Here is a 57,671-nt window from a genome sequence, read left to right as displayed (position 1 = left end):
AGTTTATAGCTACCATTATATTTGTTAAAATAAGTCGAGATAAATTAAGTTTATTTTGTGGGTTTAATATATTTCAAATTCCAGATAAAAACTATATTAAAAAAATATTTAAGCTAGGATTCCCAGCCTCATTGCAAAATGGACTATTTGCAATGATTGCCATGGTTATAGCAAAAGTAATAGCACAGTGGGGTCCTACTCCAATAGCAGTCCAAAAGGTAGGTTCACAGATAGAATCAATTTCATGGCTTACCGCAGGAGGTTTTTCTACTGCCTTAAGTGCCTTTGTAGGCCAGAACTATGGAGCTGAAGAATGGGATAGAATACATGAAGGTTATAGGAAAGGCATGTTTATAGTAGGAGTAATAGGTGTATTTGCTACTTGTTTACTTATATTTGGAGCAAGGCCTATATTTAGATTATTTATTCCAAATGATGAAGAAGCCATAAGGGAAGGAATAATATATTTGAGAATACTGGGACTATCCCAATTATTTATGACTATAGAAATAGCTACTGGGGGAGCATTTAATGGATTAGGAAAAACAATTCCACCTTCAGTAGTAGGTATAGTATTCAATGGCCTTCGAATACCAGCCTCTATAATACTATCATCCCATACTTCCTTAGGTTTAAAAGGGGTATGGTGGAGTATTAGTATGAGTAGTGTATTTAAAGGAATAGTACTTACAATTTGGTTTATAACCATACTTAAAAAAATAGGAGAATAAAAAACACCCTTCAAAGAGTTTGAAGGGTATTTTTTGTGGAAAATATAATTTTATGGGTATGTATATTATAGTAGAGTTAGCAGAATATTTATTGTTAAATAATTCGGAGTAATAATGTATATATTAGATATAGGAGGGATTTTATTGAAAAAGTGGATTTTACTATTGATAATGATAATTATTTTTACAAGTATAGCCAGTTACGGAAGCAATAAAAAAATACAAAAAGATCCAGAAAAATTAAATGTAGTAACAACTACTACAATATTAGAAGATGCTGTTAGAAATATAGGTGGAGATAAGGTAGAGGTAGAGTCATTAATGGGGCCAGGTATTGATCCTCATCTTTATAAGGCAAGTGCTGGAGATGTTGAAAAGATGATGAATGCTGATCTTATAATATTCAATGGAATCCATCTTGAAGGGAAGATGTCAGATATATTTGAGAAATTAGGCCAGATTGATGTAAAGACTATAGCTCCTGGTGATATAATTGACAGCTCGAAGTTAATACAATCCTCTGAATTTGAAGGGAATTATGATCCACATATATGGTTCGATGTAAAACTTTGGACAGAAGTAGTAGATGTAATAATGGATAGTTTGATTGAATTAGATAGTGAAAATAAAGATTTTTATATATCTAATGGAGAAGAATATAAAAAAGAACTTGAAGAACTAGATAAATATATAAAAGATAGGGCCAAAGAAATTCCAGATGAACAAAGGGTCCTTATAACAGCCCATGATGCTTTTAGTTATTTTGGAAATGCTTATGGTTTTCAAGTCGAAGGATTACAGGGTATAAGTACTGTTGCTGAAGCAGGAACACTAGATGTAAAAGAATTAGCCGATTTTATAGCTGAAAGAAAGATACCAGCAATATTTGTTGAATCATCTGTTCCAACAAAGAATATTGAGGCATTACAGGCAGCAGTCCATAATAGAGGATTTAATGTGGAAATAGGTGGAGAGTTGTATTCAGACTCCCTAGGAAATCCAGGTACAGAAGAAGGTACTTATATAGGTACTGTAAAATATAACGTAGATACTATTGTAGATGCTTTAATTAAAGGAGTGAAATAATATGGAATATGCAGTAGCAGTAAATGATTTAACTGTAGCTTATCATAAAAAACCAGTATTATGGGATATAGATTTAGAAATACCTAGTGGGGTTCTTATGGCAATAGTTGGTCCTAATGGAGCGGGAAAATCTACACTTATAAAAACTATGCTCAATATGATAAAACCCGTTACAGGAGAGACTAGATTTTGGGGAGAAGTTTATGAGAAACAAAGAAAAAACATAGGTTATGTACCTCAAAGAGGCAGTGTAGATTGGGATTTTCCTACTAATGTATTAGATGTTGTTACAATGGGAACTTATGGAGAGTTAGGATGGTTTAAAAGGCCAGGAAAAAAAGAAAAAGAAATAGCTATAAGGGCCCTAGAAAAAGTAGATATGCTTCCATTTGCAGATAGACAAATAAGCCAACTTTCAGGAGGACAGCAGCAGAGAGTATTTCTAGCTAGAGCTCTTGTTCAAAATGCTGATATTTATTTTATGGATGAACCTTTTCAAGGAGTAGATGCTAAAACTGAAAGAGCTATAATAAGTTTATTGAGAGAATTACGTAGTATAGGGAAAACTGTTGTTGTAGTTCACCATGATTTACAAACCGTAGAAGAATATTTTGATTGGGTTACCCTTCTAAATAAAGTAATAATAGCTAGTGGACCAGTTGAAAAAGTATTTAACGAAGAAAATTTAATGAAAGCATATAAAAGTAAAGTAGACAAATTATTTAGCTAGAAATGGAGATGATATTGTGAGTTTAATAAATATATTCTCAGATTATACACTTAGGACTGTAGCCTTAGGTTCTGCTTTACTTGGAGCAATGAGTGGTGTTATAGGAACTTATGCAGTTTTGAGAAAGCAAAGTCTTGTAGGAGATGCAGTATCCCATGCAGCGTTGCCAGGTATAGGTATAGCATTCCTTTTAACAGGCTCTAAAAATATAGAATGGCTCCTATTAGGCGCATTTATATCTGGATGGCTTTCTATATATATAGTTAATATTATAATAAAGCATAGTAGGGTAAAGTATGATAGTGCCTTAGGAATGATGTTATCGGTGTTTTTTGGATTAGGTCTAGTCATACTAACATATATACAAAAGATACCAGATTCTAATCAAGCAGGACTAGAAGGCTTTTTGTTCGGTCAGGCTTCAACCCTTTTAAAACGTGATGTTATAGTAATGAGTATAGTTGGAGGAGCAATTATAATCATAGTTGCATTGTTATGGAAAGAATTTAAATTGCTTTCTTTTGACCCGGAGTTTTGTCAAGTTTCTGGATTTCCTAAAGAAAAATTGGATTTAATCCTTACTACTCTAATAGTAATAGCAATAGTTACAGGACTTCAAACAGTAGGAGTAGTCCTTATGAGTGCTATGATCATAGCACCTGCTGTTGCAGCAAGACAATGGACTGATAAGTTAAGTGTTATGGTAATACTATCTTCAGTTTTTGGTGGATTATCAGGGGTAATAGGTACTATAATAAGCTCCTCTACAAGAAACCTACCTACAGGGCCTGTAATAGTAGTTATTATAAGTGCTATATCAATTATATCCTTATTTATTGCACCAGGTAGAGGAATTATATGGAGACGTATGAGAGATAAAAAGAATAAAAAAAGATTAAATAGAAATATAATATTGAATAATATCTATAATTTAAGTACAGAAGGCAATGGAACTCAAGGATATAGTTTAGAAGATCTATCTATATCTAAAGGAGATTTTAACTTTCCTATAAATACTCTGGAAAAAGAATTAGAAAACCTTGAGACATTGGATTTAGTCAAAGTAAAGGATAAAAAATGGTATATAACAGAAAAAGGCATAAATGAAATAGAAGACTTTAGAGGGGGGTTAGGAGAATGAATGTTCAAATAGAAATACAACTTATTGCAATAGTCGTAGCTTTAGCATGTTCCACATTGGGTGTATTTCTCATATTGAGAAAAATGGCTATGATGGCTGATGCTATAGGCCATACTATCCTTTTTGGAATTGTAGTAGCATTTTTTATAACCCATGATTTAAACTCCCCATTACTTGTAATAGGAGCAGCTTTAACAGGAACTTTGACAGTTTTTTTAGTAGAATCTATTAATAAAACTAAATTGGTAAGTGAAGATTCTTCTATAGGGCTTATATTCCCTTTACTTTTTAGTATTGGAGTAATACTCATAAGTTTGTATGCAGGAGATGTACATTTAGATACAGATTCTGTTTTATTAGGTGAGATAGCATTTGCTCCTTTTAATAGATTTGTAGTCAATGGAGTAGATATTGGACCTAGTTCACTTTATGTTATGGGTACAATATTAATTATAAATATTATATATGTATCATTATTTTACAAAGAATTAAAGATATCTACTTTTGATCCTGGTTTGGCAATGGTTTTAGGAATATCACCAGGTATTATGCATTATTCTCTTATGACTTTAGTGTCACTTACTGCAGTAGGTGCCTTTGATGCAGTAGGAGCAATACTGGTAGTAGCGTTTATGGTTGGGCCTCCTACAGCTGCTTATCTTTTGACAGATGATTTAAAAGATATGATATTTTTAAGTGGTATAATTGGAACAATTTCAGTTATTTTAGGCTATTGGACAGCTAGAATCTTTGATGTAGCTATTGCAGGTATGATGGCTGTAATGGTAGGAGTAGTGTTTTTACTAATATTTTTCTTTGCTCCAGATAGAGGACTCCTTTCTATAATGAGAAGGAAAAAAAGGCAGAAATATGATTTTGCTCAAATATCCTTTTTAATGCATGTAATAAACCATGAAGGAGCAGAAGATGAAAGAGAAGAACTAGGTAAAAATACAATCCATGAGCATTTAGGTTGGAATAAGGAATTTGTTAAAGATATATTTAACAATCTTTATAGTAGTAATTTAGTTTATATAGAAGATGATATAATAAAGGTTACGGAGAAAGGTAGGGATTTAGCTATATCTAATGCTGAAGAAATAGTTAATGGAATATAAAATATCCTTCAAGATATCTTGAAGGATATTTTATATTTAGATATAGTTAATTAACTTATATCATTTATTAATTTAAGTTTTTCTTTTCTAGACATTTGTTTTATTTCATATTCTCTTTTTTGAGCAGATATTTTATCATTATATTTTTCAAAATATACAAGCTTTACAGGAAGTCTAGCCCTAGTATATTTAGCACCTTTTCCTTTAGAATGGGTTTCTATTCTTTTTTCAAGATTATTAGTCCAACCAGTGTACAGTGTTTTATCTGAGCATTCAAGAATATATATATAGCACATTTCAATCACCAGTAAATATTATATCATGAAAATATACAAAATTAAAAGCCCCATATGAGGCTTTTACTATTCTGAAACAGGCATTAATTGTTCGACAGTTGATATTATATTGGATATAATAAAATATAGACCTAAAGCAGCAGGTGACTTAGTTAAAATTAATATAGCAATTATACAAGTAGGAATTAGCATTGTTATAGAGAATTTTGGAATTGTAGAATTTTTAATTGCTCCTATAGTAACTAATAGACTAGGTAATGCTTGGCTTACTATATATATTATAGGAATTAAGAAATAAGGGTCTGGTTTGGATAAATTATTTATCCAAGGCAAAATAATTGTTGGAGAATTTACTATATTATTAGAAAAAGCCCTATACATTGCTATCAATATAGGCATTTGAGCAAATAATAGTAAAAATCCTATCCCGCTACCAGGATTTTCTTTATATAGGTTTACCATTTCCTCATTAAGTTTTTCTTGATCGTCTTTATATTTTTCTTTCAATACATTCATTTCTAATGATAATTTTTGTTGAACCTTCATAGATTTTTTTTGTTTAATATTTAAAGGCATTAAAGCAAGTTTAACTAAAATTGTAAAAACTATTATAGCTATGCCATAATCATTAGTAAAATTGAATATGACATTAAATAATTGGCTAAAAATATTTGTCATAGTATTCAAAACCTCCATTTAATTAATTTATAATTTTAAAATACTATGACCTAAAATTCAGATACAAATAGCCATATTAAGAATTTATTATATGTGGTATAATCATCAACAGTAAGGTTATTTAGTCTAGTATACTTATTAAAAACCCTATTAGTAGGATAGTTACTATATACAGGTCTATTTATATTGTGTAAAACAATTTTAGTAATACACAAAAACAATACAAAAAACATTGAAAATAAGTAAACTAATTGAAGTATATCGAAATTAATCATATCATCACCATTCAATCTATTTATAATATATCTATTATACTAGAAATAAGAGAAGATTTAAATGGTATGATTATTTTAAATAACATTTTAAAAAATAAAAAAGGAAATACTTTATTCAAGGAGAATATAATTTTGTAGAATTAAAAGTTTTTAAATAGCAGTATATGGGTAAAAAGATATACTAAAGGCTTAATTTTAGATAGGAGTGTGATATTGTGGAAAAATTTAAATTGGATAGTAAGGAAACAATGTTACTTATTATTGACATTCAAGAGAGATTAGTAAAGGCTATGAAATATGGGGATCAAGTAATAGATAAAACAAATATTTTAATTTCTACGGCAGAAGAAATGGAAATGCCAATTATAGTTACAGAACAATATCCAAAGGGATTAGGTAGTACAGTTCCAGAACTAGAACAAAATCTTCAAAATGCTAAAAAATTTGAAAAAGTTAATTTTTCAGTATATATAGATGAAATAAAAGAAGCTATTAAAGAAACAGAAAGAAAAAAAGTTATAATAACAGGGATGGAAACCCATGTATGTGTATTCCAAACGGCGAGAGATTTAATTAATGACGGTTATGAAGTATTTATAGTGAATGATGGAGTTTGTTCTAGAAAAAAAGGAGATTATTTAAATGGATTAGATTTGATGAAATCCATGGGTGCCGTAATAACTAATACAGAAACAGTTGTATTTGATTTATTGAAAAAAGCCGGTACACCAGAATTTAAGGTATTATCTAAACTTATAAAATAAAAAATAAGATAAGGGTGATAAAATGTTACAAGAAGTTTATCCAAATATCTATAAACAAGAGATTCCACTACCTAATAATCCTCTTAGGGCTATTAATAGTTATATAATAGTTTCTGAAGATAGAAATCTAATAGTGGACACAGGATTTAATAGGAAAGAATGTAAGGAAGCTTTTATGAAGGGGATTGAAGAACTAGGTATTGATTTCAATAAAACAGATCTGTTCATTACCCACCTACATTCAGATCATTGTGGACTTGCTGCAGCTTTAAACAAAGAAGGTGCTAGGATATATGCAGGAAAGATAGATGGCAAGATGATCAATGCTATGACTGGAATAGAATATTGGGAAAATTTCAATGAACTTAAAAAAGAATTTGATTTAGAAAAAGATAATATATCCTTTGATGATCATCCTGGATATAAATATTGTCCTAAAAATCCTATTGATTTTATTCCTCTTGAAGAAGGGGATAAAATAGAAATTGGTGATTATACTTTTGAAATAATAGATATTCCTGGACATACTCCTGGACATATTGGACTTTATGAAAGAAATAAAAAGATATTTTTCTGTGGAGATCATATATTGGATAGAATAACACCAAATATTGCTTTCTGGGGATATGAACAAGATATACTTGCTGTATACTTCGAAAGTTTAAGAAAAGTTTATGATTATGAAATAGATTATCTTTTCACAGCCCATAGAAATATTGTTACAAATCATAAAAAGAGAATTGATGAATTATTTGAACATCATAAAAATCGTCTTGATGAAGTTAGAGAAATAATTAAAGATAAAAAAATGACAGTTAGAGATACAGCTGCTAACATGCATTGGGATTTAAGATGTAGTAGCTGGGAAGAGTTTCCTAATCCACAAAAATGGTTTGCTTCAGGAGAGGCTATGTCTCACTTAGAACATCTTTATTCTATTGGGGAAGCAGAAAGAACTAATGAAAATGGAATCCTATATTATAAATTAAAAAATGAGAGATAAATTAATAACTTAGCCGTCCCACTTAAATGAAACGGCTAAGTTATTTTTTATTTCTATTGATTTAAAGAACTTTCAATTCCAAAGCCTATAAGACCACCGAGAACTATTAACATAAGTATTATCAACATAAGAACTCTGTCGTAGTGATTGTTTTTTATATTAATGAATAAGGCTCTTATACATATAAAATAAATACTTCCTACAATAATCAAAGTATAGCTGAGAAGACCGTATTTATATAGATACCATTTTAGTATGTCACTAATAAAGTTTAAATTAGGTGCTAATGAATTCAATCCCACTTTGTGTACCTCCTAAAGGCTTAGAGAAAACAATGAATCTTCTGACTATTAGAGATAGCATAAAGTTATTTTTATGCAAAAGCATTTTCTTTTAGTTTTGTGATTAAGTGGGTCAATATTATTCCTAAAATTGCAGGGAATATCCAACCAAATCCACTGTCAGCGAATGGAAGGGTTTGTATAAATTCTCCTATAAAAGAGGTATTGACACCCATAGCAGACAATCCATCTACTAGACTTACACAAAATGTACCAATAGTTGCACCTAAATAAATTTTTTTATTTTCAATTAAATTATCAAATACATTTATAATAACTAATATAATAGCGATTGGATATACTATTTTCAAGATAGGATCTGCAAAAGTAATTATACTTTCAACACCGATATTTGAAATAATGATACTTACTATGGTGGATATTATAACAATGGTTTTATAATTAAATTTTTCTTTACTTATATTGCTAAAGAAATGTCCTACAGTGGCGGTAAGTCCAACAGATGTAGTAAGACATGCGGAATAAACACATATTCCTAGTACTATTTTACCTAAATGACCTAGAATTGTTATGGTTATATTAGTTGTTAAAGATACTTTTTCTATTCCTTGTGGAAATACAGAGCTACCAGCAGCTCCCAGATATAGAAGACCTCCATATACAATTCCTAATCCAATACCAGCAATAAGACCTGTTTTGGCAATAGTTTTAAACTGTTCATTCTTTTCCGTTATTCCCTTATTTTTTATATCATCTACTATAATACCACCAAATACTATTGCAGCTAGTAAATCCATAGTCTGGTACCCATCTCCAAATCCTGTGGAAAATGGCTGGGTCATATTAGTATCTATAGGTACACCTATAGGATTGAGAATACCTTTAATTATTATAGTAGATATCATGATCAAAAGTATTGGTGTTAAAAATTTTCCAATAACATCAATGATGCTAGTAGAACTTATTGTTAAAAATAAGGTTAATCCAAAAAATATAAGTGAACTTATAACTGGACCTATTGAAGGAAATAGTGGTTGGATGCCTATTTCAAAGGCAGTTGCTCCAGTTCTGGGTATTGCCAATAGTGGACCAATTAGAACCATTATTAAGATACTGAAAATTAAAGCAAACTTAGGACCAACTTTATTTAACAAACTATTAATAGAGCCACCTGATATAGCTACAGATAGTACTCCAAGTATAGGAAGACCTATACCAGTTAAAGAAAATCCTAATAAAGCAGCTTTCCATTTTTCCCCTGCTAATAGGCCAATAGATGGTGGAAAAATTAAATTTCCTGCACCAAAGAACATAGCAAATAATGCAAAGCCTATAACCAGGACCTCTTTAGAGCTAAGCTTTTTCATTAACATATCCCCCTCTTGTTTTAAATTAACTCTTTGTGGTCATGTTTTTTTATTATACCATAAATTATCTCAAAATTCTAACATATAAATATATTTAGACTATTTGTGAAAAAAATATCAAGTTCCATGTAATTAAAAAATAAAGCTTTAATATATTTATTGTGATAAAATAAAAATATAAAAAGAAGGAATTATTTATTAGAAAAATATTAAAATTATTTAAAAAAGGATGAAGGAAATGGTTCAAGATAATATTGCTACAGGAATTATTAATTTAATTTTGTTTTTACTAATAATATTTTTTAGGAAAATGATTCATCAAGAAAATGTTGGAAGTTTTTTACTGCATTTTGATAAAAGAGGTAGAAGGTTATTTTTAGAAGGAATTTTAAGTGGTATTTTATTTTTTACATTATATCCTTTGATAACAACTATTATTGGAGAAGGTAAAATCTATATTTCAACTGAAGGTGCAAAACATACATTGGTCATGGTTTTATCAGGATTATTTGCTTATTTAAGTGTTTCGCTTTTAGAAGAATCTTTTTTTAGAGGATATATGTTAAGCAAATTATCCATTATTCTTCCAACTAATATTGCTATAATTATTCCTTCAGTATTTTTTGGATTATTCCACTTTCAAGCGTATTCTACAAGTGAAACTATTTGGATAGGTATAATAAATGCTACTTTGATTGGGATTATATTATCAATAATTGTTGTTAGAACAGGATCCCTTATGTTACCTCTAGGATATCATTTATCTTGGAACTTGATACAAAGTATTATATTTATGGACTATAAATATAATATTAAAGGATTGATTAATTTAGAAGTAAGTGAAGGATTATGGACAGGCTATTCTGTTATACCAGAGTCAGGTCTAATAGTTACAATCATATGTATTATAATGTTTATTTATTTTAACTTTAGATTTAGAAATTATGAGAACTAATAATATTATGGGAAATTATAGACTATATTTACATAATATGTTTTTGAATATAGTATTGTTATACTAGTTCAGGAGGTATAAAATGAATTTTGATATTAGAGTTTTGCCCCCAAAGGCCTTTTTAGTTGAAATAATACCTATAGTGTTTTTGGTATTTATGATTATTTTATTTGTTTTTTTAGGAATAAAAATAATAAAATATTTTAGAGAACTTAGGGAAGTACTAAAAGGGGTCGAAAGGTCCATAGACGAAATAAATGAAAAATTAGATAATTAGAATATGGATCTAGTACTTTTATGAAAGGATTGGTCTTGTTGGAAAAAGTAAGTATTGTAGAATGTGATAGCTATGATTATAAAAAGGTAGAGAAAAAAGTCTTTGAATGCTTAGATAATATAGATTCTTTAAAAAAACAAATTAAAAAAGGCAACAAAGTACTAGTAAAAGCAAATTTATTGAAAAAGAATTTTCCCGATGAAGCTGTAACAACACATCCTTATGTAGTAGAAGGAGTAGTTAGATATTTACAAAAATTAGGTTGTGAAGTTATTGTTGGAGATAGTCCAGGGGGACCTTTCAATGAGAAGTCCCTTAGAACCACATACAAAGCTACAGGGATGTTTGAAGTACAAAAGAGGACTGGTTGCCAGCTTAACTTTGATACATCATATGTTGAAATAAATAATGATAATGCAAAACTTCTTAAGCATATGAAGATAGTTAAAGCTTTTAATGAAGTGGATTTTGTTGTTTCTGCAGCTAAGCTAAAAACTCATGCTATGATGACCTATACAGGAGCAGTTAAAAATTTATTTGGAACAATACCAGGTTTAACTAAAGCTGATTATCATTTTAGAATGAATAGTATAGACAATTTTTCCAATGCATTAGTTGATATATGTGAGTATGTAAAACCAGTATTTTCAATAATTGATGGAATTGAAGGTATGGAAGGGGATGGTCCTTCTTCTGGAGATAAAAGATTTGTAGGTCTTCTTATGGCTTCAGAAAATCCACATGCTTTAGATACAATAGCTTCATATATAGTAGGCATAGAACCATTATCTATACCTACTATAAAAAGAGCTAAGGAAAGGGAATTATTTAGTGGGGATATTGATGACATAGAAGTAGTAGGTACAAAAATTGAAGAAATAGATATAGAACCATTTAAACTTCCTGCTTCAACTAGTATAAATTTTATTGGAGGAAGGGTACCGAAGTTTTTAGAAAAATGGGTTTTAAATAACTTTAGGCCGAGTCCAGTATTCAACCATGATATGTGTATTTCTTGTGGAATATGTGCCAATAGTTGCCCACCTAAAGCCATTGATATGTCCAGTAAATATCCAGAAGTTGATTTGAAACAATGTATTAGATGTTTCTGTTGTCATGAATTATGTCCTAAAAAAGCAATAGATATTAAAAAAGAAGGATTGAATAAGAAAATATTTAATAGAAGATGATAAATAGATCGGAGAGTTTCTTCGATCTATTTTATATGATTTTAATTATTATTTCATAGTATAAAAAGATCTAATTATCTTTAAAAATATTATAAATATTTGTTCTACTTTTTTTATAAAGGGTTATATGATATTATTATGTAAACATATATTTGAAGTTAAAACAACTGATAAGTTTCCTTTTAAATAAAGGGGGGCTATTATGAGATCTAAGGGGTTTAATGCATATACTAAATATAAGATATTACAACATGCTTTGAAAGGGAATAACGTTTCTCAAACATGTGAATTGTTTGGAATATCAAGAACAACATTTTATAATTGGAAAAATGCTTATGAGAAACATGGAATGGCTGGATTGGATAATAGAGAACGCAGAAAGCCTAAAATGCCAAATAAAGTCAGTAAAGATATTGAACAAGAAATATTATCATATGTTACAAAATATCCAGCAGATGGGCCTAAGAGGATTTACTATGAATTAATATCCCAAGGATTTGATATAGGAGAAACAGGAATTTATAATGTGCTTAAACGATATAATTTAACAAGAAAAGCCCAGAGAATAGAATATTCTATGGATGAAAAATCACATATAAATATCAAGAAAAGGGATAAAAAGGATATGTCTATTTTTTCAAATGCAAAGGATTCTTATCCAGGCTATTTAGTAATTCAGAGAATTGATTTTATAGGCACTTTTGAGGGAATAGGTAGGATATATCAATATAGTTTTTATGACACTGTTTCAAGATGGGGAGAGGTAAAAATATACAATAAGAAGCAGGATATTGATATTTGGCATTATTTTGAACGCAAGTTAATTTATCTATTGGAAACTTTTAGTTTAAATATTGAAAATTTAGTTACTGAAAAGGAAAGAGAGTTTTTACCTTACTTTGTGAAAGGTAATAAATATAAAGAGATCTTAGAAGATTTTAATATTAATCATATATTTATTTCTCCTGAATATATTGATATATTAGATGGTATGAGAGAGTTTAATGAGTTTTTAATGATGGAGTTTTACAATAAAATTCCTTTAAATGACAAATTAGACTCTTTTGTAAAAGTTGAAGCTGCCATTAATGATTTTATAAGGAAATATAATTTTCACAGTATAATTCCTAATGGACCTAAAGCAGGAAAAACACCTGCTGAAGTTGTTTTAGAAAGGGCAATAGAAAATGGCGCTGATTTAGATACATTACCACTTTGGCTTTTAGCACTGATTAATTATTCAAAATGAGGTGGTATAGATGAATAAGAGAGACTGTAGGATTGCAGTTATAGGTGGAGGGCTTTCTGGTTTGGTTATAGCTGAAGGCTTATACAGAAGGGGATATGAAAATACTACCGTTTTTGAAAAAGAAGAACGTCTAGGTGGTAAGCTACATACTATCTGTTACAATGAGAAGTCTTATGAATTAGGTGCAATTTTTGGACTACCTTCTTATTTAAATCTTAAATTATTGATGAAAAGATTAAATATAAAAGCAGATGGTCCTAAACTATCACGGACTAATTATAATGCAGATGGTCAAAAAATTATGCCATTACCTAAAGAAGATTTAGAAGGATTTATTGAGGAGTTAGAAAGATTGCCCCTAGTACTGGATAAGTACAAATCATTGAAAAATATTAGTGCTAAAAATACAGAAAAACCATTGATGTTACCCTTTTCAAAGTGGTGTGATATGCATAAATTTAAAGTTTTAAAAACTATTTATGTACACTACTTCACTATCTTTGGTTTAGGCAATATTGAAGAAGTTCCCGCTCTTTATGTACTCAGAATTATGAATTATGATCATCTAATGTCTTTTATGAAGATTCCAGAGTTTTACACATGGAACGATGGGGTTTCTATATTGGCAGAACACTTGAGTAGGAAAATTAAATATATTAGATTAGGACAAAAGGTAATAGACATTTCCTTATCCTCAAAAGGAACCATATGGCTAGAAACTCAATTTGAAAGACTTGAGTTTGATAAAGTTATTATTACTGTTCCACTGGAACAATTTTCACATCTAAATCTTTGGGACGAGGATACAAAGAAATGTTTAAGTAATATAAAATATCAAATTTTTAATGTATATGCCTTCATTGTAGACAAGGTTCCAGAAGGATGTGGTTGTATATTGGAAAACTTATCCCCTAGTAGACGTGGACATATTACTATATGGGATTCTAGATGGGATGTGTCTAATGATGAGGAAATGGTGATACTTTATGCATACAATCCTCCTTTTAATTCTAAGAAATCATCCTTAGATTATATTAAGGATGATTTATCAAGGTTAGGAGTAAAAAATGCAAGACTTTATCAGACTAAGTGTTGGAAACATTGTCCCTATGTAGATACTCATACATTAGAAAATGGATTTTATGATAAAATGGAATCTATTCAGGGTAAAAACAATATATTTTTAGCAGGGGAAATCATGAGTATGCTTTCAATTGAAAATTGTATTCGATATTCAGAAAATCTGATAGATAGATTCTTTTAAAAAATATTTTTCCAAAAAATCTCCTTTAAATTAGCAGTGATTTAAGGAGATTTTTGTATTATTTAGCTTATAGCTACGAAACTTCTTTGAGTAGTTTTATCTCATTTTAAAGGGTTTTTTACTTTTAAGTGAAGTTTACATATAGTGCTATAAAAACCTTTGGAATGAATGTTAAATATGCCATTCATTTCTATCATAGGTGTAAACTTAACTTAAAATATAAAGTTAATGAACGTTGAAATTTCAACATCCTTGTTTTTTGACATACATTTTAAATTTATATAAAATTTTAATTAAAATGTTTTGTAATATTTGAATAAAGTGAACATTTATGGTAATTAAGGTATTTTAGGTTTAGAATTATTGGTTTAAAATTAATATTAAAGGGGGAGCGAAAATGGATAAGGAATTATGGAAAAAATGTGTTGAATTTCATGGACATGAATGCCCTGGTTTAGCTATTGGATTTAGGGCAGCCGAAATAGCAAAAGAGAAAATGTCATTAAGTTTTTCTAGAGATGAGGAAATAGTTTGTATAACAGAAAATGATGCATGTGGTGTAGATGCAATCCAAGTCATAACTAGTTGTACACTAGGAAAAGGTAATCTAATTTTCAAAGATACAGGAAAGATGGCTTTTACCTTTATAAGACGAAAAGATGGAAGAAGTATTAGATTAATATTAAAACAAAATGATAGAGAAATGGAAAGGGAAAAAAGACAACAATATATTTTAGAAGGTCCAGAAGAAAATATATTTAAAGTTGAAGAGGTTAATATTGAATTGCCAGAGAAAGCAAGAATATTTGATACCATAGCTTGTGAAAAATGCAACGAAATGGCTTCTGAGAATAAAATTCGAATTCAGGGAGGTAAGAAAGTTTGTCTAGACTGTTTTAATGAATATTCAAGAGGGTGGTAATCTGTGGATATTAATAAAGATAAAGAGCTATTATTTCAATATGATGAATATAAAAAACATATAATCAAGAAAAGGCTTATCATTATTGCTTTACTGATTGCTACTATTATTGTATTTTTTTTGGCTATAAATGCTGGTGCTATGAGTATTGGGCCTAAACAGGTAGTTTTAGCTATTTTAGGATTAGGAGACACTAAATCAATTTCTACAGTAATGAATATTCGTATGCCAAGGGTAGTAGCAGGAATACTAGCAGGTGCAGGGTTATCAGTAGCAGGATGTATTATGCAGAATAACTTAAAAAATCCATTAGCATCCCCTTCTACACTTGGAATATCAAATGCTGCTGCTTTTGGAGCCAATGTTGCTATTATCTTGTTAGGGGCAGGTAATGTAGTAAATACTGGATTAGGCGATATACAAATTTTAAATCCTTATATCGTTACAATTTGTGCAATGGCTTTTTCAATAGGTTCCACACTATTGATTATTAGTTTATCAAAATTAGGATATTTTTCTACACAAAGCATAGTCTTAGCGGGAGTAGCATTAAGTTCACTTTTTTCAGCAGGTACTATGATTATTCAATATTTTTCAGAAGATACAACTAAAGTAGCTGCTGTTATATTTTGGACTTTTGGAGATTTAGGTAGGGCATCTTGGGATGAAATTATAATGATGGGAATATTAATTTTGGCATCTATAGTTTATTTTATATATCGTAGATGGGATTATAATGCTCTAGATAGTGGAGATGATACTGCAAAGAGTCTAGGAGTAAATGTTGAGAGGGTTAGACTAAGTGGAATGTTTGTGGCATCAATTGTTGTTGCTGTTATTGTATCTTTTTTAGGAATAATAGGTTTCATTGGTTTAATATCTCCTCAAATAGCAAAGAGATTAGTAGGTAGTGATAATAGATACCTTATACCTACATCAGCAATCATGGGTTCCCTTATATTACTCATATCTGATACACTAGCACGAGTAGTATTATCACCGCAGACTTTACCAGTAGGGGCTGTAACATCTTTTCTTGGAGCACCGTTGTTCATTTATTTTCTTATAAAGGAGAGTGAATAGATGACCTTATTAGTTAATAATATAAGTTTTTCATATCCAAAAAAGGATGTTATCAATAATATAGCATTTTCACTAAAACAAGGAGATTATCTAGCAGTTTTAGGAACTAATGGAGCTGGAAAATCTACTCTTTTGAAATGTTTAAACAAAATATTGAAACCACAATCAGGTGTTGTATATATTAATGGCATCGATAGTTCTAGATTAAAAGGTCCAGAACTTGCAAAGAACATTGCATATGTGCCACAAAGCCATGATTGTTCAAAAAAAACAGTTTTTGATTCTATCTTACTTGGAAGAAAACCTTATATAAAATGGGATGTAACTCAAAGAGATATTGATATTGTTGAAAATGTTTTAAAATTGTTAAATTTAGAAAACTATTCTATGAGATATACTAATGAACTTAGCGGTGGTGAACTTCAAAAAGTCATTATAGCTAGGGCACTTGTTCAAGAACCAAAGGTTTTGTTAATGGATGAGCCTACTAGCAATCTTGATTTAAAAAATCAAATAGAAGTGCTTAAGACAATTAAGTATATTGTTAATGAACGAAAGATTTCAGCAATAGTTGCCATGCATGATTTGAATCTAGCATTACGTTTTGCTAACAAATTTCTTCTGCTAAAAGAAGGTGAAGTATTTGATTTTGGTGATGCTACAATTTTAAATTCAGAATTGATTAAAAATGTATATGATATTGATGTTGCAATAGAAGAATTTTCAGGTATTCCAGTAGTTATCCCTATATAAATCATTTAAATATTAGATTAAAATTTTTATTGGTGAATAAAGAAAGGGGAGATAAAAAAGTGAAGAAAAAATTAAGTATATTTTTAGCAATAATGATGTTTTTATTATCAATATTGACTGGATGTACTCAATCTAAACAATCAGCAAAAGTAGAAGAGGATGAAACTAAAGATAGTTCCCATGTTATTGAAATAACAGATATGGCAGGGCGTAACATTGTTTTAGATAGACCTGTTGAAAGAGTAGTGGCAATAGGTTCTGCCCTTAGGCTTTATACTTATGTCAATGGAACTGAAAAACTTGTAGGAGTTGAAAGAAAGCAGCAGTCTAAAGAAACTGGACGACCATATATAATTGCTAATCCTGAATTAGAAAAGATTCCAATAATAGGAGAAGGGTTTCCAGCCAACCCAGATCCAGAATTACTTATAGATGTAAATGCTGATGTTATTATTGCTGGAGATATTTTAGATATAGCTCAAATAGAAGAGCTTCAGAAAAAAATAGGGGTACCAATTGTAATTGTAAATTGTGGTTCCTCAGCAGTTTTTGATCAAGATATGTATAAGGCACTAACTATTATTGGCAAAATAGTTGGAAAGGAAGAAAGATCAAAGGAGTTAATTGAATATATGGAGGACTGTAAGACTGAACTTACCAATCTTACAAAGGATATTCCAGAAGATAAAAAACCAAGTGTATACATGGGAGGATTAAGCTATAAAGGGGTTCATGGAATTGAAAGTACAACTGGAAATTCTCCAGTATTGGATATCATTGGTGCTAAAAATGTTGCAGATGAAATAGGAAAATCTGGTTCTATAATGATCGATAAGGAACAACTTATAGAATGGGATCCAGATATACTTATAATTGATGAAAATGGAATGAATATTGTAAATGAAGATTATAATAAAAATCCAGATTATTATAATGAATTATCTGCTGTAAAAAATGACAAGGTATATGGTCAATTGCCATATGTTTCATATTATAATAATATTGAGACTGCTATGGCTGATATATATTTTCTAGGCAAGACTTTATATCCTAATGAGTTTAAAGATATTGATGTCATAGAAAAAGCAGATGAGATATATACTTTTATGTTAGGTAAACCATTATACAACATAATGGCCGAAAAATATGGTGGATATATTAAGATAAATTTGAAAGAAGGATTATAGATATTAGCATTATTTGGAAATATAAATTAGATTGACTATATATAATAGTTATATAGTTAATCTGTAAAACTATATTTTTTTAAGTTTTTTACATTCAAGTTAAGTTTACATATATATTTAAGAAAAGTTCAAGTTTAATTTTAAAATATGAGTCTTTTCATTACTATAAGTGTAAACTGAACTTAAAATATAAAGTGGATAAGCATTGAAATCTCAACGTTTGTTTTTTTTGACAACTATTTCTATTTTGCATACAATGAAAATGATAAAATAATAACAATTTTCATCAAAATATCCTGTAAAATGCAAAGTTAAATAAAAATTTATGGGAAGGTGGAATAAAATATGAAGAGTTTTAAAGTTTTAGAAATCAAGGAAAGCGTTTTTAAAGACAATAACAGACAAGCAGATTTGCTTAGAGAAGAATTGAAAAAGAGAAAAACTTTTTTATTAAATCTCATGTCATCACCAGGTTCAGGTAAAACAACTACAGTTTTAAGAACTATTGAAGCTTTAAAATCAGATATTAATATTGGTGTCATGGAGGCAGATATTGATTCTGATGTGGATTCTCATGCAGTTGCTAAAACTGGTACAAAGGTTATTCAGTTGCATACCGGTGGAATGTGCCATTTAGATGCTGATATGACAAAACAAGGTTTATTAGGACTTGGTGCAGATGATATAGATTTTATTATTTTAGAAAATGTAGGTAATCTAGTGTGTCCAGCAGAATTTGATACTGGTGCATCTAAAAATGCTATGATTTTAAGTGTACCAGAAGGAGATGACAAACCTTTGAAGTATCCTCTAATGTTTTCGAAGGTAGATGTTTTATTAATTAATAAAATTGATACCATGGATTATTTTGACTTCGATTTAGAAGCTGTTAAAGAAAGGGCAAAAAAGCTAAATCCAAATATTAAAATTATCCCTATTTCTGCAAAAACAGGGGAAGGCATTGATGAATGGGCGGATTGGCTTCTTGATGAAATAAAAAAGTGGCAGGAACAGTGAGAATGTAAATTCAAATTGGAGGGAAATCTATGACAAAAGAAAAAGTATTGCAACTAGCTAATCACATAGGCGGTAAAAAACATGGTTCTAAATCATCATATAAATATACAGATCCTGAATATATGATTTTGGAACCTGTTGTTACAGATGAAATGGCAGAAGTGGGACTTTGTTTGGAGTTTAGGAAACCTAAGAGTGCAGAAGAAGTGGCAAAAATATGTGGAAAACCTGTAAAAGAAACAGGAAAACTTTTGTGGGAATTAGCAGTTGCAGGTGCTTGTTTTGTTGGAGATAAAGATGGAGTAGATAAATATTGGCTTGAAACCTGGATACCTGGGGTTATGGAAATGATGGTGAATAATAAGGAAAATGTTAGGAAGTACCCTCAAATTGCTGAGGCTTTTGAGGCTTACGGAAGGATAAGAGGCCCTCAAACAGCAGGAATATTCCCAGTAGGAACAGGTCTTATGCGTGTTATTCCTATTGAAATGGCTATTGATGGTGAAAGTAGAAGGGCATCCTATGAGGAAATATCAAAATATCTAAATGAAGCTGAAGTTTTCTCTGTTTCAGACTGTTCTTGTCGTACAGCTAGAGAGATTATGGGAGAAGGCTGTGGACATTTAAAAGAAGATATGTGTATCCAATTAGATCATGCTGCTGAATACTATATACGAACCGGTAGAGGCAGACAGATAACTAGGGAAGAAGCTTTTGAAATCATAAAGAAAGCTGAGGAAAACGGTTTAATGCACCAAATTCCTAATACAGACGGGCCGGGAAAAACCCATGCTATTTGCAATTGCTGTAGTTGTAGTTGTTTCTCTTTAAGAACTGCTACAATGTTTTTAAACAATGATATGGTACGTTCAAATTATGTATCTCATGTAGATAAGGATAAATGTGTAGCTTGTGGTGAATGTGTTCAGGTTTGTCCTGTTAATGCACTCCAATTAGGTCAAAAATTATGTGAAGAAGCACAAGTTATTGAGGAAAGAATAGATTTACCATCCAATAGTAAATGGGGACCAGATAAATGGAATCCAGATTATAGAATTAATAGAAAAAATGTTTTAGAAAGTGGAACTAGCCCTTGTATAACCCAATGTCCGGCCCATATTCCTGTACAAGGTTATATTAAATTAGCTTCTCAAGGAAGATATACAGAAGCATTGGAATTAATCAAAAAACAAAATCCTTTTCCAGCAGTATGTGGACGTATTTGCCCTAGAAAATGTGAATCAGTATGTACTAGAGGAGATGTAGACGAGCCTGTAGCTATTGATGATATTAAAAAATTTATTGCAGAACAAGATTTAAATGCAGATGTGCGATATATACCTAAGAAAAGGCACAATTATGGAAAGAAAATTGCTATCGTAGGTGCTGGACCTTCTGGACTTTCTTGTGCATATTATTTAGCCATAGATGGTTATAATGTAACAGTATTTGAAAAACAAGAGGCTCTTGGTGGTATGCTAACCCTTGGAATTCCTTCATATAGGTTAGAAAAAGATGTAGTAAATGCAGAAGTTAACATATTAAAGGAATTAGGAGTAGAATTTAAAACTGGTATAGAAGTAGGGAAAGATATTACTCTTGATGAACTAAGAAATCAGGGATATGAAGCATTTTATCTTGCAATTGGTGCTCAATCTGGTAGAAAACTAGGCATTGAAGGAGAAGAGGCAGAAGGGGTTATATCTGGGGTGGACTTCTTATTGGATGTTAATTTAGGTAAAGATGTAGACATGGAGGGAGACATTGTAGTTATTGGTGGCGGTAACGTTGCTATAGATGTAGCAAGAACAGCTACAAGGGCGGGAGCTTCAACAGTTGAGATGTACTGTTTGGAAAGCAGAGAAGAAATGCCAGCCCTTGATGAAGAAATTGAAGAGGCAATGTCTGAAGACATAGGTGTAAATAATTCTTGGGGTCCTAATCGTATTGTTACAGAGAATGGACATGTTGTAGGAATAGAATTTAAAAAGTGTCTATCGGTCTTTGATGAAGATGGAAGATTTAGTCCTAAGTTTGATGAAAATGATACAAAAGTTGTTAAGGCAGATAAGGTGTTGCTTTCAATAGGCCAATCAATAGATTGGGGTAGACTATTAGAAGGTTCAAAAGTAGAATTAAATCCAAACAATACAATTAAAGTAGATCCATTTACATTACAATCAGGTGAACCAGATATATTTGCAGGTGGAGATGTTGCTACAGGACCTAAATTTGCAATTGATGCTATAGCTTTAGGAAAGGAAGGAGCAATTTCGATCCATCGCTATGTTCAACCAGGACAGGATTTAATACTTGGTAGAGATAGAAGAGAATTTAAGGCATTTGATAAGGAAAATATAGACTTGGCAGGCTATGACCGTCTTCCAAGACAAAGAACACCACATGTAGACGGTGATAAGGCTAAGACCTCTTTTAAAGATTTACGACCAACTCTTACAAAGGATCAAGTTAGAAAAGAAACAGAACGTTGTCTAAGTTGCGGAGCTACAGTTGTAGATGAGTATCTGTGCATAGGATGCGGACAATGTACTACTAAATGTAAATTTGATGCTATATCTCTTGTAAGGAAATATGATGCTCAAAATGTGGAATTTGAGGATTTAAAGCCAGTAATCGTTAAAAATGTAATTGCACGTAAAGGTAGAATGATAACCCATAGTATCAAAAAAACCTTTACTGGTAAAAAAGATAAATCAAGTTAGTATTTGAAGAATAAAAGGGTGGGATAATACCCACCCTATATTCTTTATTTATTAGCAGATAGGGGTGAATTAATTTGCATGAGCTAGGAATTATGATTAATGTTGTAGAAACAGTTGAAAATTTTGCAAAACAAAATGGAATCACAGAAATTGACACATTAGTACTTCAAATTGGAGAACTGTCTTCAGTTGTACCAAGATTTGTCCAAGCCTGTTATCCAGCTGCGGTAGATGGAACTATGCTACAGAATACGAAATTAGAAATTGAAATATTGCCAGGCAATTGTATATGTGATAATTGTAAAAAGGTATTTAATTTAATTGAACATAAGGGAGAATGTCCAAGTTGCGGGAGCGAAGATTGGGAATTACTTTGTGGTAGGGAGTTTTTAATCAAAGAGATTGTTGCTTGTTAGGGGATTACTATTTCCTATGTTCCACAAAAATTCCATTTTGTTAAAGGATAGCAAGATAGTCCTTCATATAGGAGGAGTATATGGTGATAAAGAAAAAGCTATAGATAGATTTATCCATAATTATAATCTCCTTTCTCCTAAAGTTAAGGATAGGCTGGTTATTGAAAATGATGACAAATCCTACAATATTGGAGATGTTCTAAAAATAGGAAAAACATTAGACATACCAGTAGTATTTGATAATCTCCACAATAAGATATTACCTTATGATAAATCTAAAGACGAATTATACTTTATAAATAAATGTAAAAAAACTTGGAAAAAAGACCAGGTTCTCATTCGAGGACAATAGATTTAACTGAATTTACGAGTTTCAGTAATAAATTAGATGATGAAATAGATATTATGCTTGAAGTTAAAGATAAGAATCTTTCAGCCATTAAATGTATAAATAGTATATCAAGTATTAAAGATATAAGAAAATTAGAAATAGAGTGGAGTAAATATAAATATAGGGTTTTAGAGCATTCTAATTATCATTATAATAAAATAAGAGAGATACTTAAGGATAAAAATAATTACCCAGTGATAGATTTTTATAATCTTATAGATGAAGCTGAACCTTCGAAGACTTCAGACGAAACTATGAGTTAGTTGGAATAAGACATGAAATCATTTGGTAAAAAATCTAATATTAAAAATTTACGGTAGGATTAATCTTACCGTTTTTTCATTCCTATGGTAATATTTAGTTGTAGAGAAGACATTTTTCAAATAAAATTTATATTATAAATATACTTGCAAAATTATTTATGATGTAGAATATCTTTGAGGTGATTAAATGAGAATATTTTTACTAGAAGATGATGAAACCTTAGGTTTTGGAATAAAAGCCTATTTAGTTAATAATGGCTATGATATAGTAATTAGTAAATCTTTAGAGGAAGCTAAAAAAAACTTTACTTATGATTTTAATTTAATTCTTTTAGATGTAAATTTACCAGATGGGACAGGTTTTGATTTTTTAAAGATATTTAATATAGAATCTACACCAGTAATATTTTTAACAGTTAATGATTCAGAGGAAGATATAGTAAAGGGACTTAATATTTCTGATGGATATATAACAAAGCCTTTTAAACTTCCAATATTAAAAGCGAAAATAGAAAGTGTTTTAAGGCGAGTAGATGGAGTAGAAGAAAAGTTAAACTATAAAGGTTTAGTACTTGATGAAAAAAACTAAAGGATTATGGCTATGTAGTAGAAACAGTTAGGGGAATTGGCTATAGATTTGTGAGGGATTAATATGAGTTTTTTATAATAGTATTTTTAATTATCAGCCTTTTAATAACAGGAATGGACAGATATTTTTATAGTACAATTTCAAATATCCTAGATACTAAAGGATTTAATAGTGAGATTACTTTAAAATCCTTAGGATACTACAATGAAAGTATATTTGTTCATAAGATATATGGAATTTTACTTATTCTCATTATTTCTATAATCATATATGGAATATATATATTATTTAATAGAAAAAAAGATAAAGAACTCAAATTTAAAATTAAGGAATTAGAAGAATATTTAATAAGGATAAATAGCGGAGACTATTCTATACAAATAAAAGAAGATGATGAGTACAGTATTCTTAGAGATGAATTATATAAGATTATAGTAAATTTAAAATCTTTAGAAGAAGAATCTAAAAGACAAAAATCCAATTTAAAGAAAGACTTAGCAAATATAGCCCATCAACTTAAAACACCTATAACCTCAATAGGATTTATGGCAGAGTTAATTAAAACAGATAAAGAAAATACAGATATATACTTGGAAAAATTGTATTTGGAATTAGATAGACTTAAAAACTTTACAGAGGTACTTTTAAAATTATCTAAAGTAAATTCAAATACTATAGATTATAGATATGAAAAACTTTCCGTAAGGGAAATAATAGAAGATATAGTAAATAGTTTAAATAGAGACAGAAATGTTAGAGTAGAGTATACTGGAGAGGATTTCACAGTTTTAGGAGACGAGGTTTGGCTTTATGAAGGATTTTTAAATATAATAAAAAATTCCCTAGAACATACTTTAGATAAGATTAAAATAGAGTTTATATCCAATCCAATATATAGAGAAATAAGGATAAAGGATAATGGAAAGGGATTAGAGGAAGAAGTTTTAAAATGTCTAAACTATTTACGATATTTAGACCAATAGATTTTTTATTAAACTTAAATCATCTATTTATTATAGTTATTGTAGGATATATTTTGATAATATATCTTTCTATATCAAAGATGTACAATAAGTATAAAAGAGAGATTATAGAAAGTTGATTTGTGTAAGTAGAAGCTAATGATAAGGAAAAAATAGAAAGAGAAGCTTTAAAACAGTATGCTGAAAAATATAAAAAAGATAAAGGTAGAGAAATGTATGTATATCATACAAAAAATAAAGAATTAATAAGGAGTAAATTTTGCACCTTATTGCAGGAGTAGTAAATGGAAGTCTTGATATCTTAGGAAACAAAGGTATCAAGACTTTTTAAATAATATTATTTAAAAATGTCGGTAAAATAATCAATTCCCAATAGCTGTGTATTAAAAATTAATATATGGAAATGATATTTTTAACAAGTAATACTGGGCTAGGGGAGTTAGCTATGTTAAGTTGGAACAAAATTGAAGATAGAGCAGTCAAATTTCAAATGCATTGGAAAAACTGTGATGGTAATGAGAGACAAGAGGGTCAAACTTTTGAAAAAGATTTTATGAATATATTTGGAGTTGACTGGAAAGATGGATTTCATGAACATCAAATAACTTTGAAAGATGGATCTATAGGATATATTGACTATTTTATGCCAGGAAAAATCCTAATTGAAATGAAGTCTAAGGGACAATCTTTAGCCAAAGCATATACACAAGCTATGGGCTATGTTCACTCTTTAAAACCAGATAGAAAAAAGAATGAATAATTTATCCCCAGAATTAAAAAGATTTAGATATATAAATGGTAATTTGTTTAAAGAGGATTTACCATTAGCTTCATTTAATCAAAATATGAGAAATCTTTTATTAGAATGCTGTAAGTTTAATTGGTCAGAAATAAATCCAGCTATATTTGGTGCTATATTCCAGGGAGTTATGGACCAAGAGCAGAGAAGGAATTTAGGAGCTCATTACACATCTGAAGAAAATATTATGAAGGTATTAGAGCCTTTATTTTTAGATGAATTATATGATGAATTTGAAAGATCCAAAAGTACGGTTAAAGAACTTAAGAATTTTCAACGGAAATTAGCATTATTAAAGTTTTTAGATCCTGCCTGTGGTTCAGGAAACTTTTTAATAATGGCTTATCAAAAGTTAAGAGAATTAGAATTTGAAGTTATGAAAATGATTTATGATCATAGAGAACTTCAAATGATAGGAGCAAAAAATATAGTACATATAAATCAATTTTATGGTATAGAGTACGAAGAATTTCCTGTAGAGATAGCTAAAGTATCCATGATACTTATAAAGCATTTAATGGATCAAAAAATTAGTAATTATTTCGGTTTTAATATAATAGATTTTCCAATAAGAGAAAATGCAAATATTATTAATACTAATGCCCTAAGAATAGATTGGAATGAATTAATAGATGCTAAAGAACTAGATTATATTATAGGAAATCCTCCATTTGTGGGTGCTAGATTAATGAATAGTGAACAAAACTCTGATATAAACCTTGTCTTTAACGGTATAAAAAACATAGGAAACTTAGATTATGTTTCAGCTTGGTATGCTAAGTCTGCAAAAATGATAAAAGGAAATAAAGATTTAAGGGTTGCTTTTGTTTCTACTAATAGCATATGTCAAGGAGAACAGGTTAGTATTTTGTGGAAGTATATATTAGAAGACAATTTTTGCAAGATAGATTTTGCTTATAGAACATTTAAATGGAGTAATGATGCAAAATATAAAGCAGCTGTGTATTGTGTTATAATAGGTTTTTCTAGTATGAATAAGAGAATTGATAAAAAGATAATATATGAAAATGAAGGGACGTTTCAAGAAGTTGAGAATATCAATGGTTATTTAGTAGATGCTGATAATGTTTATATAGAGTCTAGAAGAAAGCCATTATGTGATGTTCAAGAAATAGGTATGGGTAATCAACCAATAGATGATGGGAATTATTTATTTACAAAAGAGGAAATGGAAAAGTTTATAAAAGAGGAGCCTCAATCTAAAAAGTATTTCATGGAATGGTATGGTGCAAGGGAGTTTATAAATAACAATCCAAGATATTGCTTGTACTTAGGAGATTTAAAACCAAGCAAAATAAGAACTATGTCTCTTGTTATGGAAAGAGTTAAGAATGTTAGAGAATTTAGATTAAAGAGTACTAGAAAAAATACTTTAAAAATAGCAAATACACCTACTAAGTTTCAAACGACAAATATTTCCAAAAGCAATTATCTGTTAATTCCTAGGGTAACATCAGAAAATAGAAAGTATATTCCAATAGGATTTATGTCAACTAATAGTATAGCAAGTGATGCTGTTTTGATAATGCCTAATGCAAGTATATATCATTTTGGAATATTAACTTCCAATGTTCATAACGCATGGATGAGAGTAGTAGGAGGCAGACTAAAAGGAGATTATAAATATTCTAAAAATATAGTATATAATAATTTTCCATGGTCTAAGACAAATGAGAAAGTTAAAATAATAGTTTCTAAAAAAGCGGAGTTGGTTTTAAAAGTAAGACAAAAATATAAGGATTGGAGTTATGCAGACTTATATGATCCATTATTTATGCCTAGAGATTTGTTAAAGGCCCATAAAGAACTAGATAAAGCTGTGTGGGAGGCTTATGGTAAATCATGGGATATAGATTCTGAATCAGATTGTGTTGAATATTTAATGAAACTTTATACTAAATCAATACTTCTTTAAGTGTAGGAAGAGTTCAAACACCTACATTAGCTCTAATAGTAGATATAGGGAAGGAAGTCATAAATCTAGGATTTAAGAGTATAAAATTAGTCTTAATAAAAATTTCAATCAAATAGAGAAGTATTAGGGAATTATCCAATATGTAAGAGTCACATTTTTGAAGGAAAGAAGAATTTTTATTGTTCCAACAAAGAATGTGACTTTTCTTTATTTAAAGAGAGCGGACTCTTTATAGATAAAAAACTAATGGAAGTTATGAAATCATTTAGACAATCAGGTGGCTATAACGATATCTTTATTCCTGCAATGAGAAAAGTATCCAAATTTTATTTATATATTGTTATAAAATGATTTTATGTTATTATAAATAATAACTATTGACAAAATTATTTTAAATGGTATTATGTTATTATACAAAATAACAACTATATTTAAGTAGTAATGATCTATTTAGACATTTTGAGAAAGGGTGGTCCTATTGTCATATCAATCTGAAGCAGTATTAGAACAAAATCTTTTGAAGTTACTAAGTAGAAATGGCTATGAATTAGTTAATATAAATAGTGAAGAAGATTTAAAGAATAATTTTAGAAAACAGATTAGTAAATTTAACGAAGATAAATTGAAAGGAAAACCTCTTACAGATAAAGAATTTCAAATAATTATGAACAGGATTGAAGGTAAGGGGGTATTTGAATCAGCTAAGATTTTAAGAGATAAACTTGAAATCGAAAGAGAGAATGGTGAAAGACTTTTCCTTACTATAATGGATACACAAAAATGGTGCAAAAATTTATTTCAAGTTACAAATCAAGTTACAGTAAGGGGAAAGTATGAAAATAGATATGATGTAACAATACTTATAAATGGCCTGCCATTAGTTCAAATAGAACTAAAAAGAAGAGGATTGGATATGAAAGAAGCATTTAATCAAATTTGCAGATATAAAGTACAGTCATATACAGGACTTTTTAGATATATTCAAATATTTGTAGTATCAAATGGTGTGGATACAAAGTATTTTGCAAATTCTGATGGAAATTTAAATTATAAATATACTTTCTTTTGGACAGATAAAGAAAACAATAGAATTACAAATTTAAAAGATTTTAGCACAACGTTTTTAGAAAAATGTCATATATCTAAGATGATAGCAAGATATATGGTACTTAAAGAAACAGAAAAACAATTGCTAGTACTAAGACCATATCAAGTATATGCAGTAGAAGAAATAGTAAAAAGAGCTTTAGAAACTAATAATAACGGTTATATTTGGCATACAACAGGGTCAGGTAAAACACTAACTTCTTTTAAAGCAAGTCAAATACTTTCTAATGAAGAAAGTATAGATAAGGTATTTTTCTTAGTAGATAGACAAGATTTAGACCATCAGACAGAAAAAGAGTTTAATGATTTTCAACCAGGTTCAGTAGATAGAACAGATAGTACAGAAAATCTAGTAAAACAAATAAAAGACATTATGAATCCTATTATAGTTACTACTATTCAGAAAATGAGTAATGCCATTAAAAACCCTAAGTATAAAGATATCATGGAACCCTATAGAAATAAAAAAGTTATATTCATAATAGATGAATGTCATAGATCTCAATTTGGAAAGATGCATACAGCTATAAAAGAGCATTTCCAAAACAGCCAATATTTTGGATTTACAGGTACTCCAAGACTTCCAGAAAATAAATCAGAAGATGATAGAACTACAGCAGATCTATTTGATAAATGTTTACATTATTACCTTATAAAAGATGCAATCCATGATGGAAATGTTCTAGGTTTTTCAGTAACCTATGTAAATACATTAGGAGCTAAATTAGATGAAATAGCTGCAGAAAAAGTTCAAGCTATAAATACAGAAGAAGTGTGGCAAGCAGAGGAAAGAATAGATTTGGTAGCAAGACATATAATACAATACCATGATCAAAGATCAAGAAGTAAGGGATATAATGCAATATTTGCAACTGACAGTGTAGAATCTTTAGTAAAATATTATGATAAATTTAAAGAATTGGACCATGATTTTAAAATAGCTAGTATATTTAGCTATGAAGAAAATCCAGATTTAAGCGAAGGAAAAGTTCATGGAAGAGATAGCTTAGAAAGAATGATTAATGATTATAATGAAATGTTTAATACTAATTTTTCTACAGATAATTATGATGGATATAGAGCAGATGTAGACAAGAAAGTAAGAGAAGCAAAGATAGATATACTTTTAGTTGTAAATATGTTTTTAACGGGATTTGACTCTAAAAAACTAAATACACTTTATGTAGATAAGAACTTAAAATATCACAATTTACTTCAAGCATATTCAAGAACTAATAGACTTGACTCTGATAAAAAACCATATGGAAATATAGTATGTTTTAGAAATTTAAAAGAAGCTACAGATGAAGCTTTAAGAACATTCTCAAAAACTGATGATATAGATTCAGTTTTAGCTAAGTCTTTTGATGAGTATTTAGCATTGTTCAAAGAACAAGTAAATGCACTTTTAAGTATTGCTCCAACACCTGAAAGTATAGACAGTATGGAAAGTGAAGAAAAACAAAAAGAGTTTGTAGTAGTTTTTAGAGACTTAACTAAGACTTTAATCAGAATGGAAAATTTTAATGAATTTGAATTCACAGAAGAAAAAATAGGAATGGATATTCAAGATTATCAAGATTATAGAAGTAAGTATCTACTTATTAAAGAAAATCACGATAAGAATAAAATAGAAAAAGTTTCTATTCTTGATGATATAGATTTTGCTCTTGAAATAATGCATAGAGACAAGATAAATGTAGATTATATTATGAATTTAATTAGAGAGATAGATTTGGAAAATGAAGAAAAACGAAAAGAAGATATAAACTATATCATAAAAGAATTAGATAGAGCTGATAGTATAGAACTTAGAAATAAAGTAGAACTTATTAAAGAATTTTTAGATAAAGTAGTACCAAAATTAGACAGTGAAGATTCTATAGACAATGCATTTACAGAGTTTGAAATAGAAAGAAAAGAAAGAGTCATAAATGACTTTGCAGTAAAGAATAGACTTCCAGAAGAACAAGTAGAAGGATTGATACAAGAGTATGAATTTAGTGGAATAATAGATAAAGAAGAAATAAGCGATACTTTGACAGAAGCAAAATACTCTTTTTTAGAAAATGTTGAAAAAACTCAAGAACTAGAAATATTTATAAGAGAAGTAGCAGAAGAATATAAATAAGGAGGGTTGGAATGAGACTTGAAAAAATAGTGGAAATAACCCAAGGTATACCTTTAAGTAGGATTAGAATAAATAGTACTATTGAAACAGAGGAAAGGACAGTATATTCCTTTGAAAATGAATCTAGTGTAGCAGTACCAAAGCTTACAGAAGAAATTAATCAAAACATACCGCTAGTAGAAGAAGATATGATATTACTCAATCTTACATCCTATAATGCTAAAAAAGCAGAAAAGACAGATTTAGGAAAGGTTATACCTTCAAATTATATAATCATAAAGGTTAAAAATAGAGATACTGTAGATCCAGACTATTTAGAATGGTATATAGATAAAAGTGAAAGTTTTAAAAGAGAACTTCATAAAATTAAACAAGGCTCAATAATTATGAGTATTCCTATAAACGAATTTAGAAAAATAAATATTAAATTACCTAATATTGAATTTCAAAGAAAACTAGGAAAAGTAAATAGCCTGAATAGAAGGCGAAAACAACTATTTTTAGAAAGAGAAGAGCTACTAGAAAAATTATTAATAACTGTAAATGAGGAGGAAATGATAAATGGTTAAAGAAAAATTGCATCAACAGGAACTATATAAAAAGTTATGGAATATGGCCAATGAACTAAGAGGGAATATGAATGCTAATGAGTTTAAGGATTATATATTAGGAATAATATTCTATAGATATCTATCTGAAAAGGTAGAAAAAAGGGCAAATTATATTTTAAAAAATGATAACATGACATACAAGGAAGCTTGGGAAATTGAAGAAATAAGAGAACCATTGACGAAAGCTCTAATAGATCAAAGAGGATATATGATAGAGCCAGATTATCTTTTTTCAACTATGATAGAAGAAATTGAAAAAGGTGATAGTGGGAAATTTGATGTAGAATATCTTATACAAGCAATAAACAGTATAACAGAATCTACATTAGGACAAGACTCACAAGAAACATTTGAAAACTTATTTGATGATATGGATCTTTCATCTACAAAATTAGGTAAAACAGTGAAATCAAGATCTAATTTAATGGCTAAAATATTAGTGCTTGTAAATGAAATTTCCTTTACACAAGATGATACAGAAATAGATATATTAGGAGATACTTATGAATATCTAATTGGTAAATTTGCTGCAAATGCAGGACAAAAAGCTGGAGAATTTTATACACCACAAGAAGTAAGTAAAGTATTAGCTAAGATTGTAGCATTAGGAAAAGAAGAATTAAAAGACGTATATGACCCAACTTGTGGTTCAGGTTCACTTCTTTTAAGAGTAAATAGAGAAGCTAAGGTAGGTAAGTTTTATGGTCAAGAACTAAATTCTACAACCTATAATTTAGCAAGAATGAATATGTTGCTTCACGAAGTACATTATTCAAGATTTGATATACAAAATGCAGATACGATAGAAGAACCACAACATATGGGAATGGAGTTTGAAGCAGTAGTAGCAAATCCACCATATAGTTCAAAATGGAGTAGTGATAAGAAATTTGAACAAGACGAAAGATTTTCAGGATATGGAAAACTTGCACCAAAATCTCGTGCAGATTATGTATTTGTTCAACATATGATTCATCATTTAGCAGACAATGGAACAATGGCAGTAGTACTACCTCATGGAGTATTATTCAGAGGAGGAGCAGAAGAAGATATTAGAAAGTATTTGATTAAAGATAAGAACTATTTAGATGCAGTAATAGGACTTCCAGAAAATTTATTCTATGGTACAGGAATACCTACAGTCATATTAGTATATAAGAAATGTAGAAAAGAAGACGATAGTATACTTTTTATAGATGCATCAAAGGGATTCGAAAAAGTAGGAAATAAGAATACATTAAGAGAAGAAGATATAGAAAAGATAATTAATACTTATGCAAATAGGAAAGAAATAGACAAGTACTCTCACAATGCTACATTACAAGAAATAGAAGAAAATGATTATAACTTAAACATCCCAAGATATGTAGATACCTTCGAACCAGAACCAAGAATAGATATAGATGAAGTAAAGGTAAGATTAAATGAAATAGATAAAGAAATAAGTGAAATAGATGAAGAAATAGATAAATATTTAAAAGAACTAGGACTGTAGGAAGGAGGTAGCAATTTGAAAGAACAATTAGTACCAGAACTGAGATTTCCAGAGTTTGAAGGAGAATGGGAAGAAAAGAAATTAGGGGAAGTTTGTGAAATTATTATGGGACAATCACCAAAATCAGAAAATTATAATGACAAAGAAATTGGAATTCCATTAATACAGGGAAATGCAGATATAAAAGATAGGAAAACAAAACCACAGTTTTATACAAGTGAAATTACAAAGACTTGTGATATAGGAGATTTAATTTTATCTGTAAGAGCTCCAGTAGGACATATATCAAGATCTGAACATCATGCATGTATAGGTAGAGGTGTATGTGTTATTAAAACTAAACAAGAAAATTTTATCTATTTTTACTTAATAAGAAATGAAAAATTATGGAAAAGATATGAACAAGGAAGTACTTTCACAGCAATAAATAGTGATGCTATAAATAAGTTTTCTTTAATAATACCAAATCCCCAAGAACAACAAAAAATAGGAGACTTTTTCTATAAAATAGATAAAAAATTAGAACTACAACAAGAAAAAATAGAGAATCTTAAAAAATATAAAAAAGGCATGATGCAAAGAATTTTCAGTCAAGAGATAAGATTTAAAGATGATAATGGTAAGGATTATCCTGATTGGGAAGAGAAGAAGTTAGGGGAGATATCAAATATTAAAACTGGTAGTACAAATGTTCAAGATGCTGTAGATAATGGAAAGTATATTTTTTTTGATAGATCAATAGTGGTAAAAAGGATAGATATATATAATTATGATGAAGAAGCTATTATATATCCTGGAGAAGGAAGTGAATTTCATCCCAGATATTATAAAGGAAAGTATGCGTTACATCAAAGAGCGTATTCTATAACATCTAATAGAATAAATATGATGTATTTAAATTATATGTTGGGAATGAGAAATAAACATTTTTTAAGGATGGCAGTAGGAAGCACAGTTAAATCTTTGAGAATGGATAACTTTGAAACATGTTCCATATTTGTTCCCATAAAAGAAGAACAAATTAAAATAGCCAATCTCCTATCTTCCATAGATAAAAAAATAGGATTAGAAGAAGAAAAATTAGAAGAATATAAAAAGTTTAAAAAAGGATTAATGCAGAGAATGTTTATATAAAATAAGTAAGTTAGATTATTTTAACTTGCTTTTATGAAAAGGTTATAATTGGTCTTGCAAGATACAGATTGAAGGTATATTTAATTGCATATAGCAGAATTAAGTATATTATTTAATTCCAATGGAAGAAAAAGTTTGTCTATAGAAGATTTTAATATTTGAAAGATTATAATAATATAATCCAAAATTAATATCAAAGAATGTTATTATTTATTACCTTGAATATGACGGTATCTGGCTATAAAAATCAAATGGAAATAGAGATAAAAGTCTTGAGCTTATAAAAAAGTTCAAGACTTTATATTTTAATAACTATAAAAAAGTATATTAAAATATAAATCTATTATATAATTAACTTATAAATTAGGGTTCACTAAAACTAGAAAGGTATAATAGTATGGATGATTATTTAAGAAAGCAAATTATGCACAATGGGGTTATAGGTTTTGGCAAAAATCCTAACAAATTAGAGTTAAAAGACGGAAATTATTTAATTTGTAATAGGATGAAGAATTTAATTAGTATTAAAAACATTGTTTTATTTTTAGAAGTCTTTGCAGGAACTTTTATATATAGATATATATTAGACAGAGATTTTAATATGTTAGCTAAAGATGCTACCAATAATGATTTCAAAAATGGAATAATTATAACTTTTATTTTCATGGCATTAGTTGGTATATTAGTTTATTTAACTCCTAGACTTATAATTCCTAAAGATTTAGGTGGGTTTAATATTAGAAAGGTTGAAGATTAATCATTTTATTTTTATTATTATCTTATTTGTGCATCTGAAAATATTAAATCAAAAAGGTCAGATTAAAAATCTGACCTTTTCCCATCAACAAAGACTATATATAACTCCACAAGCCAGTCGTTTTCCTGCATTTCCAGCAGGTTGTGATCTATAATCATCAGGATTTTGGTGAATTATTACCGATTTTCCTATAATATCTATAGGTTTAAATTTATCTGTAAAAAAAGTCATCCTAGCATAGCCGTTGTTTGAAAATATTACGGGGAAATCTCCTGCATGATTTCCATGAGGTTGGTTTGTTGGGTTCCAGTGACCACCAGCACATTCAAAAGGATTATAAGGATCTCCCACTTGGCAACAACCAAATTCATGAATATGAAATCCATGAGGTCCTATAGGAGCTTCATTGTTTTCAGCCGGTTTATATGGAGGAAGGCCCCAAATTTCAACAAATACTTCTGTTCCACCTGGCACATCGGAAAATGTGGCAGTGCCATAGATTTGAGGGGCAAGAGGCCCGCCTTTTATTTCAGCTATAGCAGTATTAACCATACCATTAATAGAGTTATAGTACATATAAAAAAACCTCCTTTTTAACCATGTTATTCATATTTGGTTCTAAAGGTGAGTTAAATTATATGTTTTATGTTATAATTACATTGGAAAAGAGGTGCAAAAAAATGGAATACAAAATTGTTAAATGTGTTAATGACCCTAAAAAATTTTCTAAAGAGATTTTTGAAGATTTGAATATAGGGGTTGAAATTCAAGATTTTGCAAGTCCCTATTTATTAGACAATGATTGGGAACATAGATTAGAAGAATATAAAAAATTAACTGAAGATTTCAAAGGTATTCTATCTTTACATGGTAGTTTTTTAGATTTAAATCCATCAAGTCCAGATAAAAAAGTTGAAGAAATTACTTGGAATAGATATATGCAATCATTAAATATTGCAAAAGAGTTAAAGGCAGAACATATAGTTTTTCATAGTCAAATAAATCCTTGGCTTAAGGATCCGAGATTGAAAGAAGCAAGGAACAAAATAACTAATGTATTTTGGGAAAAAGTTATGGATAGTTTAGATAATTATGATATAAATATTATAATAGAAAATGTTTTTGATAATGATCCTGAAGAATTGGCTGTTCTAATAGATGAAATAAAACAACCAAATATTAAAGTTTGTCTAGATATTGGTCATGCAAACCTTAGCGAAGAAACAGAACTTAAAGAGTGGTTTGATGTTTTAGGTGATAGAATAAAATATATTCATCTCCATTGGAATAACAAGATTTTTGATGAGCATAATGTTCCAACAGATTCTAATTTAAAATACTTTTATAGTATTTTGAAAGAATATAATATATGTCCAATCATAGCCTTAGAATATGAAGTGGATAATATAACAGAAGAAGTTAACAGGGTTAGAGAAATTTTTAAATAATTATATGGGAGGGGTTTTAATGGAGTCATTAGGAATGAAAGCATTTGGTTTTTTAAATGTTATTGTATTTATTATTAGTTTAGCAAAAGAAATACTGCTTCTTTTCTTAATATATAAGGGTATAAAAGTTTTAAATATTTATATTAAGAAAAATAATAATGTAAATAAAAATAATATAGGTAAAGAAAAAGAAGTAGATAGAGATTCTTTAAAAGATGATATAGATAATGATACAGAAGATAAATAATAAAGAGATAGGGGGAATCGTATTGAAGAGTGTAGAAATTTATCAAGTGGATGCATTTACTAGACAGTCTTTTGGGGGAAATCCTGCTGGTGTTGTAACAGAGGCCAATGGACTTAGTGAAGAAGAAATGCAAAATATTGCTAGAGAAATGAATTGTTCTGAAACAGCCTTTGTACTACCTGCTACAGATTCAAAAGCTGATTTTAAAGTCCGTTTCTTTACTCCATCTGAAGAAGTGGATTTATGCGGCCATGCTACTATAGCAACTTTTCATGCTTTGTTTAAAGAAGGTAAAATAAAATTAGATTCCAAAGAAAAACTTGTATTTCAGGAGACCAAAGCTGGAATACTACCTGTATATCTAATAGCCTCAGATAATGGGGAATTAGATAGGGTAGTTATGGGTCAGACATTGCCTGAAATAATTAGAACTAGTGATGAAGTTTCTGAAATTGCAGATCTATTAGGTCTAAAAGCTTCAGATTTAAAACTAAATAATTTGCCACTACAAGTTGTTTCTACAGGTTTACCTGATATGATGGTGCCAATCAAAGATTTAAATACATTAAAAAAAGCAAGTCCTGATTTTGGTAGGTTGGCAAGATATCAAAAAGAAAAAGGTTTTGTTAGTATTCATGCATTTACTTTTGAAACAGAAGATCCAAATAATGATATTCATACAAGGGATTTTGCACCATCGGTAGAGATTAATGAAGAAGCAGCTACAGGAACAGCAAATGGTGCATTGGCAGCTTATCTAATTGAAAATAAGGCAGTTTCTTTAGAAGAAGAAAAAATAATTATGAGAGTAGAGCAAGGTCATATAATGGATAGACCAAGTGAAATTATTGCAGAAATTTCACATGACAATGGAAAGGTTAAGGATGTAAAAGTTGGAGGTAGTGCAGTTATAGTTATGAAAGGAAAAGTTATGTGGTAATAGTTATAGAAATAAATATTTATCAAATACTGGGAGGTAATTTTTGAAATTATGGAAATAGAAATGAAAAAAATGAATCGGCAAGAATTTAATGATAGAAAAGATGAAGCAGTAGTTATATTACCAATAGGATCATTGGAACAACATGGTCCCCATTTACCACTATCTACAGATACGATTATATCTTATAATTTAGCATTATTATTGGCAAAGGAAGCAAATGGAATAGTACCTCCTTCTGGACTACTGGCAACAGCGAGAACTAGTTCCAAAGAAAAAGGTGAACTAATGACAAAAGAAGTAATTGAAAAGTTTAAAAAAATAGTAAAAGAGGCTTTTGATTAAAGCTAAATATAGTTAATTATAAAGGAGGGAAATGCCTGTTTAGGTATATGCCCTCCTTTTTTCTTTTTATAATTTTTAAAATATTTGTATAGAATATATAGGAAGGATATAATAGAAGTGTAAATAATGTTAACAAAATTCAAACTATTAGCTACAATATCAATTGGGAAAATAAACAAATATTAAAAGTAATAGTTATAGAAAGTAGGGGTGAATATGCATAGTCCAACGTATGGTGAAGTTTCTTATAGGGAAATGATTCAAATTATTAAAAGATTTATATCTAAATCACCTCATAGTAAATATAATATATCTGTTGGTACCGATAGCCAAAATTTTGGTTATACAAAAACTGTAGTAGTTGTAGCTATTCATAGGGTTGGAAATGGTGGAATATTCTTTTATGATATAAGAAAGGTAGAAAAGATTACTAATACTAGTCAGAAGCTATTTTTTGAAACAAGCATGAGTTTAGAAATAGCTAATCTATTGTCAAAAGCATTGAAGGAAGAGGATATAGGTTTGGGAATAAGTATCCATGTAGATGCAGGTAACAATGGAAAAACATCAAAGCTAATTCCAGAGATAGTAGGTTGGATAAAAGCTTGTGGTTTTAACTGTGAAACTAAGCCTAATTCTTATGCAGCTTCTTCTATAGCAGATAAATATTCAAAGTGAGCATATGATTAAAAAAGGATAGTGATGTCACTATCTTTTTTTAATATTGTAATGGGATTATTGATTTTAACGTGAAAATTTGAGAAAATAAGGTAATAAGATGAAAGTTAGAAGGGTGATATAGATGATGGATAAAAATGTAGGACTTGTATTGGAAGGTGGAGGAATGAGAGGAGCTTATACATCAGGGGTATTGGCTGCTTTTATGGATGGGGATATAAGAACTCCTTATGTAATTGGTGTTTCAGCAGGGGCAAGTAATGGGGCAAACTATGTGTCGGGACAGAGAGAAAGAAATAAAAAGGTTTTTGTAGACCATGTAAAAGATAAAGAGTATTCTGGTTTCACACATTGGATTAAGAAAAAAAGTTATTTTAATATGGATTTTTTATATGGTGAACTTCCTAATGAAGTAGTACCTTTTGACTATGAAGCTTTTGATAAATCTAAAGTAGTTTTTAAAGCTTGTGTTACCCATTGCGAAACGGGGAAACCAGTTTATTTTGAAAAAAGCGATTTTGATTCTAAATATTATGGAGAGGTTATACTTAGAGCTTCTAGTAGTTTACCTATTATATCTCAACCTGTAGAAATCAATGGTGAACTATACTACGATGGTGGAATTGTAGACTCTATTCCTATTGAAAAATCCATTGAAGATGGAAATGATTATAATATAATTATACTTACAAGGAATAAAGACTATAGAAAAGGTCCTCAGAAGTTAGGCATAATAAGTAAAAGGTTTTTGAAAAAACATCCTAAACTTTATGAAGCTATTAAAACTAGGCATATTCGTTACAATAAAGTATTGGACAAAATAGATAAATTAGAAGATGAAGGTAAAGTTTTTGTTTTTAGACCTATTGAGGAAATGAAAGTAGATAGATTAGAAAAAGATGTTTCTAAATTAAATGATTTATATGAGCAAGGTTATAGTGAAGCTATGAAACAAATAGATGATTTGAAAAAATGGTTAAATAGTTTAAAAAATAATGTAAAAACATATTGAGTTTTTAGCATACCTCCTTTCTATATTTAGTATACATTTATAGGAAGGAGGTATATTTTGAAGGTAATCACTGACGGAATAGATATTATTATAGATTTTTTAAAAGAGAGTAATTTTAATGAAAAGAAATTTAAAGATTATATATCCTCTCCACAAATGAAAATTTTTTTAAAACATGAAAAAAGATTGAAAAGAGATACAAATAAAAAAAAGATAAAAAATGAGTTGAAAAGAGTATTTTTAAATGAAAAGTATGATGATGATTATGGCTTTTCTATTCTAAAGAGAAATATTGTGCAGTTAGAGAAAGATATTAATTATATAAAAGAGAATGAAAGAGAAATTTTTGAAAGGGTATGTATACAAGTATATGAATATTTACCAAAGAATATAGAAGTAGATCCTAATATAATAATATATCTAGGAGGGTTTGATGGAGGATTTGCTACTTTTACTAAAGATGTCTATGTAAATATAGGAAGATATATTGGAAATTTAAAAGAATTTGAGAAGTTACTTGCTCATGAATGTTATCATGCAAGAAAAATTCCTTTTAAAAGAAAGGTTTCTTTATTTTTTAAAATGAGTTTTTATCCTGAAAAAGCTATGTATGATACTTTAGGGAGAATATTAGAAGAAGGCATAGCTTGTCTTGTACAACATGGTGTTAACTTTTGCAATGACGATCCTATAGGGACTTTAACTAGTAGGGATATGCTTTTAAGTAAGGAGTATTTTGAAATTTTAAATGAATCTCTTTTGTCAATAAAAAATGAAAATCCAGATTATAATTTAATATGTAAGATTAATCCCTATGTTTTAGGTTATATAATATCAAAGACCATTTATAAGCATAAAGGTATTGTTGTTTTAAATGAATGGACTATAAATTTTAACTATAAAGATCCTATAAAAACCTATATAGATATATGTAGAGATAAAGATATTAGCTCAGGATTTAGTACTGAAGTGGAAGAGTGGTTATATGTAATTAGCAAATAGGTAGCTATATATATCCTACCTATTTGCTTTTATAAAACTTATGTCTAAGAAGTTTTTTCTCTATCGGAATAAAATTTAAAAGAATATATTCCTGCTATTCCTACTAAGCTATATATTATTCTACTCAATATTGAACTAGAGCCACCAAAGATATTAGCTACTAAATCAAATTGAAATAATCCAATTAGGCCCCAATTTAAGGCTCCTATTATAACTAAAGTTAAAGCTAATGTATCCATATTTTCACTCCTTTTTTTAGTATAAGAATATTATTCCAATAAAAAAATTTAATATTCAAAAGAAATGAATTTTTAGAATAGAAATAGATGAGTAAATAGCAGGATATTTTTAAATAAAAATGAAACTTTTTTTCATAAACTACAAAAAACATTGAAAAAATATTTCAAACATGCTATAATCTATTTAAAGAAGAAAACGTTATTATATGAAAGAAAGGTGATACTAAATATGGACTTAAATAAATTGATAACAGAAGGAATAAATGAGAATACTCAAAGTATAGACAAAGTATCTACTTTGGAAATGGTAAAAATGATAAATGAAGAAGATAAAAAAGTAGCTCTTGCTATAGAAGAAGTACTTCCTAAAATTGCAGAAGCAATTGATATAATAGCAAAGAAAATTTATGAAGGTGGAAGACTTATATATATAGGTGCAGGAACTAGTGGAAGGATAGGCATATTGGATGCTTCTGAATGTCCGCCTACTTTTGGAGTAGATCCATATTTAGTTCAAGGTCTAATTGCAGGAGGTCATAGAGCTATATTTGAAGCTGTGGAAGGTGCAGAAGATAGTAAGGAATTAGCAAAAGAAGATTTAAAAGAAATAGAATTTACTTCAAAAGATGTTTTAATAGGATTAGCAGCTAGTGGAAGAACACCTTATACAATTGGTGGTTTAGAATATGCTAATGAATTAGGTGGATTCACTGTAGGAATTACATGTAATCCAGATTCAGAACTTTCAAAAGTAGCACAAGTTTCCATTAATCCAATTGTAGGCCCAGAGGTAATATCTGGATCAACAAGATTAAAAGCAGGTACTGCACAAAAGATGGTGCTAAATATGATATCTACAGGAGTTATGGTAAAACTAGGTAAGGTTTATGGAAATTTAATGGTAGATGTAAAGGCACAAAATGCTAAGTTAGTTGAAAGAGCTAAAAGATTGGTTGTTGAGGCAACAGGAACTTCAATAGAAGAAGCTACAAAGGTATTAGAAAAAACCGACTATAATGTAAAATTATCTATATTATTAATAGAAACAAACTTAGATTTAGAAGAAGCAGTTAAAGTATTAAATAACAATAAAGGATATTTAAGTAAAGCTATAGAAGAAGGGCTTTCTAAATAAAGCTTTTATATAAAATCTAAAAAAGGGGGAGTAAAAATGAGTGCAAAGATTTCAAATTTAGGTAATGAAATCCTTCAAAATATTGGAGGAGAAGAAAACATTATCAGTTTTGAAAACTGTATGACAAGGTTAAGAATTTCATTAAAAGATGACTCATTACTTAATAAAGCAAAACTAGAGAAAGTAGAAGGAGTAATGGGGGTTGTAAAATCAGGACAAGAAGTTCAAGTAATAGTTGGACCTGGTACAGCTTCAAAGGTATCAAATTATGTAAAAGAAAACACATCAATTAAGGTTACTGACAATCCAGAATTTGGTCAGGCAGATGAAATGAAAAAGCAAGTTAAAGAGCAATACAAGGCGCCGGGAAGTGGATTTTTAAACAAAATAGCCCAAATCTTTATTCCACTTATTCCAGCATTCATAGGTTCAGGACTTATAATGGGTATTAACAATATTTTAAATACTCAAGGACTTGCAAGTGAAAATGTTATTGGACTATTGGGAGCATTTTCAGGAGCAGTATTTGGATATATGGCAATAATGGTAGGTATGAATGCAGCAAGGGTATTTGGAGCATCAACAGCAATAGGTGGATTAATGGGTGGTATAACAATTTCACCAGTATTAGAAGGAGTAGAATTATTTGGCAGACAATTAGTACCAGGACGTGGAGGAATTATTTCTGTAATATTAGTAGTTTGGTTTGCCTCTGTTATTGAAAAGAAATTAAGGAAATCACTTCCAAGTGTATTGGAATTAATCCTTACACCACTATTAACAATATTAATTTCTGGATTTGCTGCAGTATTAATCTTACAACCTATAGGTGGAGCTATTTCTGATGGTATAGGTGTAGCAGTATCAGGTGCTATTGAAAAAGGTGGAGCATTTACAGGAGCTATACTTGGTGGAACATTCTTACCATTAGTTATGACTGGATTGCATCAAGGGTTGACTCCAATTCATGCCGACTTACTTGATACAACAGGAGTAACTACTTTACTTCCAATTCTAGCTATGGCTGGAGCTGGGCAAGTAGGAGCAAGTTTTGCAGTATTAGCTAGAACTAAAAATAAAAGATTGAAACAAACTATTGGTAGTGCATTGCCAGTTGGAATACTTGGTATTGGCGAGCCACTAATATATGGTGTAACATTACCATTAGGTAAACCATTTTTAGGAGCTTGTATTGGAGGAGCAGTAGGAGGTGCTATAGTTGCACCAGCTAAGGTAGGAGCAATGGGTATGGGTATTTCAGGACTACCACTAGCATTGCTTATTGCACCAGGTGGAGTAGGTAGATTTATATTAGGAATTATAGGTGCTTATGTAGGTGGTTTCATAGCAACATTGATATTAGGTTTTGACGATCCAGTTGAAGAATAAAATTAAAATAGATATATTATTACACAAGGTACTCGGAAGAGTACCTTGTGTAATAATAAAATGATTAATGATTAGGAGTGATTGATTTGATCGGTATATCTGTCTATGCAGGAATGGACAATTCAATTGAAGAAATTGTTGAATATTTAAATAAAGCTCGCAGTTTTGGAGTGCAGACACTATTTACTTCTGCCCATATACCAGAAACTGATGAGAATTTTTTAGAGGATTTAAAAATTCTTTTAGAAGAATCATCAAAATTAGGTTTTACAACTATTATAGATATATCTAAAAATTATTTTGAAAAGTTGGATATGGGTAGATATAAAATAGATTATTTAAGATTAGACTATGGTTTTACATTAGAAGAAGCAGCTAAGATGACAAACGAATATGATTTTGGAATAACAGTAAATGCTACAACCTTTACTTCAGAAGATATAGAGAATTTTATAAAATTTGGTGGAAATGTAGAAAAAATAAATGCTTGTCACAACTTTTATCCAAGGAAAGGGACAGGTATATCTGAAGAATTGTTTATAGAAAGAAATAAAATTTTCCAAAGATATGGTATAAAAACTATGGCTTTCATACCATCAAGGGATGGGAGAAGAGGGCCAGTATATGAAGGATTGCCAACATTAGAGAAGCATAGGGATGTTTTGCCTATGGTTAGTGCTCAGCATCTATTTAAACTAGGTGTAGACTTTGTAGTTATAGGCGATGCTATTGCTTCAGATGAAGAGTTAGAGAGTTTAACTACTTTAGAAAAAGGTGTAAATGTTATTCCTATAAAGTTAAATGACAATTTATCAAAAGTAGAATTGGAACTGTTAAATAGTATTCACACAAATCGTATGGACCCAGGAGAGTATGCCATACGTTCACAAGAATCTAGACTTATAAAGAATGGAGAAATTGTACCAAAGAATAATAGGTTACCAAGGAATAAATATTCTGTTACAATAGATAATAAGGAGTATAAAAGGTATGAAGGAGAATTTCAGATACTAAAGAAAGAACTTCCAGCAGATGAAAGAGTAAATGTAGTGGGGGATTCAGGGGCTGGTAGTATTCTTATAGATTTATTAGAACCAGGGGAGAAATTTAAGTTTTATATAATGGAGGATTAGAAATGAGCCTGTTTTTAAAAATGAACCAAGTAAAGGATCAGTTAACTAATTCAGAACAAAAAATTGCTAGTTGTGTATTAGATGATGAGGAAGAAGTTTATAATTTATCTATTCAAGATTTAGCAAAAAAATGTAATACTAGCCCTTCTAGTATAGTAAGATTTTGCAAAAAAATGGGTTTTGAAGGGTTTCAAGATTTTAAAATAGAACTTGCAAAGGGAATATCCGATTCGAAGAAAAGTCAGAATATAGTCTATGAAGATGTTAGAGTAGATGATACAATTGAAGATATTGTTGGTAAAATTTCAGCAGGGAATATCAAATCTATAGAAAATACTGTGGATTTGTTAGATTATGATGAAGTTGAAAAGGCTGTAGAGGTATTGAATAATGCAAATAATATATTTTTATATGGAGTAGGAGCCTCAGGATTGGTAGCCTTAGATTTCCAATATAAACTCATGCGTATCAGTAGGAATGCTTTTATGTATTTAGACAGTCATACTCAGCTTTCTACAGCAGTAAATATTCAGAAAGATGATGTGGCGGTAGGTATATCCCATAGTGGAAGAACTCTTGAAGTATTTAAAGCAATGGAAATGGCAAATAAAAAAGGTGCTAAAACTATTTCTATTACTAGATATGGGGACAATCCTTTAAGTAATATATCTGATATAAAATTATGTACTGGAGGAATAGAAGGAAATTTAAGAGTAGGAGCTATTGCTTCCAGAATTGCTCAATTAACTGTAATAGATATATTATTTGTAGGATTAGCTAAAAAAGATTTTGGAGCAATTTCGGAGTATTTGAAAGGAACAAGAATGATAGTGGATGATTTTAAAATTAAAAAATAGCAGTAAGGAGGAATTTCTATGTTGAATTTTTTTAAGAAGAAAAGAACTGAAAAAATAATAGCACCTATGACAGGAGAAATAGTACCAATAGAAAATGTTCCTGATAAGGTTTTTTCGGAAAAAATGCTTGGAGATGGTGTGGCTATAGATCCTGCTGAAGGAGTAGTAGTATCACCTGTAGATGGTGAAATAGTGAGTATATTTCCTACTAATCATGCTGTTGGTTTAAAAACTAAAGATGGATTGGAAATATTGATTCATATTGGATTAGATACTGTTGAGTTAAAGGGAAAAGGATTTAAAGGATATGTTGAGCAAAATGATAAAGTTAAAAAAGGTGATTTATTAGTTGAATTTGATATAGATTATGTAAAAGGAGAAGGTAAATCTCCTATTACACCTGTTGTTATAACTAATGGAGATGAATTAAAAGATATAATTAAAAATAGTGGAAAAGTTGAAAAAGGTGAAGATGAAATAATTAGTTTAATTTATGAATAATCTTCAATAAAATAAGAACATAGATAAAAATACCCTAATGTAATAATAAGGGTATTTTTATCTAGTTTAAACATTTTGTGGTATACTCTATTATATACAAATAGTGAAGTTTGGCGTATTGGAGGAAAACAAATGATAAAATGCATACATACTGGAGATTTACATTTAGGTTCTCAGTTTAGAAATGCAAGTTTTGATGGAGTATATGCAAAACAGAGACGTTTGGAAATATGGGAAACCTTTGAAAGAATAGTTGATAGAGCTATAGAAAATAATACAGATTTTTTATTTATTACTGGTGATTTATATGAAGAAAAATATTTTACTATAGGGGATATAAAAAGGGTTAGAGACAAACTGGAAGAAGCAAAAAATACTAATATCATAATTACCACAGGTAATCATGATCCTTTAGGAGAAAATAGTCTTTATAGAAAAGTTGATTGGCCTAAAAATGTACATATATTTGGTTCAAAAGCTGTAGATTTTATAGAATTTAAAGAATTAGATACAGTCATTTGGGGATATAGTTGGGATAAAAAAGAAGAAAAAAAAGATATATTATCAGAAATTGCAATAGAAAAAGAAGAAAAGATAAATATATTACTAATTCATGGAGATTTATTGAATAAGGATTCGGTTTATTTACCTATGGACAAGGAAGTGTTAGAGTCGAAAGGTTTCGACTATGTTGCATTAGGTCATATCCATAAGCCTCAATTTATAACAGATAAAATTTGTTATTGTGGCAGCCCGGAACCTTTAGATTTTGGAGAAATAGGTATACATGGAATAATTGAAGGAACCATTGAAAAGGAAAATGTGACTATGAGCCTTTTTCCCTTATCTAAAAGGTCTTTTATAATTAAAGAAATAAATATTTCTGAAACTATGACTTATAATGAGATACTAGATAAAATTAGAAAATGTGATAACTTTCCTATGAGGAATAAAAATTTATATAGAATAGTTTTAAAGGGAATAAGGGATAGGGATATTGATTTTGATCTAGAAGATTTAGTTGAAGTACTGTCTAGTGAATTTTATTATTTAGAACTTGTTGATAATACTACTCCAGATTATGATTTAGAGAGGCTGGAAATAGAAAATAAAAACAATATTATTGGACTTTTTATTGAGGAAATGAGAAAAAAAGATTTAAATGATGAAATTAACAAAGAAGCACTCTACATTGGTCTAGAAACTCTTCTTAAAGAAAAGGTGATGAAATGATTATTAAACAATTGGATCTTATTTCCTTTGGAAAATTTGAAGAAAAAAGTTTAACTTTAAGTGATGGAATGAACATAATATATGGAAATAATGAGGCAGGAAAAACAACTATTCATAAATTTATCGAAGGAATGTTTTTTGGTTTTTTCAAACCTTATTCAAAGAGGAAAATATATACTAAAGATTATGAAAGATATTTTCCTTGGAATAGTACAGAATATAGAGGAGTTTTAAAGTTTATTCATAAGGGAGAAGTATATAGGATAGAAAGAAATTTTATCAAAGGCTTTGATGAAGTAAAAATATTTGATGATAAAACTGGAGAAGATATAACACATCTATTTGATTATGATCCAGTTTTGAGACTATATTCACCTAGCACTGCGTTAGGATTTAATAGTGTAGTATATAATAATACAATAAATATTAGGCAGTTAGGAAATAAGACAGATAAAATATTGGCTAAAGAAATAAAAGATAGTTTAATTAATATTGGCGGAAGTTTAGATGAGGATATTTCTGTGAAGAATGCAATTGAGGAATTGAATAGGGAAATAAATTTTATAGGTACAGCAGGGCAGAGAAAAACTTCTCCTTATGGAAAGACTGTGGACAGATTAGAAAAATTATATGAAGAAAGAAAAATAGCTTTAAAATATATTGAACAAATAAAAGTTCAAGAGATTCAGTTAAATGATTTAAAAAACAAGGTATCTGCTTTAAAGCAAGAACGAGAGTTTTTAGATAAGAAAATAGACAATATAAAAAGATTAGAAATAAGAGAAAAGTATGAAGAGGCAAAAAAAATTACCAGGGAAATAGACAATTTATATAAAGAAACAGAAAGATTAAAAGAATATTCAAGTCTTAATTTTGACGACTATACTTATTTAATTAGTCTAAAAAAAGAGGAAGATAACTTAAAAAATAATATATATGAGTGGAATGAAGAATTAAAGAATATAAACAATAGCTTAAATGAATTAATAGAAGATTTAAATAGCTTAAAAAAATATAATATTGTAAATGGTGAAGAATTTGAAAATATAATTGAAAAATATAAAGAAATTTATAGGAAAAGAGAAAAATTAGAAGTTGTACAAAATAAAATAAATAATGTTAAAATAGAGAATAAAATATTAGACGAAGAAAATATGAGAGATCTAATAGAGGATGTATATCAGTATGAAGAGATAGAAGAAAAAAAGAATGCTATTTTTTATAAAAAAGAGGATACAAGTGTGCTTTTCCTTAAAACTAGACTAGAAGAAAAAACAAAAGAACTTAAGAAAAAGAAACTATTAAGTTTCGCATCATCTTTAACTATACTTACCTTTATTGCTTTAGGTTTTAAAAATAATTTATTTTTCATATTAATATTGCCAATTTCTTTATTTCTTATTTACAATCTTTATTCAAATAAAGATTCTAAAGCTTATATTGGAAATTTGAATAGACAAATACAACAGCTTGGGGAAAAAGAAAGAGAAAAAAACACAGAATTAGAGAAATTAGACTATGAGATGGATACTATTTTAAAAAAATATAATTGTTCTACAAAAATAGAATTAAAGCGACTTTTAGATGAAAATTATGAAGCTAGTTTAAATATTAAAAATAGGGATAAAGCATTTAAGTTATTAAAAGAAGAAGAGGAAATTTTAATTAAAAAAATAGCTGAGATTGAAGATGAATTAAAGGATTTTAATATTTTATTAAAAGTTGAAGAAGACTTTACTATTGAAGATATAAAAAATATTGAAAGAAAATATTTTGAATTTATTACTAAAAAAGACAAGGAATCTGAATTATTAAAAGAGCAAAAAGAATTAAGGGATAAGATAAATGGTTGTCATATAGAATTAGGACAGATATCTAAAGATATAGAAGAAATTTTTTCAAAAAATTGCTCTTCTAGTATTGAAGAATTTAAAGAAGGTCTTATAAAAAAAGAAAAATATAATAATTTTATAAAGGATATAGAGAGTAAGGAATTATTGTTAAATAAAATTTTGGGTAATAATAATTTAGAGTATTTAAAAAAAGAGTCTATTTTAATAAATAAAGATTTAGAATATGATCATAAACTTTTAGAAAAGGATAGTTTATTAAATAGTTTAAAAGATGTAGATAATAGACTATCTGAAAAACAAAAAAATATGACTAGAATCGAAGAAAGAATCAACAGTTTATTTAAGAATTTTAGACCTTTAGTAGAAATAGATGAAGATATTTTAAGAAAAGAAAAATCAAAAAAAGAGTATGAAAAAAGACTAAAATCTTTAACATTAGCAAGAGATACTATTGAAAAAATATCTAAAAATATACAAAGGGATTTTGCTCCTACTCTAAACAAGAAAGTAAGCGACACTATATCTATAGTTACTGAAGATAAATATAAAGAGGTTAAAATAAATGAAAAAATGGATATTTCTGTAGTGGAACCTGAGAGCAATGCATTAGTAGATATAGGTAGATTGAGTGGTGGCACTATGGATCAAATATATTTTGCCACAAGATTTAGTATCGCAGATATTTTGAAAGAAGAAAAAACCCCACTAATATTAGATGATTGTTTTATACAGTATGATAAAAATAGACTTGAAAATATCTTGAAATTTTTAATAAGAGAAAGTAAGAAAAGACAAATTATTTTATTTACTTGCCATACAAGAGAAAAGGATATACTAGATAGAAATAATAGTGAATTCAACTACTTAAATTTATAGGTTAAAGAGTTACCTTAACCTATTGGAACTGTAAAAATAGCCATTTGGGGGTTAAAGTTAAACTTTAACATTAACTGAGGTGAAATAAATGATATATGGAATAGGAGATTTGCATCTAGACTATTCTAGAGAAAAACCTATGGATATATTTGGAGAAAACTGGGTAGGTCATGAGGAAAAAATATTTGAAAACTGGGAAGAAAAAATAACTGATGAAGATTTAGTACTTATACCAGGAGATATATCATGGGCATTAAAACTAGACCAAGCGTATAATGATTTGAAAAAAGTCAATGAACTTCCAGGCAAAAAGGTCATAACTAAAGGAAATCATGATTATTGGTGGGAAAGTAAGAAGAAAATGAATTCTTTAGAACTTGATACTATATTTTTTCTTCAAAATGATAGCTATTCCTATAAAAATATAGACATAGTTGGCAGTAGAGGTTGGAAACCTAAGGATAGTGAAGATTTCACAGAGCATGATGAAAAAATGTACAATAGGGAATTAAATAGACTAAATTTATCTTTAAATTCTATCAGAGGTAGACCAGATAAGATTATAGCAATGCTTCACTATCCACCCTTCAATTTAGATTCTTCTCCAAATGAATTTGTTTATTTAATGAAAGAATATAATGTAGATATTTGTATCTATGGTCATCTTCATTCAGAAGGTCATAGATATGTAGTTGAAGATGTAATTGAAGGTATACAGTTTTTATGTGTATCTAGTGATTATATAGATTTTAATCCATTAAAAATTTATTAGATACATTTAATATATAAGGAGGAATTAAACATGAAAATTATTATTGAAAAAAACTATTCAGATTTAAGTAAAAAAGCTGCAGATATTATAGAGAAAGAAATAAAAAATAAGCCGAATTTAATCCTAGGCTTGGCTACAGGAAGTACACCTGTAGGGACTTATAAAGAGCTTATTAGAAGACATAAAGAAGAAGGTCTAGATTTTGCTAAAGTTACTACATTCAATCTAGATGAATATTTAGGAATTCCTCATGATCATATAAATAGTTATCATTATTTTATGTATGATAATCTTTTTAAACATATTAATATAGATGAAGATAATATTAATATTCCAAATGGAAATCCAGAAAATGTAGAAGAATATTGTAAATCTTATGATGAAGATATTGAAAAACAAGGTGGAATAGATTTACAAATATTAGGAATAGGAGAAAATGGACATATAGCTTTTAATGAGCCAGATGATAAACTTTATTTAGGAACCCATATAACAGATTTAACAGAATCTACAATAAGAGCTAATGCAAGATTTTTTGATTCTATAGAAGAAGTACCTAAAAAAGCTATAACTATGGGACTAGGAAGTATAATGAAGGCTAAAAAAATACTTCTTTTAGCTAATGGAAAAAATAAAGCCAATATAATTGGAAAATTATTAAAAGATGAGGTTGTATCAACTTACAATCCTGCTTCTTTACTATTATTACATCCAGATGTAACCATAATATTAGATGAAGAATCAGCAAGTGAATATCTAAAATAGAAAACTGTATTCAAAGGGATAGGGAGAGAGTTAAATGAAAGTATTGATTAAAAATGTAAATATAGTAACGCCTTATGAGATAATATATGGACATGGAGTTTTAATTGAAAAAGGTGTTATTAAAAGAATTGATAAAGAAGAAAACTTTAAGAGAGAAAATGTAGATAATGTAATTGATGGTCAACATAATTTTTTAGCTCCAGGTTTTATAGATATACACAATCATGGAAACTCAGGTTATGATTTCATGGATTCTACAGAAGAAGCTATAGATAATATTGCAGATTTTCATTTGCAAAATGGAGTTACGTCATTTCTAGGAACTATAATTACATCTTCTTGTGAAGATATGAAAAAAGCTATCCAAAATATTGTAGATTACAAAAATAAAGAAATAAAATCTAAAATAATTGGAATCCATTTAGAAGGCCCTTTCTTTTCCATGGAAAAGAAAGGGGCTCAACCTGCCAAACATATTAAAGGCCCTGATTTAAATGGAATAAAAGAACTAGAGGAATTATCAAATGGAATGCTTAAAGTAGTTTCTATTGCACCAGAATTAGAAGGGGCTAGTTCAGTTATTAGATATTTAAAATCTAAAAATATAATTTCCGCTATGGCTCATAGCAATGCAACCTTTGAACAAGCAAAAAAAGGGGTACATGAAGGCATAACACTAGCTACCCATTTATATAATGGTATGAGAAGTTTTTCTCATAGGGAGCCAGGAATAATAGGTGTTTCTTTAACAGATGATAGGGTATATTGTGAAATCATATATGATAGAATACATCTTCATGATGGAAGTGTAGATATAGCTTTAAGAACAAAGGGAGTTGAAAAAATCATTCTAGTATCTGATGCTATGAGAGCTGCAGGGCTTGATGATGGAGAATATGAACTAGGAGGACAAAAAGTATTGGTAAAAAAAGGTGAAGCAAGGCTTGAAAGTGGTGCATTGGCTGGTTCCACCCTTAATTTGAGAGATGCAGTTTATAATATGGTATATAAGAAAAATGTACCTATTCATGAAGCAGTAAGAATGGCTAGTTTAAACTCAGCTAAAGCAATAGGTGTAGATAATAAAAAAGGTAGCATAGAAGTCGGAAAAGATGCAGATTTAATATTGTTTGATAGGGAAATAAACATACTGGCTTCAATGGTAGGAGGAAAGACTATATGGCTAAAGAATTAGAAGTTAAGGTATTAAATATTGATAAAGAAAGTATAGAAAAGCAATTAATTGGAATAGGAGCTTCTCTAATAAGTCGAGAAGAACAAATAAATTATTTATTAGATTCAAAGGAAAATAAAATTCAAAATGAACATGACAGTTATTTAAGACTTAGAGAAAAGAAAGATTTAGAAACTGGAAAAGTAGATTATATTTTTACTCTTAAAGAAAATGTTGCAAGGGATGGTATTAGAGAAAATATAGAGATAAACACTAAAGTAGAAAATAAAAATGCTCTATTATATATATTAGAAGTCTTAGGAGTTCACACAATAAGTAAAGGATTTAAAGAAAGAATTTCTTATAAATATAATGATATAAGATTTGATATAGATACTTGGGACAAAGATACCTATCCATATACTTATATGGAAATTGAAGTAGAGAAAGAAGAAGATTTAAATAAAGCTATTAAAATTTTAAATATAGATGAAAAAAATATTTCAACTAAATCTATAGTTGAATTGAGAGAAGACCTAGGTTTGAATGACTAGGCCTTTTTTATTTATTTTAAGCTAACAAAGTTAGTAACCAAAACTCATTATTTGAATAGTATATAATGAATAGTTTAAAATAAAGGAGGTTTAGTCATGCTTCAAGATATCTTTGCAAATATATTTGGTGGGGACAATGAAATGCTATTGCTTCTTTTAATAATCTTATTATTGTTTTCTGGGGATTCAGATTGGTTCCATGGTGGCTTTGATGAAACATTTATTTTCTTATTCTTCATATTAATATTATTTTCCGGCTTCTAGAAATAAATGTACTTAATTTAATATCAATCTTGACACAGTAGAAAAAATCTACTGTGTTAATTTTTTATTTTAAAAGGAAAAAAGCTTTCAGTGTCGAAATATATTATATTAGATATATAGGGGGGATTTAGTTTGCTAAATAAAAAAACTATAGAAAATGTATTATATGCAGCACTATCTACTGGAGGAGATTTTGCTGAGATCTTTGTAGAAGATAAGTATACTACAAATATGAAAATGATAGGAGGAATACTTGAAGACAGTATTTCAGGGAGAGATTATGGTGTTGGTATAAGGATATTTAATGGATTTAACAGTATTTATGCCTATACCAATGATTCTACAGAAGAAAACTTAATCAAAGTTGCTAAAGAAGCTGCATTAGCAATAAACTTAGATAAAAAGAATATTGTTTTAAATCTTATGAAAAATGATGTAAAAAATAATAATAAAATAATAACATTGCCTAGATCTGTGGAAAAAGCAAAGAAAATAGAAATTATGAAAAATGGATATCTAAGTGCTAAAAACTATGATGAGGTTATATCTCAAGTTACAGTTAGCTATTTAGATGAGGAACAAAATGTACTTATAGCTAATTCAGAAGGTTTAATGGCAGAAGATAAGAGGGTAAGGACAAGAATGGCTATTCAATCAGTAGCTACAAAATCTGGGGAAATGCAAATAGGTTTTTCAGCTCCAGGAGCATCTATGGGATTTGAGTTTTACGAAAACATAGATATAGAGGAACATGGTAGAGAAGCTTCTAGAATAGCGAAAACTATGATCGATGCAGAATTTTGTCCAAGTGGCAAAATGCCTGTAGTTATACACAATGGATTTGGGGGAGTGTTATTCCATGAAGCTTGTGGTCATGGATTAGAAGCAACTTCTGTAGCTAAGAATACATCGGTTTTCTCCAATAAATTAAATGAAAAAGTAGCATCTTCAGTAGTTACAGCTATAGATGATGGGACTATTCCTAATGAATGGGGAACTACAAATATTGATGATGAAGGGACTCCAACTAGGAAAAACCTTCTTATAGAAAATGGTATATTAAAAGGATATTTAGTAGATAAGTTAAATGGAAGAAGAATGGACTATGAGCCTACAGGTTCATCCAGAAGACAGTCCTATAAGCTTCCTCCAACTTCTAGGATGAACAATACGTATATTGCAAATGGAAAATCTACCTTTGAAGAAATAATCTCTAATACTGAAAGTGGATTGTTTGCAAAGAAACTTGGAGGTGGCAGTGTAAATCCAGCAACAGGGGATTTCAATTTTGCAGTAATGGAAGGATATTTAATAGAAAATGGAAAGATAACTAAACCAGTAAGAGGAGCTACTCTTATAGGAAATGGAACAGAAGTATTGGATAAAATAGATATGGTTGGAAATAACCTTAAACTAGCTCAAGGAATGTGTGGCTCTGTAAGTGGGCTTGTACCAGTGAATGTAGGACAACCAACAATAAGGGTTAAAAACCTAACAGTAGGTGGAAGAAAGGGGGATGAATAGAATGGAATATAATTCTATAATAGAAAAAATATTTGAAAGTGGAAAAGGTTCCCTAGAGGATATGGAAGTATTTATTGAAAACGGGAAAGAAATAGAAATAGATGTATTTGAAGGAGAATTAAATAAATACAATATTGCAGAAAGTGGAGGGCTTTCTCTTAGAGGAATATCAAATGGAAAGATGGGTTATTCTTATACTGAAAAAATAGATGAAAGCTCAATAGATTTAATTATTAATGATGTTATAGAAAATAGTAAATATATAGATTCTCCAGATAAAGAAGAGATTTTTTCTGGTTCTAGTAAATATGAAGAAGTAGAGCTATATAATGAAAATCTTAGCCAGGTATCTTTAGAAAAGAAAATAGATTTTGTAAAAGCTTTAGAGAAAGAAGCACTATCCTTAGATGAGAGAGTAGTTTCAGTCTCTGGTTGTAGTTATGGAGAAGTAGAACAACATAGGATTTTGCAAAATACAAAAGGTGTAGATTTAGAAGAAAAGAAAAATATAGCTTATTGTTATATATCAGTAGTAGTTAAGGAGAATGAAGATATAAAAACTGGATCCAGCTATATAATATCCAATGATTTTTCAGATTATGATTATAAATCCCTAGCAAAAGAAGCAGTGGAAGAAGGATTATCAATGCTAGGTGCTAAATCTATAGAATCAGGAAATTATCCTATTATATTTAGAAATGATGTATTTGCCAATATTTTAGAAACTTTTGTGCCTGTTTTTTCAGCTGAAAACGTACAAAAGGGATTATCACTATTGAAAGATAGAATAGATAGTGAAATAGCATCTCCTATTCTTACTTTGTCAGATGATCCATTTATAAAAGACGGAGTGGCTTCTAGAGCCTTTGATGATGAGGGAATGGCAACTAAGTTTAAAAAAGTAATAGACAAAGGTACATTAAAAACTTATTTTTATAATTGGAAAACTGCTAAAAAAGATAGAGTAAGTTCTACAGGTAATGGATATAGAGGTTCTTATAAATCATCCCTATCTATTGCACCAACCAATCTATATGTAGAAAGTGGCAAGGATTCATTTGAAGATTTAATTAAAAGTATAGATCATGGATTATTAATAATAGATGTACAAGGATTGCACTCAGGAGCAAATGCAGTATCGGGAGATTACTCATTATCTGCTTATGGATATGAAATAGAAGGTGGAAAAATAAAGAGACCAGTAAATCAAATAACTATTGCAGGAAACTTTTATGATACATTAAAAAATATAGAAAAAATAGGAAATGACTTGAAATTCGTTTTACCTGGTATGGGTGGACAAGTAGGATCACCGTCTGTAAAGGTCAAAAGTTTATCTGTATCAGGTGAATAATGGAATAAAAAAGGGCCCATTTTGAAAGGGCCTTTTTTTATGAATTTAATTAGCATTTAAGCGGAATAATATAAGCAATAGTAAAGATATCATATAAAAATTTTAAAAAGAGGAGGTATTTGAAAATGAAAAAAACTAGTATGTATTTAACCTGTATTTTGCTACTTAGTATTCTAATGACATCTTGCTCTCCTAAGCAGGATTTAAAACCTAATGTTGAAAATCCTCCTGTAGAAAATGAAGAAAAAGTAGGAGAGAGTTCGGAATACAGTGAAGATGATATAGAACCTTATGTCAATTTTTTTAGTATAAAAGATGATAACAAGATAACAGAAAAGGCTTTAAAAGAAAGAAATATTGATTATCTATTAAGTGAGGATAATTTATTATCAAATAAAGAGTTAATTGCCAATTTTAGTGCAGGAAATCTTAAAGTAAATAAAACCTTTAATACTGGAGTACCAAAAGAAGTAGATGTAGATTTGGCTTATAGAAAATATTTAATGCCCTATGACTATTGTCTGATTAATAAAGATGGGGTCAATATATACAATACCCCTTCTTTTGGAGGAAATGTAATAGGTAAAGGAAATACCTTTGATAAACTAAAACTTGTAAACGAAGTAAAAGGTGAAACAATAAAAGATACCGGTTCTGATAAATGGTTTGGTGTATCTTGGTATAATAAAGATGGCAAGATGCTTTATGGATTCATACCTGAAGGTGTTAGTCAAATAAGAAGTTTTAGGTTTGATAATATGTATAGTTCAATCAAGGAATTAGAAAATGAATTAACAAAATATAAATATGGATATATATCAAATTATAAAGATGTAAATGGCTCCCCACCTTTAATTAACGGAAAGGCAATGGATAAATATGGTATGCAGGCCTATCAAAGTGCACCAGCATATATTGATTTAAATAATGAGAACAATTTTAGATATTTCCCCGATGGAATAATAGTTTTTATTTTAGGGGAAGAAAAAGGTTATTTCAAAGTAAAGAGCTTGGACTATGAAGGGGAATATTGGGTTCCAAAAAAATATATTTCTTTTGACAATAATTTAGATAGTTTTTCAAAAGCTGTAGTAGTTGATACTACAAATCAAAATCAAGGTGTATTTGAAAAAAGAGGTGATAAATGGACATTGATATCCTATACTTTAGCAACTACGGGAGTCAAGGAAAAACGTAAATTTGAAACACCAATAGGAAAATTCAAAGCTTTAGAAAAGAAAGATAGGTTTTATTATTTAGATGATAATACTAGACAGATATCAGGATATGCTCCTTATGCAGTTAGATTTGCCCAAGGTGCTTATATACATGGAATTCCTGTAGATTTTGTTAAAAAGGATGGAAAAAATGTAGATCCAGGTATAAAAGAATATTTATTTACTATAGGAACCATGCCTAGATCTCATAAATGTGTTAGAAATTATACTAGCCATGCTAAATTTATATATAACTGGGCAGATCCTAATGATACTGCAGTTATAACAATAAAATAAACATATAAAAAAGGGGCTGTTTCATAACTGATTTATCAGTTATGAAATGCCTCTTTTTTTATGTTCAAGTTAACAACTGAAGTACCTAAGTTTCTATAAATTCAAATATATTTTTCTTAGTCTAATTTTAGGTATAGCA

The 57,671-nt window shown here is 29.1% G+C and carries 58 protein-coding genes (1 of these 58 running past the window's edge); 52 read left to right on the top strand and 6 right to left on the bottom strand.

Annotated elements, in window-relative coordinates:
• The 5 genes from FYJ27_RS04865 to FYJ27_RS04845 all read left to right on the top strand — a co-directional run.
• On the top strand, positions 1-731 hold the 3' portion of the coding sequence (locus tag FYJ27_RS04865) for an MATE family efflux transporter (RefSeq protein ID WP_154483731.1). The gene continues 619 nt to the left of window position 1, outside the view; 731 of the gene's 1,350 nt are visible here — the last part of the coding sequence; its start codon lies beyond the left edge, outside the window; its stop codon occupies positions 729-731.
• 144 nt (positions 732-875) lie between these two features.
• On the top strand, positions 876-1,817 hold the full coding sequence (locus tag FYJ27_RS04860) for a metal ABC transporter solute-binding protein, Zn/Mn family (RefSeq protein ID WP_154483730.1): 942 nt from the start codon (positions 876-878) through the stop codon (positions 1,815-1,817).
• Position 1,818: 1 nt separating this feature from the next.
• Entirely contained in the window at positions 1,819-2,547 is a 729-nt protein-coding gene (locus FYJ27_RS04855) for a metal ABC transporter ATP-binding protein (RefSeq protein ID WP_154483729.1), read from the top strand.
• Positions 2,548-2,563: 16 nt separating this feature from the next.
• Positions 2,564-3,688 (top strand): metal ABC transporter permease, encoded by a 1,125-nt coding sequence (locus FYJ27_RS04850; RefSeq protein WP_226808145.1) that lies wholly within the window; start codon positions 2,564-2,566, stop codon positions 3,686-3,688.
• Entirely contained in the window at positions 3,685-4,806 is a 1,122-nt protein-coding gene (locus FYJ27_RS04845; protein WP_154483728.1) for a metal ABC transporter permease, read from the top strand. The genes FYJ27_RS04850 and FYJ27_RS04845 overlap by 4 nt, the downstream gene beginning before the upstream one ends.
• A 50-nt stretch (positions 4,807-4,856) precedes the next feature.
• On the opposite strand, the gene FYJ27_RS04840 is transcribed toward FYJ27_RS04845, so the two are convergent.
• Positions 4,857-5,102 carry a GIY-YIG nuclease family protein gene (locus tag FYJ27_RS04840; RefSeq protein WP_154483727.1) on the bottom strand — a complete coding sequence of 82 codons (246 nt, stop codon included), beginning with the start codon at positions 5,100-5,102 and terminating at the stop codon, positions 4,857-4,859.
• A 66-nt stretch (positions 5,103-5,168) separates the two neighbouring features.
• Positions 5,169-5,780 (bottom strand): YidC/Oxa1 family membrane protein insertase, encoded by a 612-nt coding sequence (locus FYJ27_RS04835; protein ID WP_195839078.1) that lies wholly within the window; start codon positions 5,778-5,780, stop codon positions 5,169-5,171.
• 490 nt (positions 5,781-6,270) lie between these two features.
• Here FYJ27_RS04835 and FYJ27_RS04830 point away from each other — a divergent pair, with 490 nt between their 5' ends.
• On the top strand, positions 6,271-6,819 hold the full coding sequence (locus FYJ27_RS04830) for a hydrolase (RefSeq protein ID WP_326831036.1): 549 nt from the start codon (positions 6,271-6,273) through the stop codon (positions 6,817-6,819).
• A 22-nt stretch (positions 6,820-6,841) separates the two neighbouring features.
• Positions 6,842-7,822: an MBL fold metallo-hydrolase gene (locus FYJ27_RS04825; RefSeq protein WP_154483725.1), complete on the top strand. Its 981-nt coding sequence runs from the start codon at positions 6,842-6,844 to the stop codon at positions 7,820-7,822.
• A 53-nt stretch (positions 7,823-7,875) separates the two neighbouring features.
• Here the strand turns inward: FYJ27_RS04825 and FYJ27_RS04820 are convergent, their stop codons facing one another.
• Both FYJ27_RS04820 and brnQ read right to left on the bottom strand, forming a co-directional pair.
• Complete coding sequence (locus FYJ27_RS04820; RefSeq protein WP_154483724.1) at positions 7,876-8,124, bottom strand: hypothetical protein; 249 nt, start codon at positions 8,122-8,124, stop codon at positions 7,876-7,878.
• Between the two features lie 71 nt (positions 8,125-8,195).
• Positions 8,196-9,491 (bottom strand): branched-chain amino acid transport system II carrier protein, encoded by a 1,296-nt coding sequence (gene brnQ / locus FYJ27_RS04815; protein WP_195839077.1) that lies wholly within the window; start codon positions 9,489-9,491, stop codon positions 8,196-8,198.
• A 238-nt stretch (positions 9,492-9,729) separates the two neighbouring features.
• Here brnQ and FYJ27_RS04810 point away from each other — a divergent pair, with 238 nt between their 5' ends.
• From FYJ27_RS04810 to FYJ27_RS04710, 23 genes are all read left to right on the top strand, one after another.
• Positions 9,730-10,446, top strand: a complete 717-nt coding sequence (locus FYJ27_RS04810; protein WP_195839076.1) for a CPBP family intramembrane glutamic endopeptidase — start codon at positions 9,730-9,732, stop codon at positions 10,444-10,446.
• 82 nt (positions 10,447-10,528) lie between these two features.
• On the top strand, positions 10,529-10,723 hold the full coding sequence (locus FYJ27_RS04805) for a hypothetical protein (protein WP_154483721.1): 195 nt from the start codon (positions 10,529-10,531) through the stop codon (positions 10,721-10,723).
• Between the two features lie 38 nt (positions 10,724-10,761).
• Entirely contained in the window at positions 10,762-11,913 is a 1,152-nt protein-coding gene (locus FYJ27_RS04800) for a DUF362 domain-containing protein (RefSeq protein WP_154483720.1), read from the top strand.
• Positions 11,914-12,115: 202 nt separating this feature from the next.
• On the top strand, positions 12,116-13,162 hold the full coding sequence (locus FYJ27_RS04795; RefSeq protein ID WP_154483719.1) for a helix-turn-helix domain-containing protein: 1,047 nt from the start codon (positions 12,116-12,118) through the stop codon (positions 13,160-13,162).
• 10 nt (positions 13,163-13,172) lie between these two features.
• Positions 13,173-14,426 (top strand): FAD-dependent oxidoreductase, encoded by a 1,254-nt coding sequence (locus FYJ27_RS04790; RefSeq protein ID WP_154483718.1) that lies wholly within the window; start codon positions 13,173-13,175, stop codon positions 14,424-14,426.
• Between the two features lie 397 nt (positions 14,427-14,823).
• The gene (locus FYJ27_RS04785; protein WP_154483717.1) at positions 14,824-15,348 is read left to right on the top strand and encodes an FmdE family protein; all 525 of its coding nucleotides are present in this window, start codon (positions 14,824-14,826) and stop codon (positions 15,346-15,348) included.
• Positions 15,349-15,351: 3 nt separating this feature from the next.
• Positions 15,352-16,431, top strand: a complete 1,080-nt coding sequence (locus FYJ27_RS04780) for a FecCD family ABC transporter permease (protein WP_326831035.1) — start codon at positions 15,352-15,354, stop codon at positions 16,429-16,431.
• Positions 16,432-17,184, top strand: a complete 753-nt coding sequence (locus FYJ27_RS04775; RefSeq protein WP_154483716.1) for an ABC transporter ATP-binding protein — start codon at positions 16,432-16,434, stop codon at positions 17,182-17,184.
• 59 nt (positions 17,185-17,243) lie between these two features.
• Positions 17,244-18,371, top strand: coding sequence for an iron ABC transporter substrate-binding protein (locus tag FYJ27_RS04770; RefSeq protein ID WP_216382994.1), 1,128 nt, complete (start codon positions 17,244-17,246; stop codon positions 18,369-18,371).
• A 345-nt stretch (positions 18,372-18,716) separates the two neighbouring features.
• Positions 18,717-19,388, top strand: coding sequence for a hydrogenase nickel incorporation protein HypB (gene hypB / locus FYJ27_RS04765; protein WP_154483715.1), 672 nt, complete (start codon positions 18,717-18,719; stop codon positions 19,386-19,388).
• 29 nt (positions 19,389-19,417) lie between these two features.
• Positions 19,418-22,111, top strand: a complete 2,694-nt coding sequence (locus tag FYJ27_RS04760) for an FAD-dependent oxidoreductase (protein WP_154483714.1) — start codon at positions 19,418-19,420, stop codon at positions 22,109-22,111.
• Between the two features lie 74 nt (positions 22,112-22,185).
• Complete coding sequence (locus tag FYJ27_RS04755; RefSeq protein WP_154483713.1) at positions 22,186-22,527, top strand: hydrogenase maturation nickel metallochaperone HypA/HybF; 342 nt, start codon at positions 22,186-22,188, stop codon at positions 22,525-22,527.
• A gap of 16 nt (positions 22,528-22,543) precedes the next feature.
• Positions 22,544-22,879 carry an apurinic/apyrimidinic endonuclease family protein gene (locus FYJ27_RS12720; RefSeq protein ID WP_229775477.1) on the top strand — a complete coding sequence of 112 codons (336 nt, stop codon included), beginning with the start codon at positions 22,544-22,546 and terminating at the stop codon, positions 22,877-22,879.
• A complete protein-coding gene (locus FYJ27_RS12715; protein WP_216382996.1) occupies positions 22,843-23,181 on the top strand; it encodes a hypothetical protein in 339 nt (112 codons plus the stop codon). Before FYJ27_RS12720 ends, FYJ27_RS12715 begins: the two co-directional genes overlap by 37 nt.
• 187 nt (positions 23,182-23,368) lie before the next feature.
• On the top strand, positions 23,369-23,770 hold the full coding sequence (locus tag FYJ27_RS04745; RefSeq protein ID WP_154483712.1) for a response regulator transcription factor: 402 nt from the start codon (positions 23,369-23,371) through the stop codon (positions 23,768-23,770).
• A 113-nt stretch (positions 23,771-23,883) separates the two neighbouring features.
• The gene (locus FYJ27_RS04740; protein WP_154483711.1) at positions 23,884-24,753 is read left to right on the top strand and encodes a sensor histidine kinase; all 870 of its coding nucleotides are present in this window, start codon (positions 23,884-23,886) and stop codon (positions 24,751-24,753) included.
• A 445-nt stretch (positions 24,754-25,198) separates the two neighbouring features.
• Positions 25,199-25,513 (top strand): type IIL restriction-modification enzyme MmeI, encoded by a 315-nt coding sequence (locus FYJ27_RS12710; protein WP_229775476.1) that lies wholly within the window; start codon positions 25,199-25,201, stop codon positions 25,511-25,513.
• Entirely contained in the window at positions 25,506-27,488 is a 1,983-nt protein-coding gene (locus FYJ27_RS04735) for a class I SAM-dependent DNA methyltransferase (RefSeq protein WP_229775475.1), read from the top strand. Before FYJ27_RS12710 ends, FYJ27_RS04735 begins: the two co-directional genes overlap by 8 nt.
• Before the next feature lie 478 nt (positions 27,489-27,966).
• The gene (locus tag FYJ27_RS04730; RefSeq protein WP_154483710.1) at positions 27,967-30,726 is read left to right on the top strand and encodes a type I restriction endonuclease subunit R; all 2,760 of its coding nucleotides are present in this window, start codon (positions 27,967-27,969) and stop codon (positions 30,724-30,726) included.
• An 11-nt stretch (positions 30,727-30,737) separates the two neighbouring features.
• Positions 30,738-31,295, top strand: a complete 558-nt coding sequence (locus tag FYJ27_RS04725; protein ID WP_154483709.1) for a restriction endonuclease subunit S domain-containing protein — start codon at positions 30,738-30,740, stop codon at positions 31,293-31,295.
• Positions 31,288-32,832, top strand: coding sequence for a type I restriction-modification system subunit M (locus tag FYJ27_RS04720; RefSeq protein WP_154483708.1), 1,545 nt, complete (start codon positions 31,288-31,290; stop codon positions 32,830-32,832). The genes FYJ27_RS04725 and FYJ27_RS04720 overlap by 8 nt, the downstream gene beginning before the upstream one ends.
• A 15-nt stretch (positions 32,833-32,847) precedes the next feature.
• A complete protein-coding gene (locus tag FYJ27_RS04715; protein ID WP_154483707.1) occupies positions 32,848-33,966 on the top strand; it encodes a restriction endonuclease subunit S in 1,119 nt (372 codons plus the stop codon).
• 397 nt (positions 33,967-34,363) lie between these two features.
• Positions 34,364-34,723 (top strand): hypothetical protein, encoded by a 360-nt coding sequence (locus FYJ27_RS04710; RefSeq protein ID WP_154483706.1) that lies wholly within the window; start codon positions 34,364-34,366, stop codon positions 34,721-34,723.
• Positions 34,724-34,807: 84 nt separating this feature from the next.
• Here FYJ27_RS04710 and FYJ27_RS04705 read toward each other — a convergent pair whose 3' ends face one another.
• Positions 34,808-35,299, bottom strand: a complete 492-nt coding sequence (locus FYJ27_RS04705) for a superoxide dismutase family protein (RefSeq protein ID WP_154483705.1) — start codon at positions 35,297-35,299, stop codon at positions 34,808-34,810.
• A 104-nt stretch (positions 35,300-35,403) separates the two neighbouring features.
• Between FYJ27_RS04705 and FYJ27_RS04700 the strand changes: the two genes are divergently transcribed.
• From FYJ27_RS04700 to FYJ27_RS04670, 7 genes are all read left to right on the top strand, one after another.
• Positions 35,404-36,171 carry a sugar phosphate isomerase/epimerase family protein gene (locus FYJ27_RS04700; RefSeq protein WP_195839075.1) on the top strand — a complete coding sequence of 256 codons (768 nt, stop codon included), beginning with the start codon at positions 35,404-35,406 and terminating at the stop codon, positions 36,169-36,171.
• A 19-nt stretch (positions 36,172-36,190) separates the two neighbouring features.
• Complete coding sequence (locus FYJ27_RS04695) at positions 36,191-36,418, top strand: hypothetical protein (RefSeq protein ID WP_154483703.1); 228 nt, start codon at positions 36,191-36,193, stop codon at positions 36,416-36,418.
• Between the two features lie 22 nt (positions 36,419-36,440).
• Positions 36,441-37,358, top strand: a complete 918-nt coding sequence (locus tag FYJ27_RS04690; RefSeq protein WP_195839074.1) for a PhzF family phenazine biosynthesis protein — start codon at positions 36,441-36,443, stop codon at positions 37,356-37,358.
• A gap of 51 nt (positions 37,359-37,409) precedes the next feature.
• Positions 37,410-37,703, top strand: coding sequence for a creatininase family protein (locus tag FYJ27_RS04685; RefSeq protein WP_154483701.1), 294 nt, complete (start codon positions 37,410-37,412; stop codon positions 37,701-37,703).
• Positions 37,704-37,919: 216 nt separating this feature from the next.
• Positions 37,920-38,381 carry a ribonuclease H-like YkuK family protein gene (locus FYJ27_RS04680; protein WP_154483700.1) on the top strand — a complete coding sequence of 154 codons (462 nt, stop codon included), beginning with the start codon at positions 37,920-37,922 and terminating at the stop codon, positions 38,379-38,381.
• 124 nt (positions 38,382-38,505) lie between these two features.
• Positions 38,506-39,393 carry a patatin-like phospholipase family protein gene (locus FYJ27_RS04675; RefSeq protein WP_229775474.1) on the top strand — a complete coding sequence of 296 codons (888 nt, stop codon included), beginning with the start codon at positions 38,506-38,508 and terminating at the stop codon, positions 39,391-39,393.
• A 57-nt stretch (positions 39,394-39,450) separates the two neighbouring features.
• Positions 39,451-40,395, top strand: coding sequence for a DUF5700 domain-containing putative Zn-dependent protease (locus tag FYJ27_RS04670; RefSeq protein ID WP_154483699.1), 945 nt, complete (start codon positions 39,451-39,453; stop codon positions 40,393-40,395).
• Positions 40,396-40,439: 44 nt separating this feature from the next.
• Here the strand turns inward: FYJ27_RS04670 and FYJ27_RS04665 are convergent, their stop codons facing one another.
• A complete protein-coding gene (locus FYJ27_RS04665) occupies positions 40,440-40,634 on the bottom strand; it encodes a DUF378 domain-containing protein (RefSeq protein ID WP_154483698.1) in 195 nt (64 codons plus the stop codon).
• Between the two features lie 229 nt (positions 40,635-40,863).
• Here FYJ27_RS04665 and murQ point away from each other — a divergent pair, with 229 nt between their 5' ends.
• The 15 genes from murQ (at position 40,864) to FYJ27_RS04590 (ending at position 57,532) form a co-directional block, all read left to right on the top strand.
• Positions 40,864-41,769, top strand: coding sequence for an N-acetylmuramic acid 6-phosphate etherase (gene murQ, locus FYJ27_RS04660; RefSeq protein WP_154483697.1), 906 nt, complete (start codon positions 40,864-40,866; stop codon positions 41,767-41,769).
• A 36-nt stretch (positions 41,770-41,805) separates the two neighbouring features.
• Positions 41,806-43,158 (top strand): PTS transporter subunit EIIC, encoded by a 1,353-nt coding sequence (locus tag FYJ27_RS04655; protein WP_154483696.1) that lies wholly within the window; start codon positions 41,806-41,808, stop codon positions 43,156-43,158.
• Between the two features lie 86 nt (positions 43,159-43,244).
• Positions 43,245-44,291 (top strand): MupG family TIM beta-alpha barrel fold protein, encoded by a 1,047-nt coding sequence (locus tag FYJ27_RS04650; RefSeq protein WP_154483695.1) that lies wholly within the window; start codon positions 43,245-43,247, stop codon positions 44,289-44,291.
• A gap of 2 nt (positions 44,292-44,293) precedes the next feature.
• Complete coding sequence (locus FYJ27_RS04645) at positions 44,294-45,148, top strand: MurR/RpiR family transcriptional regulator (RefSeq protein ID WP_154483694.1); 855 nt, start codon at positions 44,294-44,296, stop codon at positions 45,146-45,148.
• An 18-nt stretch (positions 45,149-45,166) separates the two neighbouring features.
• On the top strand, positions 45,167-45,649 hold the full coding sequence (locus tag FYJ27_RS04640; protein ID WP_154483693.1) for a PTS sugar transporter subunit IIA: 483 nt from the start codon (positions 45,167-45,169) through the stop codon (positions 45,647-45,649).
• A gap of 132 nt (positions 45,650-45,781) precedes the next feature.
• Positions 45,782-46,882: a metallophosphoesterase family protein gene (locus tag FYJ27_RS04635; RefSeq protein ID WP_154483692.1), complete on the top strand. Its 1,101-nt coding sequence runs from the start codon at positions 45,782-45,784 to the stop codon at positions 46,880-46,882.
• Entirely contained in the window at positions 46,879-49,611 is a 2,733-nt protein-coding gene (locus tag FYJ27_RS04630; protein ID WP_154483691.1) for an ATP-binding protein, read from the top strand. The genes FYJ27_RS04635 and FYJ27_RS04630 overlap by 4 nt, the downstream gene beginning before the upstream one ends.
• Positions 49,612-49,699: 88 nt before the next feature.
• Positions 49,700-50,383 (top strand): metallophosphoesterase, encoded by a 684-nt coding sequence (locus FYJ27_RS04625; protein WP_154483690.1) that lies wholly within the window; start codon positions 49,700-49,702, stop codon positions 50,381-50,383.
• A 30-nt stretch (positions 50,384-50,413) separates the two neighbouring features.
• Entirely contained in the window at positions 50,414-51,148 is a 735-nt protein-coding gene (gene nagB / locus FYJ27_RS04620; RefSeq protein ID WP_154483689.1) for a glucosamine-6-phosphate deaminase, read from the top strand.
• 34 nt (positions 51,149-51,182) lie between these two features.
• A complete protein-coding gene (gene nagA / locus FYJ27_RS04615) occupies positions 51,183-52,343 on the top strand; it encodes an N-acetylglucosamine-6-phosphate deacetylase (protein WP_154483688.1) in 1,161 nt (386 codons plus the stop codon).
• A complete protein-coding gene (locus FYJ27_RS04610; protein WP_154483687.1) occupies positions 52,328-52,876 on the top strand; it encodes a class IV adenylate cyclase in 549 nt (182 codons plus the stop codon). The genes nagA and FYJ27_RS04610 overlap by 16 nt, the downstream gene beginning before the upstream one ends.
• Positions 52,877-52,972: 96 nt before the next feature.
• Complete coding sequence (locus FYJ27_RS04605; protein WP_154483686.1) at positions 52,973-53,140, top strand: hypothetical protein; 168 nt, start codon at positions 52,973-52,975, stop codon at positions 53,138-53,140.
• Positions 53,141-53,272: 132 nt separating this feature from the next.
• Complete coding sequence (locus FYJ27_RS04600; protein WP_154483685.1) at positions 53,273-54,664, top strand: TldD/PmbA family protein; 1,392 nt, start codon at positions 53,273-53,275, stop codon at positions 54,662-54,664.
• Position 54,665: 1 nt separating this feature from the next.
• Positions 54,666-56,018, top strand: coding sequence for a TldD/PmbA family protein (locus FYJ27_RS04595; RefSeq protein ID WP_154483684.1), 1,353 nt, complete (start codon positions 54,666-54,668; stop codon positions 56,016-56,018).
• A 125-nt stretch (positions 56,019-56,143) separates the two neighbouring features.
• A complete protein-coding gene (locus tag FYJ27_RS04590; RefSeq protein ID WP_154483683.1) occupies positions 56,144-57,532 on the top strand; it encodes a L,D-transpeptidase in 1,389 nt (462 codons plus the stop codon).
• The last annotated feature ends 139 nt before the right edge of the window (positions 57,533-57,671 follow it).

The sequence above is a fragment of the Anaerosalibacter bizertensis genome, from assembly GCF_009696605.1.
GTDB lineage: Bacteria > Bacillota > Clostridia > Tissierellales > Sporanaerobacteraceae > Anaerosalibacter > Anaerosalibacter bizertensis.
This window is presented reverse-complemented; position numbering and strand designations above follow the sequence as displayed.

Coding starts and splice junctions, on each gene's coding strand:
- FYJ27_RS04630 (WP_154483691.1), top strand. CDS start 46,879: ATGATTATTAAACAATTGGATCTTATTTCCTTTGGAAAATTTGAAGAA.
- nagB (WP_154483689.1), top strand. CDS start 50,414: ATGAAAATTATTATTGAAAAAAACTATTCAGATTTAAGTAAAAAAGCT.
- FYJ27_RS04725 (WP_154483709.1), top strand. CDS start 30,738: ATGAGACTTGAAAAAATAGTGGAAATAACCCAAGGTATACCTTTAAGT.
- FYJ27_RS04610 (WP_154483687.1), top strand. CDS start 52,328: ATGGCTAAAGAATTAGAAGTTAAGGTATTAAATATTGATAAAGAAAGT.
- FYJ27_RS04675 (WP_229775474.1), top strand. CDS start 38,506: ATGATGGATAAAAATGTAGGACTTGTATTGGAAGGTGGAGGAATGAGA.
- FYJ27_RS12710 (WP_229775476.1), top strand. CDS start 25,199: ATGTTAAGTTGGAACAAAATTGAAGATAGAGCAGTCAAATTTCAAATG.
- FYJ27_RS04745 (WP_154483712.1), top strand. CDS start 23,369: ATGAGAATATTTTTACTAGAAGATGATGAAACCTTAGGTTTTGGAATA.
- FYJ27_RS04635 (WP_154483692.1), top strand. CDS start 45,782: ATGATAAAATGCATACATACTGGAGATTTACATTTAGGTTCTCAGTTT.
- FYJ27_RS04775 (WP_154483716.1), top strand. CDS start 16,432: ATGACCTTATTAGTTAATAATATAAGTTTTTCATATCCAAAAAAGGAT.
- FYJ27_RS04825 (WP_154483725.1), top strand. CDS start 6,842: ATGTTACAAGAAGTTTATCCAAATATCTATAAACAAGAGATTCCACTA.
- FYJ27_RS04590 (WP_154483683.1), top strand. CDS start 56,144: ATGAAAAAAACTAGTATGTATTTAACCTGTATTTTGCTACTTAGTATT.
- FYJ27_RS04855 (WP_154483729.1), top strand. CDS start 1,819: ATGGAATATGCAGTAGCAGTAAATGATTTAACTGTAGCTTATCATAAA.
- murQ (WP_154483697.1), top strand. CDS start 40,864: ATGGACTTAAATAAATTGATAACAGAAGGAATAAATGAGAATACTCAA.
- FYJ27_RS04740 (WP_154483711.1), top strand. CDS start 23,884: ATGGACAGATATTTTTATAGTACAATTTCAAATATCCTAGATACTAAA.
- FYJ27_RS04625 (WP_154483690.1), top strand. CDS start 49,700: ATGATATATGGAATAGGAGATTTGCATCTAGACTATTCTAGAGAAAAA.
- FYJ27_RS04720 (WP_154483708.1), top strand. CDS start 31,288: ATGGTTAAAGAAAAATTGCATCAACAGGAACTATATAAAAAGTTATGG.
- FYJ27_RS04810 (WP_195839076.1), top strand. CDS start 9,730: ATGGTTCAAGATAATATTGCTACAGGAATTATTAATTTAATTTTGTTT.
- FYJ27_RS04705 (WP_154483705.1), bottom strand. CDS start 35,299: ATGTACTATAACTCTATTAATGGTATGGTTAATACTGCTATAGCTGAA.
- FYJ27_RS04595 (WP_154483684.1), top strand. CDS start 54,666: ATGGAATATAATTCTATAATAGAAAAAATATTTGAAAGTGGAAAAGGT.
- FYJ27_RS04835 (WP_195839078.1), bottom strand. CDS start 5,780: ATGACAAATATTTTTAGCCAATTATTTAATGTCATATTCAATTTTACT.
- FYJ27_RS04655 (WP_154483696.1), top strand. CDS start 41,806: ATGAGTGCAAAGATTTCAAATTTAGGTAATGAAATCCTTCAAAATATT.
- FYJ27_RS04805 (WP_154483721.1), top strand. CDS start 10,529: ATGAATTTTGATATTAGAGTTTTGCCCCCAAAGGCCTTTTTAGTTGAA.
- FYJ27_RS04760 (WP_154483714.1), top strand. CDS start 19,418: ATGACAAAAGAAAAAGTATTGCAACTAGCTAATCACATAGGCGGTAAA.
- FYJ27_RS04795 (WP_154483719.1), top strand. CDS start 12,116: ATGAGATCTAAGGGGTTTAATGCATATACTAAATATAAGATATTACAA.
- FYJ27_RS04785 (WP_154483717.1), top strand. CDS start 14,824: ATGGATAAGGAATTATGGAAAAAATGTGTTGAATTTCATGGACATGAA.
- FYJ27_RS04790 (WP_154483718.1), top strand. CDS start 13,173: ATGAATAAGAGAGACTGTAGGATTGCAGTTATAGGTGGAGGGCTTTCT.
- hypB (WP_154483715.1), top strand. CDS start 18,717: ATGAAGAGTTTTAAAGTTTTAGAAATCAAGGAAAGCGTTTTTAAAGAC.
- FYJ27_RS04710 (WP_154483706.1), top strand. CDS start 34,364: ATGGATGATTATTTAAGAAAGCAAATTATGCACAATGGGGTTATAGGT.
- FYJ27_RS04840 (WP_154483727.1), bottom strand. CDS start 5,102: ATGTGCTATATATATATTCTTGAATGCTCAGATAAAACACTGTACACT.
- FYJ27_RS04665 (WP_154483698.1), bottom strand. CDS start 40,634: ATGGATACATTAGCTTTAACTTTAGTTATAATAGGAGCCTTAAATTGG.
- FYJ27_RS04685 (WP_154483701.1), top strand. CDS start 37,410: ATGGAAATAGAAATGAAAAAAATGAATCGGCAAGAATTTAATGATAGA.
- FYJ27_RS04640 (WP_154483693.1), top strand. CDS start 45,167: ATGTTGAATTTTTTTAAGAAGAAAAGAACTGAAAAAATAATAGCACCT.
- FYJ27_RS04680 (WP_154483700.1), top strand. CDS start 37,920: ATGCATAGTCCAACGTATGGTGAAGTTTCTTATAGGGAAATGATTCAA.
- FYJ27_RS12720 (WP_229775477.1), top strand. CDS start 22,544: ATGTTCCACAAAAATTCCATTTTGTTAAAGGATAGCAAGATAGTCCTT.
- FYJ27_RS04695 (WP_154483703.1), top strand. CDS start 36,191: ATGGAGTCATTAGGAATGAAAGCATTTGGTTTTTTAAATGTTATTGTA.
- brnQ (WP_195839077.1), bottom strand. CDS start 9,491: ATGAAAAAGCTTAGCTCTAAAGAGGTCCTGGTTATAGGCTTTGCATTA.
- FYJ27_RS04735 (WP_229775475.1), top strand. CDS start 25,506: ATGAATAATTTATCCCCAGAATTAAAAAGATTTAGATATATAAATGGT.
- nagA (WP_154483688.1), top strand. CDS start 51,183: ATGAAAGTATTGATTAAAAATGTAAATATAGTAACGCCTTATGAGATA.
- FYJ27_RS04605 (WP_154483686.1), top strand. CDS start 52,973: ATGCTTCAAGATATCTTTGCAAATATATTTGGTGGGGACAATGAAATG.
- FYJ27_RS04700 (WP_195839075.1), top strand. CDS start 35,404: ATGGAATACAAAATTGTTAAATGTGTTAATGACCCTAAAAAATTTTCT.
- FYJ27_RS04845 (WP_154483728.1), top strand. CDS start 3,685: ATGAATGTTCAAATAGAAATACAACTTATTGCAATAGTCGTAGCTTTA.
- FYJ27_RS04645 (WP_154483694.1), top strand. CDS start 44,294: ATGAGCCTGTTTTTAAAAATGAACCAAGTAAAGGATCAGTTAACTAAT.